The following is a 55,899-nucleotide window of genomic DNA, read 5'->3' on the forward strand; positions in this document are numbered from 1 at the left end:
GCTCATTGTTCGCGCTGGCAATGCGGTTCTCGAGATCTGCGAGCTGAGTGGCCGTTTCATTCAGGCGGCTGGCGGTTGTATAGCCCTTGGCCAGCAAGGCCTGCAGATTGCGGCGTCGCTCGAGCAGCACGACATGCTGGCTTTTGAGCTTTTCGAGCTGCTCGGACAAGGCCTGCCGCTTGGTCTCGAGCAATTCTTCCTGCATGCCCTGGTGACGACCTTGGCTGGCCTGCCTGGCCAGCAGAAAATCCCGCGCACCGTCGAGTTCGGCTTTTTTTGCCATCATGGTGTCCAGGGCGACGGGTTGCGTCAGCAGCGCGACCGTCTGCCCTTTATGAATCGCATCGCCCGGTTCGACGAGCAGGCGCTCGATGCGCCCTTCACTGGGTGAGCTGACGACGAATATCCCGTCTGCAGACAGCAGGATGCCCTGCCCCCTGACCGTCACCGGCGCCGTGGATAAGATGCTCCATGTCAGGCCCGCCAGCACGATCACCAGGACAGTGGCCACCCCCACACCATGAACGGGGCGCACCACCCGGACAATTTTGTCCAGCTGGTCAGGACTGGAGATCTTGTCGAGCGCCGCCTGCCGGAACAGGCCGCTCATGCCTTCGAATGCTTGAAGATGCTCAGAAAGCTCCTGACCTCTTCCATACTGGCCTGACGGTCTGTCCCACCGGCAACTGCCTGCAGTTCGTTGTCTTCGAGCTCACGATCCTGGCCGCTGGCGTCTGCAGGATGATCCAGGGCCATACTCAATGCACGGGCGGCGTTCGATGCGAACTCGACCCTGACCCCATGAGGAACAGAGATGCCGGCCTGGGCAAGCGCCGCCCGAATATCATTGCGTGCCAACGTACGAAAATCGGCATCATCGCGGAAGCATGTGATAAAACAGCGCAATGCCCCGGTGCCGGATCCTGGAATGTCCTGCAGCATGTTTTGCTTCCTATCGGCTTACGAATTCATTATATTCACTACTCTATATTTTGAAACAACTTTCATCGTTGTGACAGCCAAAAAAAAACTGCTGGTTCTCGTCGACGATCATCCGCGCGTGCGGGAGGCGCTGCAGCACGTGCTTGCCGAATTCCACGACAGCGTCACGCTGTATACCGCCGATGACCCCCGCGAGCTCTTGCCCCTGGCAGAAAAACGCCTGTCCGAAGCCACCGACCTGACCATCGTCGAAATTGGCCCGTTCGCCGATCCACCCTCGGGTTCAGCCATTCCACCCGATTTGGCCAGCCCTGTGCAGCCGGCCGAATCGTCCGCGCCTGACCCAGGCATCGCGCCCCTGATGGTGGTATCCCTGCAAGAGCGCGGCATCACCGCCCATTGGTTTGCCGCCATTGATCCCCCAGAAACCCAGGAAGATGACTCCCACCTGCAGGCGGTGCTGGATCAGCGCGAAGCCGTCAGGGAGCTGATCAGCAACCTGCGCCGTGCCACCACGGCGTCTGGTGCCGGGTATGACCTGTCCGACACCGAAAGCCTGATGCGGCTCGGCCTGACCCAGCGCCAGGCCGAGGTCCTGCACAGCCTGGCCCAGGGCATGAGCAACAAGGAAATCGCCCGCCAGTTGCAGGTATCGGAGTGGACGGTACGGCACCATGTCAGCGCCATCCTGGAAAGGCTCGACGTCACGACCCGGGGCCGCGCCGCCCTGCTTGCTCGCCGCCTGGACAACACCTGAGTCACCTACGCTTGCGTGCCTCAGCGATCGTTCAGGGCTTTATCGATGAGCAGGCCCCCGATTGTGGCCACCCCACCAATACTGACAATAGCGGAGCCAATGAACAAACCGGCCGCGGCGAGCACGAGGAGAGAACCGCCCGTGACATTTTCCAATGCCGCATCGTCCAGTTCGCCCGTTTGATTGAGCTGGCGGATGGTTGCCAGCGGTATGGCCAAATCGGCGGCATCCAGGGCGACCCCTTGGCGCTGTGCGACCGCCATGACCGCCGCCACGGCCTCTTGCTGGTCCGACGCGTGCCTCAGCGTCTCGGCCAGACCGGGATCTGCCTGCATCAATTCATGCACCGTGGCCATGATCCGAGCCTGCTGGCCACTGAACGCCAGAAAATCACGCACCTCATGATCTTCCAGCGTGATCCCATGGCGATGGCCAGCCGCCATAATCTTGTCGACAGCTTCCTGCTCGGTGGTGGCCGAGCGCAAATCCGGCAGCAGATCAGGCGCCAGCCTGGACAGTTCTTGCAGCCTGGCGATGAATTCGGGATTGTTTTTCATGAGCGTGCTCCGTGTGTGGGCGGATAGAACGTTTGCAACCAAAAGGGTCGTCGGATAACCGGATCAGGATTGATTCTCCATATATAGATAAACCCCCCCCAATACCGTGACACCGGCGACCCCGAGAGCGCTCATCACCAAGGCGCCTATGGTGAGCGTCAAGGCGATGCCGCCAGTCACATCCTCCAGTGCCGCATCGTCCAGTTCGCCCGTCGGATTGATGTTGCGAATGGCGTCCAGCGGTATGGCCAGCTGGTCTGCGTCGAGCGCGACCCCCCGACGTTGTGCTGCCGCCATGATGGCCGCCATGACCTCTTGCCGGTCTGACCCATGCCTCAGCGTTTCGGCCAGAGCGGGATCGGCCTGGACCAGTTCACGCACCGTGGCGATGATCCGGGCCTGCTGGGCGCTGAAGGCCAGGAAATTACGGATGTCACTGTTCTCCAGCGGGATGCCATGGCGGCCACCGGCCGCCATGATCTTATCGACCGCCTCCTGCTCGGTGGTGACCGTACGCAAATCCTGCAGCAGATCAGGCGCCAACCTGGACAGTTCTTGCAGCTTGGCGATGAATTCGGGATTGCTTTTCATGAGTATGCTCCGTGCGCTCTCAGTAATTTTTCAGGACTAGGGCGGTGATCAGGCCCGCCGCGCTCGCACTGACCGCCCCAATCGAGATTGCCCCAGTGCCAATCAGCAAGGCGGCCGCGCCAATCACAAGCAGGGAACCGCCCGTGACATCTTCCAATGCCGCATCGTCCAGTTCGCCCGTTCGGTTGAGCTGACGGATGGTTTCCAGCGGTATGGCCAAATCGGCGACATCCAGGCCGACCCCTTGGCGCTGGGCAGCCGCCATGACGGCTGCCATGGCCTGTTGCTGATCCGACGTTTGCTCCAGGGCTTCAGCCAGGATCGGATCTGTCTGCATCAGTTCGTGCACCGTGGCCATCATCTGGACCTGCTCGCCACTGAAGGCCAGAAAATCACGCACTTCATGATCTTCCAGCGTGATGCCATGGCGGCCACCAGCCGCCATGATCTTATCGACCGCCTCCTGCTCGGTGGTGGCCGTACGCAAATCCTGCAGCAGATCAGGCGCCAACCTGGACAGTTCTTGCAGCCTGGCAATGAATTCGGGATTGCTTCTCATGAGTATGCTCCGTGTGGGAGGAGAATGGAATGCCTGCAACCAAGAAGGTTGAAGAAGGCCGTTAAATGAGGGATTGACTTCTGCAAATTGCAGCGAGTGCGCCAAGCCCCACCGTGCCGGCGAGCCCGACCATGGAAACCAGCAACGCACCGGCGAGCAGCACGCCGACGCCACCCGTCACATCTTCCAGAGCCACATCGTCCAGCTCACCCATCAGATTGATATTCCGAACGGCGTCCAGCGGCATGAGGTGGCCGGCATCCAGCGACACCCCCTGGCGCTCGGCAGCCGCCATGATGGCCGCCATCGCCTCTTGCTGATCTGACGCCTGACCCAGCGTCTCGGCCAAGGCGGGATCGGCCTGTATCAGTTCATGCACCGTCGCGATGATCCGGGCCTGCTGGGCGCTGACGGCCAGGAAATCATGAACGTCGTTGTGCTCCAGCGTGATGCCGTGGCGGCCACCCGCCGCAATAATCTTGTCGGCCGCCTCCTGCTCGGTGGTGGCCGTACGCAAATCCTGCAGTAGATCTGGCGCCAGTCTGGACAGTTCTTGCAGCTTGACGATAAATTCGGGCTTGCTTTTCATGGGGGTGCTCCGTGTGGTGAGTGATACGGAGCTTGTAATGTAAGCGGCCCAGCGCAAGATGAATATAGCTCTGATGAGCTATGGTGGGTCTGGAATATGTGGATGCTCTCTGGCGGGTACGAACAGATGCCGTTTTGCCCGTGTTGCCTTATCCCCTTGCAGGCGGAACGCGGCATTGGCGCCGATCCTGATACATCTGCTGAACGGTGAAGGTGCGTGAATCCCTGGGCGTTTATCTCTTCTTTTTGGTCGAGGTCGACGGTGGCATGAGCAGTTTCCGCGCGTCCTTGAGCAGTAACAGCAACTGCTGATCGCGGACGGGAGAAGCTTCGAAGCCAAAGCGCAAGTAGAACCGCGACGCTTCCTCGTCAATCGGATGCGTCAACAGCGCTCGGACCCCAGCCTGTTCGGCGATGGCCAGCGTACGCCAGATCGCATCCTGAAGCATGCTCACGCCGATACCGCGCCCCCGGTCGTCCCGCGCCACGGCCATTCGGGCCAGGATGACCACGGGAATGGGGTAGGCGCCCATGCCCCCGCGGACCCGCTCCGGAGCCTCCAGGGTATCGATCTGCCCCACGGTCAGACTGTAGTAGCCTACGACGCGCGCGCCGTCCATGACCACGTAGGTCTTGGCCGAACCGCTGCCTTGAGCCTGCCGGGCATGGCGTACCAACCAGTCGTCCAGACTCGGCTCGCCGCACTCGAAACCGTCCAGCACGTGTTCGGCATCCAGCGCCTGCGGCGCGGTCAGTGACATCAGCGATCCCAGGGTGCCGGGCGCGAGAACAACGCCTTCAGGCCGGGGTTGTCCCGTGCCGGTCGGTCCAGCATGTCCAGCAGGGCCTGGGACTGGCTGCCGGAGACCAGGAACAGGCGCTGGTCCAGTAAGGTCTGTTCGGCAGCCTGGCAGGCGCTGTCGAGGATGAAGTCGGTCATCGACTTGTGAGCCACCTTGGCCGCGCGGCGCAGCACGGCCTCCTGTTCTGGCGTGGCGCGCAACCCGAGGCGGGCGGAACGGGCATTCGTCGTCATGGCTATAGACTCCTGTATTTTGTACGTCATGTTATCACAATAGACGTACAACCCTAAGCTCAGTTTGCTGCCATTCCCTGCTCCTGCCCTCGCGGCCAAGAATGCGGGATATGAGATTCTGACGGGGTGGCCAGCACCCGCAGCGGGCTGTGGCACTTTCAGTTTCGGCCCCGTCTGTGCCACAGACTGTGGCACAAATTGCAGATGCGGATATTCCCGGTAAAAGGCCAGCATCCGCTTGATATTGCGCTCGGAAAAGCCCTTTTCCTCCGGCAATTCATTGTGTAGATCGCGGGCCAGTGTAGGAATCACTCCCGAGCCCCAGCCTTCCTGGTGCTGGCGAGCGTCGATCAGCGCACCAATCTCCCAGTACAGCCGGATCAGTTCGGCATTGACGGCCATCACCGCCCGTGTCTGGGCGTGGCGAATCCGCTGTTTAATGTCGGTCAGCACCTGCCGGTAGACGGCATCATGAGTGAGAAGAGCTTGTTCCAGATCAGGGTGTCCTGGTAGCCAGTGCGGTCGTTGAGCAGGACGTCTTCGTCGATGTCGTCGAGGAACTCGTTGAAGATATTGTAGAGCATCAGAAAGTAGATGCTCTCTGGCGAGTTCTCCCGATAGACCGAGGCGATATGCTCGCAGATCTGAGCCGTCACGTCCTCCAGTTTTTCGGGGTCGTTCCAGATCTGGTCGAACAGGCCGAGGTACGTCGCGGCAAAGGGTGCCTCGTCCATTTTGTTGACGATGTTGGAGACGGCGTTCCCTTGCTGGTATCCCAGATCAACGGCGGTGAAGCCGTGCAGGGGCATATCGGCCGTATCGGTGCCGCTGGCCTGCGCAAAGTCGCAGCCTGGGTGCCATCGAAGCGAAGCGCGGCGAGGTACTCGGGTGTAAGCGAGTGCATGGGAATGTAAGCCCGGACTCTCTAAATGGGGTAATCATAGCCATTAAATGGGGTATTGTCTCTAAAAATGCCTCATTACCAGTGTTTGACTACCCCATTTCCTGAACATTGGACCGGTCGTGAGGGGCTGGCATGGTCGCGCCGCGCTTTCATCTTCGCCGCAGGCCGACGCCGCAGCGTATCCTCAAAGATCCAGCAAAAATCGTCAGACGTTGATCACACGTTAAACAAAAAATTCATCACATCCCCGTCCTTCACCACATACTCCTTCCCCTCGGCGCGCATCTTGCCGGCTTCCTTGGCGCCGTGCTCGCCCTGGTAGGCGATGAAGTCCTCGAAGGCGATGGTTTGTGCGCGAATGAAGCCGCGCTCGAAGTCGGTGTGGATCACACCGGCGGCCTGGGGTGCGGTGGCGCCCACGGGTACCGTCCAGGCGCGCACTTCCTTGACGCCGGCGGTGAAATAGGTCTGCAAGCCCAATAGTTCGTAGCCGGCGCGGATCACGCGGTCGAGCCCAGGCTCGCTCATGCCCATGTCTTCCAGGAATACGGCCTTGTCGGCGTCATCGAGATCGGCGATTTCGGCTTCGATGGCGGCACAGACCGCCACGACAGGGGCCCGCTCGCCGGCCGCATAGTCTTGCACGGCTTGCAGGTGCGGGTTATTTTCGAAGCCGTCCTCGCGCACGTTGGCCACGTACATGGCCCGCTTGGCGGTGATGAATCCATACCCTTTGATCAGCGCCTGCTCATCCGCATCCAGGCCCAGGCTGCGCACGCTTCGGCCCTGGTCCAGGGCGCCCAGGATGCGCTCGAACAGCGCCACCAGGCGGATGGCGGGCTTGTCGCCCGAATTGGCCAGCTTGCGGTTTTTCTGCAGGACGCGCTCGGCGATGGCCAGGTCGGCCAGGGCCAGCTCGGTATTGATGACCTCGATATCGGCAATGGGGTCGATGCGACCGGCCACGTGCACCACGTTCTCGTCTTCGAAACAACGGACCACGTGCACGATGGCGTCGGTTTCCCGGATATTGGCGAGGAACTGGTTGCCCAGGCCCTCGCCCTTGGAGGCGCCAGCCACCAGGCCGGCAATGTCGACGAACTCGACCACCGCCGGCACCACGCGCTCGGGCTTGACGATGGCGGCCAGTTGGGCGAGGCGCGCATCGGGCACTTCGACCACGCCCACGTTGGGCTCTATGGTGCAGAATGGATAGTTTTCTGCCGCAATGCCGGCTTTGGTAAGCGCGTTGAACAGGGTGGACTTGCCGACGTTGGGCAGGCCAACGATGCCGCATTGCAATGCCATGAGATTTCTGCCGAGTAGATGACGAAAACAGGAGGCCATTGTACCCGTGCCGGGCACCGTGCCGGGCTGGCACACGCAAAGAACCGCCCGCCATGGAAAAGCGTCCTCAACTCTGGGCAGCTGTGCATGCCCGTGGCCGCATGACCCTATTGAACAGCCAGTTCCGGAAAGTAATACAGCACCAGCGCGATGAGCAACAAAGGCCCGCCATTGAACACCGCGTGCAGCCCGATGGCGGCGCCAACCCCGCGGCGCACCCGCAGCCAGCCCAGCACCAGGCCAGTGACCCACTGCGGCAGCACCAGCAGCGGCAAGACCACCCAGCTGACCGTGGCCAGCCGGAAATTCAGCAGGTGCACGGCGGCAAAGGCGATGGCAGCCGCATGAAACAGCCACGGAAACCACTGCCGGTAGCGGCGCCGGGCCGCCCACGACAAGCGCCAACCCCGCTGCCATCGGTGGCCGGCTTGATACCAGCGCGGCGCCATGACCAGCAACAGCGCGGCGCAGGCGAGCATGGCCGAGGCCGGCGCCGGGCCCTGCACCAGAATCGCCACCATCAGCGGCACGAACCACCAGACCATGGCTGGGCGCCGCAACGCATAGCGGAACGTCATCTCCTCGATGATCGGGGCCCAGAGAAGCGCTGTGAGCCAGGGCAGCTGCTGGATGTTCAGCCGATGCTCGGCCCCCAGTGCCGTGGCCGCCGACAGGGCCAGTGGGGCGAACACGAAAATATTCAAGGTCCAGAGCAAGATGGCCCAGTGCAAGATGCGCCACCATGGCGCACCCAGCGAGAAGTCGACTGACAGGCTACTGCCCGTCGGGCGTGCGCCCGTGCGTCGCCCCAGTTGGGGCCGGCGTATGAACCGAAGGAAATCGACGATTTCCTGGCCCATGGTGGGCAAGCCGGCAGGACGAGCGAGCCCCAGCATCGCGATCAGGCCCGCGCGTGGTTGCCCTGGTGCAGCTGCTCGGTGGCCCGATCGAATTCACCATCGAGCAGCCGGGGCAGAATGCTGCGGCAACGTGCAATCGCCTCATTGATGCCTGGCATGTCTTCCTTGCGCGGCGGGTGCAGTACGAAACCGATGACCTGCTGGGCCAGCCCGAGGCTGCGCGGATGGCCGATGCCCAGGCGCAAACGCCAGAAATTCGGGGTACCCAGGCTGGATTGGATGTCACGCAAGCCGTTATGCCCGGCGTGGCCCCCCCCCAGCTTGAGTTTGGCGGCGCCCGGCAGCAGGTCGAGCTCGTCGTGCAGCACCAGGATTTCGGCAGGATCCAGCTTGTAGAAGCGCGCCAGCGCACCTACGGCCTGGCCCGAGCGGTTCATGAAGGTTACCGGCTTGGCCAACAGGACCGCCTGGCCGGCATGGCGGGCCTTGGCGACTTCGGCAAAAAATGGCTTCTCGAGCGTGAAGCGGGTGTGCAGATCATCGGCAAAATGATCGGCCAGCCAAAAACCCGCATTGTGGCGGGTCATTTCGTATTCGGGTCCGGGGTTGCCCAGCCCCACGATCAGGCGGATGGGCATCATGAACGGCCCCGTGCATGCAAAGCTGACATCATACGACAAAACCCCCGCCGGCCTGCGCCGGACGGGGGTCCGCAAAAAACCGGGACAAGCGCGCCTGGGGATGAACCAGCCGCGTCTTCTGCCCGGCCAGAGGGACCGGCGGATTACTCGGCCGCGTCTTCTTCCCCGGCCTCTTCCTCTTCGCTGGCTGCAGTCCCCTTGGGCGGGTTGGCCTGCGCCAGCAGAGGGTTGACTTCTTCGCCCTGCGGCACATAGGTGACGCCGCGCGGCAAGGTGATGTCCTCGAGGTAGACGCGCCCGTTGCCCAGCAGCCCGCCGAGGTCGACCACGATGTTCTGCGGCAGGTTGGCCGGCAGGCAGGTGATGTTCAGTTCGGCCGGGCCGAGCATGATCACCTGACCCGCCAACTTGACGGCCGGGCAGGTATCGGCATTGAGATAATGCACGGGCACCCGCGTGGTGATCGCCTGGCGCGCATCGACGCGCTGGAAGTCGACGTGCAGCACCAGGGGCTTGTACGGATGCCACTGCACGGCACGTACCAGCACCGGTTCGGCCTTGCCATCGAGCACCATGTCGAGGATGGACGCGTGGAACTCTTCTTTGTTGAGCGCGTGGTAGATTTGGTTGTGATCGAGTTCGATGTTGGCCGGGGCGGACTTGCCCCCATAAACGATGGCGGGAACCCGACCGGCGCGGCGCAGGCGGCGGCTCGCACTCGAACCCTGGACGCTACGCGAAGTGGCGGTAAATTTCATCAAAGACTCCAAAACGGGGGCTGGGCCCCCATGACGACAAGACAGCCTCAGGCTGCAAAACACCTCTTGCCGCGACCAGCAAGAGGCAGAAAATCAATCGGCGAACAACGAGCTGACGGACTCGGCCGTGGAAATGCGCAAGATGGTTTCGCCCAACAACGAAGCACACGACAGCTGGCGGATCTTGCCGCAGTTGCGCGCGGCTTCGGCCAGCGGGATGGTATCGGTGACCACGACCTCGTCGAGCTCGGAATCCTGGATGCGGGCCACGGCATCGCCCGACAGGACCGGATGCGTGCAATAGGCATAGACCGAACCTGCACCGCGCTCTTTCAGGGCCGAGGCCGCCTTGCACAAAGTGCCGGCCGTATCCACCATGTCATCCATGATCAGGCAGGTGCGGCCGTTGACGTCGCCGATGATGTTCATGACTTCGGATACGTTGGCGCGCGGACGGCGCTTGTCGATGATGGCCAGGTCGGACTCGAGCTGCTTGGCCAGGGCCCGCGCCCGCACCACGCCGCCGATATCGGGCGACACGACCACGAGATTCTCGAAGTGTCGGCTCCAGATGTCGCCCAGCAGGATGGGGCCGGCATAGATGTTGTCCACCGGGATGTCGAAGAAGCCCTGGATCTGGTCGGCGTGCAGGTCCATGGTCAGGACCCGGTCGACCCCGACCACCTGCAGCATGTTGGCCACCACCTTGGCCGAGATCGACACCCGGGCCGAACGGGGCCTGCGGTCTTGCCGGGCATAGCCAAAGTAGGGGATGGCCGCGGTGATGTTGCGGGCCGAGGCGCGCCGCAAAGCATCGACCATGACCATGATTTCCATCAGGTTGTCGTTGGTGGGCGCGCACGTGGGCTGCAGCACGAAAACGTCTTTGCCTCGCACGTTTTCGTTGATTTCGACCATAACTTCGCCGTCTGAGAAACGCCCGACCGTCATTTTGCCCAAGGACATGTCGAGGTGATTCACGACATCGACCGCCAAACGCGGGTTTGCGGTGCCGGTGAAAATCATGAATCGGTCTTGTGGCATGCTGTCGCACCAAAGTGTCAAATGACAAGGCTGTTGATTCCTGCCCCTTTCCGGAGCCGATTCAACAGCCTGAAATAATCTGCCCGCAATGAACGAATTAAGTGGCTGGGGAAGAAGGATTCGAACCTTCGCATGCCGGAATCAAAATCCGGTGCCTTAACCAACTTGGCTATTCCCCAATGTTCAGTCAACCCAGCCTCGCAAGGGGTGGTCTTGAAGACCCCGGCAGACCCGAGACTGGAAGACCGCCCGACCGGGCCTTATTTTACTGACAATTCGATCATGCTGCACCTGTGCCGTGGCCAGGTCGGGATATTCTGCAAACAAGCCCGAACCCGAACCCGTCATGCGAAAACGCCCGCCCGCCGCCTGCAAGGCCAGATACAGGCTGCGCCACTGCGGATGCCGCCCATAGACCACTGCCTGAAGATCATTTCGGCCAAAAAGGCCGTGATGTTCTGTAAGCCAGTCAGCAAAGACCGAGATTCTTACTGATTCTGTATTTCTTGTCAAATCAGGATCTGAAAACACATCGGCCGTGGCGATCGGCCAGGGCGGCAGCACCAGCCCATAAGCCCGCGGCGGCAATACGAGCGGAACCAGATCGGCGCCGATGCCACCGGCAAACGCACTCTGGCCGAACACGAACACCGGCACGTCGGCGCCAAGGGTCAGGGCCAGGCGCAAGAGGTCGGCGCGCTTCAGGCCCGTGCCCCACAGGCGGTTCAACGCCAGCAGGGTGCTGGCGGCATCGCTGGAGCCGCCGCCCAGCCCGGCCCCCGCCGGGATCTGCTTGTGGCAGGCGATGCGGGCTCCGTAGGACGTGCCGGTGGCCTGCTGCAGACAGCGGGCCGCCCGCACCACCAGATCCTGTTCGGGCGCCAGCCCGGGCAGGGTCGCGCCTGCGCGCAGGATGCGGCCATCGTCCAGGCGCTCGAAGTCGAGCGTATCCTGGAAGTCGATGAAACGAAATGCGGTCTGCAGCAAGTGGTAGCCATCCGGACGGCGGCCAATCACGTGCAGGAACAGGTTCAACTTGGCCGGCGCCGGGACGTCGTACAGGAATCTCATGGCCGTCACCGGGCCGCAGCAGCGTCATCGGGGGCCGGATCATCGACGATCAACTGCAGCTGCCAGCGCCCTTGCGCATCGTTGCGCAACAGGCGAATGCGGCGCGGACCCTGTGCGTCCCACGGCCCCAGGCGCACCTGCCAGCCTTGCTGCTCGAAAGCTTCGGGGCGGCCTTCTGCATTCTGCCTCAACCCCTGCACAGGCTGCCCGGCCACCAGGCGGCCGCGCACCCAGTCGCGCAAACCCGACACCGGCATGGGGTGGCCCCAGACGCTGGCCACCAGGCCATCGGCATCGAGCGCCTGTTCGCGCGACCCGTCCGCCCGCTGCAGGGTTGCCTGACCCGGCTCGACCTGGAGGCGCGCCAGCACGTTGCCCAGCGGGGTGGATAAATCCAGCAGCAGGCGGGTCCCGTCATCGCGCCAGGCGTAGCCGCCCTGGACGGCCTGTGCCGGCCCATCAGCCGGCTGCAGCGTGACGGCGAAGCGCCCCACCCGTTCGAATGCCGGCGCCTGGCCACCGATGCGCGACGGTGCGGCACAAGACACCAGGGCCAGCAGCCACACCAGCATGCCCAGCCAACGCAGCCTCATGGCGGGGGCACCTTCAGGCGTTCCAGGGTTTCGAGGATGGCGGGGGCCTCGGGTTCGCGCCGCAAGGCGCCCGACCAGACGTCGCGGGCTTCGGCCTGGCGCCCGAGCAGCCACAGGACTTCGCCCAGGTGGGCGGCCACGTCGGCCGCAGGCATCTGGGCATAGGAACGGTGCAGGTATTCGAGCGCCCCTTCGTAGTCCTGGATGCGATACAGGTACCAACCCACGCTGTCCAGGATATAGGGGCTGTCCGGATCCAGGTCGAGGGCACGCTCGAGCAGGTCGCGGGCCTCGTCGAGTGCCCGGTTCTGCTCGACCAGGGTGTAGCCCAGGGAGTTGTAGGCATTGGCATTGTCCGGATCCAGTTCGATGATGCGGCGCATCAGCGTCTCGAACTCTCTCACCTTGCCCTGATGCAGCAGCATCATGCCCAGGTCGTATTTGATCTCGGGCGTATCGGGCATTTCGAGGTCGGCCGCCTTGAGCAGTTCGACCGCCTGATCGGTGCGCCCCGCATCCTTGTAAATGGCCGCCAGCGTCAGACGGATGGTGACGCGCTCGCGGCGATCTTCCGGCTCGATGGTGTCCAGCGTGGCCCTGGCCTGTGCCAGGTCGCCCAGCTTGCCGTAGAGCACAGCCTCGTGGGTGCGTGCCTGGAACGTCAGGGCCGGGTCATCGATCAGGCGCAGCTGGCGGATGGCCTCGCGGTGATCCTGCTCACGTTCGGCGATGCGCACCAGCAGCAGGCGGGCATCGGCCACGTCGGCCTGGGCACTGGTGGCGCGGTCGTCGAGTGCCGTGCGCCGCTGTTGCTGGATGGCGATGTACTGATCCAGCAGGATGCGCGCCTGCGCATACCGCTCGGCCCGCGCATTGACCTCGGCCTCGGTGTACAGCAGGTCGAAGTCTTCGGGCGCCTGCCGGCGCATACGCGCCAACAAGGCCAGCGCCTCGTCGAACCGCCCCTGGCTGGTCAGCCGGCTGACCAGCAGCAATTCGAGGCCGCGCTGGCCGGGATGTTCGTCGATGAACGCCTGGGTTTCACGTATCACGTCATCAGGCTGCAAGCGCAAACCGTATTCGAGTACCCGCTGCGCGGCATCCTGGGAGTCTGGATCGAGCTGCTGGCCTCGGCGTGCCTCGGCCAGGGCCCGCGGGCCATCGCCTGCCGCCCAGGCGGCATCGGCCAGCGCCAGGTGCGCCAGACTGGAAACGTTGACGACACTGGCCAGCGCCTTGTCCAGGACATCCAGCGCCAGGCGCTTGTCGGTCATGCGGGCAACGATTCCGGCCGCCTGAACGATGGCCTGGTCGCGGTCGTCTGCCGACGCGATGCGCCGCGCCAGGGTACGCGCAAGCCCGTCGGTCTGGCCGCTGGAAGCCGACAGGGCCAGCGAGGCGGCCACGGCCTCTGGGTTATCGGGGTCGAGTTCGGCCCATTGGCGGGCCGCGCGCAGCGCCAGGGCGAGATTGTGCGCCGACATCGCCATCTGGAATGAACGCAGCGCCAAGCGTGAATCCTGTGTATCCCGGGACAAGGCCAGCAGCGCCTGGGACGCGTCATCGTACAATCCGTGCTGCGCCGAGAATTCGGCCACCAGAAGCCGGTACAGCAGCTCGGCCGTGAGCTCAACCCGGGGCGGTTCGCCGGGATGCACCTGGGCGGTGTCGTCTCGGGCCTGCGCACCCGTCTCGGGAGAGGCCGCCCAGGCCCCCCCGCGTGCGGCGCCCAGCGCAAGCAGCACGGCCAGAACGAAGGTGGGGAATCTCATGGGCTGAACCAGGGCCGTAACGCGGACACAGCGCGTCTGGTGGCAAAATTGCATCATCGAAAGAGGATGTTATCACCCCTGCCATGCCCGAACTGCCAGAAGTTGAAACAACCCGTCGTGGAATCGCCACGTTCATGCCCGGCCGGATCCTGCGCGAACTGGTGGTGTACGAGCCCCGCCTGCGCTGGCCCGTTCCGGCCGACCTGCCCGCCCGGTTGCGCAACCAGACCGTCCGGGCCTGCGAGCGGCGCGGCAAATATCTGCTGATCCGCTTCGATGGCGGCACGCAGCTCATACATCTGGGGATGTCGGGCTCCCTGCGCCGCGTCGGCCTGCATGAGCCCCTGCGCAAGCACGACCACGTAGAATGGCGCTTCGATGACGGCCGGTTCCTGTTGCATGATCCACGCCGGTTCGGCGCCGTTCTCTGGCATCCGGATACCGATGGGCCGGTGCTGGCCCATCCGCTGCTCGCGAGCCTGGGCATCGAGCCCTTCGACCCGACCTTCACGGCCGAATGGCTGCACGCGCACCTGCAGGGACGCAAGCAGGCCATCAAGCCCCTGCTGCTGTCGGGTCGCATCGTCGTGGGGGTGGGCAATATCTACGCGTCCGAATCGCTGTTTCTTGCAGGCATCGACCCCCGTCTGCCCGCCGGGCGGATTTCACGCCCCCGCTGTGCCCGCCTGCACGACGCCATCCTGTGCACGCTCGACCAGGCGCTCACGGCCGGCGGCAGTACCCTGCGCGACTACGTGGATCCACAAGGCACCCCGGGCGCGTATTTCAGCCTGCACGCGGCGGTCTACGAGCGCGCGGGGCAACCCTGCCCCCAATGCGCAAACCCGATACGCCGCCTGGTCCAGGGCCAGCGCGCCACCTATTTCTGCCCGGTGTGCCAAAAGCGTTGAGGCGGACAGGGCTGCCCAGATGGCCCCGCCTCGTCACGGATCGCCGCTTCGCGCTGTACGGCGGGCCTGGCCGGGCGTCAGGCCAGCACCTTGCCGGGGTTCATGATGCCCTGCGGGTCAAGCGCCGATTTGATGCGATGCATCAGGAGCATCTCGACAGGGTCTTTATAGCGGGGCAGGACGTCGCGCTTGAGCTGGCCCACGCCATGTTCTGCACTGATGGAGCCGCCCACGGCGTGCACGCGATCATGCACCAGCTGGTACACGGCCTCTTGTTGCGCCAACAGGCGCCCTGAATCCCAGCCGGCCCCCGGCGCCACGTTGTAATGCAGGTTGCCGTCGCCCAGGTGGCCGAAGATCACGTGCCGGATACCTGGAAATGCGGCCTGCAGGGCCGCATTGGTGTGTTCGACGAATTCGGCCATGCGCGAGACGGACACCGAAATATCGTGCTTGATACTTTTGCCTTTTTCTTTTTCGGCCAGCGGAATGCTCTCGCGCAGGTGCCAGAGCGCGTGGCTTTGTGCGACGGACTCGGCGATCGCTGCGTCCTCGACCAAGCCGGCCTCGATGGCCTCGCCGATGACGTGTTCGAAGCGCTCGCGGGCATGGGCCTCGGACTCGCTGTCGGAGAGCTCGAGCAGGGCATACCAGGGCGCGGACGGCTCCGCGAACGGCAGCCGTTGCTGCGGAAAGGCCTGCACCACGTCCAGCAGGCAGGGCGCGGCCATGAGCTCGAAACCAGTCAGGCTGGCGCCCAGCCCGGCGCGCGCCAGCCCGAGCACGCTGATCGCCGCGCCAATGGAACCCAGGGCCAGCAACGCGGTGCAGCGCGCCACGGGCTGTGGAAACAGCTTGAGCGTCGCCGCCGTGATCACGCCCAGCGTGCCTTCGCTGCCGACATAGAGGTCGCGCAGGCTGTAGCCCGTGTTGTCCTTGCGCAGGCCGCGCATGCCATGCCAGATCTCGCCTTGCGGGGTCACCACCTCGAGGCCCAGGGTGAGTTCGCGCATGTTGCCATAGCGCAGTACCTGCGTGCCGCCGGCGTTGGTAGCCAGATTGCCGCCGATGGTGCAACTGCCCTCGGCCGCCAGGCTGAGCGGAAACAGCCGCCCGACTTCATCGGCCGCCTGCTGCACCGTCTGCAGGATGCAGCCGGCCTCTGCCTCGAGCGTATCGTTGTCCGTATCCACGTGACGAATCCGGTTCAGCCGCTGCAGAGACAGGATGACGGCCCGCCCCGAGCCGTCTGGAGTCGCGGCGCCACACAGCCCGGTATTGCCCCCCTGCGGCACGATGGGCAGGCCTTCCTGGGCGCACAGACGCACGACGGTGGCGACTTCGGCCGTCGTGGCCGGGCGCACCACGGCGAGCGAGGCGCCACGGTAGCGCTCGCGCCAATCCGTTTCGAAAGGCTGTGCATCGGCTCCCGTAATGACATGGGCGGCGCCCACCGCCGCACGCAAGGCTTGCAAATGATCCATGACGGCCTACCTGTTCCCGCAATCCGTGACAATCCGATATTGTAATCAGCGATAATCGCTTCAGAACATCCACCCCCTGATCACGGAGTTTCTTTTGGATCCCTCTCTCTCGCTGCCATCCAGTGTGTTCAAGGCCTACGACATCCGCGGCACCGTCCCCGATCCCCTGAACGCGGGGTTTGCCCGGCGGCTGGGGTGGGCGTTGGCCGAGCGGGCCCGGGCGGCCGCAGTCCACAGCGTGGCGGTGGGCCACGATGGGCGCCTGTCCAGCCCGGGGCTGTCGCAGGCCCTGCAAGAAGGGCTGCGGGCTGGTGGGCTGGATACGGTCGACCTGGGGCTGGTTCACACCCCGCTGGTGTATTTTGCTGCGCACCAGGACGGCAGTGGTTCGGGGGTTGCGGTCACCGGCAGCCACAACCCGCCAGACTACAACGGCTTCAAGATGATGCTGGGCGGGCACACACTGCACGGGCCGGACATTCTGGCGCTGCGCGAATCCATGCTGCACAGCCAGGCGCCCGCGGGGATGCCGGCCGGCCGCACCCAGGCCCTGGACCTGGTCGACACGTATATCCAGACCATCTGCGGCCAGGTGCATCTGGCCCGTCCCATGAAAATCGCCATCGACTGCGGCAATGGCGTCGGCGGCGTGGCCGCCGCCCGCCTGTATCGGGCGCTGGGCTGTTCGGTGGACGAGCTCTACACCCAGGTGGACGGCTTGTTTCCCAACCACCACCCCGACCCGGCCGACCCGGCCAACCTGCAGGACCTGATCGCCCACGTCCAGGCCACCGATTGCGAGCTGGGCCTGGCCTTCGACGGCGATGCCGACCGCCTGGGCGTGGTCACCCGGTCGGGGCAGATCATCTGGCCCGACCGGCAAATGATCCTGTTCGCGCGCGACATCCTGCAACATCAGCCCGGCGCCGACATCCTGTTCGACGTGAAATGCAGCCGGCACCTGGGCGCGGCCATCCGCGAGGCGGGCGGGGTTCCGCTCATGTCGCGCACCGGGCATTCGCTGATCAAGGCGCGGCTCGCCGAAACCGGGGCGCCCCTGGCGGGCGAGATGAGCGGCCATATCTTCTTCAATGATCGCTGGTATGGCTTCGACGACGGCCTCTATGCCGGCGCGCGCCTGCTCGAGATCCTTGCGCGCAGCCCGGACCCTGGCTCGGTGCTCGACGCCCTGCCCTGCGGCCTGTCCACACCCGAGCTCAAGCTGCCCATGCCCGAGGGCGAACCCCACGCACTGGTGCAGCGCCTGCAAGCGCAAGGCGATTTCCCCACCGCCACCGGGCGCATCACCATCGACGGCATTCGCGCCGAATACGCCGACGGCTTCGGCCTGGCCCGCGCTTCGAACACCACCCCGGTCGTGGTGCTGCGCTTCGAAGGCGACACCCCCGAAGCGCTGGCCCGGATTCAGTCTGAATTCCGCTCGGCACTGTCCGCCCTGCTGCCGTCCGGCCACCCGCTGCCATTCTGAACCGGCCGCACGCCCAAGCCGGCATATACGGCCAAATGGGCCTGCACGATCTGCGCCAGGCCGAAATCACGCTCAGCCAGGGCCCGGCCGGCGGCGCCCATGCGCACGCGCATGGCCTCATCGGCCGCCAGCGTCTGCACGGCCTGGGCCAGCGCGCGCGCATCGCCGACGGGCACCAGCAGCCCGCTGACGCCGGGCACGATGGCATCCCGGCAGCCCGGCACGTCTGTGGTCACCACGGGACGCCCCGATGCGGCCGCTTCGATCAGAGACTTGGGCAAACCTTCCCGATAGGACGGCAGCACGACCCCATGCGACTGCGCGTATAGCGTCGCCACATCCGCGCATTCGCCAACGTAGTCGATCCAGCCGTCATCCTGCCACGCCTGCAGGGTCTGGGAATCGATGGACGCTGGGTTTTCAGGATCCAGGCTGCCGGCCAGGCGCCATCGCACCGGGCTGCCCTGCATGTGCAGAATGCGGGCCGCCTCGGCAAATTCGACCACGCCTTTGTCGCGCAGCAAACGCGCAGCCATCACCACCGTGACCGGCCCGGCCGGCCAGGGTCGGGGCCGGAACACCTGCAGGTCCACGCCCGAGCCCCGCATCATCACCACCTGGTCCTCACGCACGGCACCGGCCTGGCGCAGCACGTCGCAATCGGCCGGGTTCTGGAAAATGACCCGGCTGCACCGGTGCCCCAGCGCCAACCGATATAGCGCCAGCGCCAGGGGGCGCTGCCAGCGCCGCCGCCCGCCCGGCCCGGGTATGAACGCATAGCCCAGCCCGGAGATGGCCGCCACGAAGGCCGGCACGCGCATCAGGCGCGCCATGATGCCGCCATACAGAACCGACTTGAGCGTGACCGCATGCACCAGCGCAGGTCGCAAGGTGCGCAGCAGGCGGCCCAGCGCCCACAGGCTGCGCAGCTCTGCCCAGGGCCGCATGCCGGTACGCGACAGGGGCAGCACGTGATGCGCAAACCCCAGCGCCTCGAGTTGAGCAACGGCCGGGGCGGCCATGGAGGCCACGTGCACCTCGTAGCCCGCCCGGCGGGCCGCCTCGGCGACCGGCAAACGATGCGACATGAAAAATGCCGGATTGGTGACGAAAAACAGCAGACGCGGCGGCGCCGGACGACCCGGCCCCGGGCTTGTACTGCCCTGGGCGACCACCGGTTCACCCTCGCCCCGGGCCAGCCGCCGCCACAAGGTTTCGTAACGGGCCACCATCGTCTGCAGGCCGTAGCGCTGCGCCACCGACTCGCGCGCGGCTGCCTGGCGGCAGGGCCAATCGGGCTGGCGCACGGCGTGCACGGCCGCTTGCAGGGCCTTGGCCAAGGCACCCGGATCCTCCGGGGCGGCGACCCAGCCATGCCCGGCCACGATCTCGGCGGCGTCCCCCACGTCGGTCACGACCGCGGCCGCCCCGCTGGCCATGGCTTCGCAGACCACATTGGGAAAGCCCTCGGCCTTGCTCGACAGCACGTGCACATCCAGCGCGGCCATCCATTGCGGCACATCATCGCGCCGCCCCAGCAAGACCAGCTGCTCCAGCACGCCCTCATCACGGGCCAGCGCCATCAGCGCTGCATTGTTCGGCGACATGCCCAGCCCCACCAGCACGCAGCGCAGGCGAAGATCCTTGCGTCGGCACTGGGACAACGCCGCCAACAGATTGGCGTGGTCCTTGAGCGGGTTCCAGCGCGCCACGCATCCCACCAGCACCTCGTCGTCGGCGGCTCCCAGCATCGCCCGCAGACGGCGCCGGCTGGCCGGATCGGGGCGCCAGCGCTGCAGATCATAGCCATTTGGAATCACGACCAGGCGGTCCGCCCGATAGCCCAGCGAGCGATGCACCTGAGCCGCCCGGTGCGCGCAGGTCACGATGGCGGCCGGCACGACGCCCGAGATGCGCGCACACCACCATGCCGCCCGCCTGGAAGAGCGGCTGCTCTGGGCCAGATGCTCGCCCGAATTACGCACCCCCCAGGCCAGGGCCCGCACCCCGGCCAGGCGGGCCACCAGTCCACCCAACAAATCCGCGTGATACATCCAGGTCTGGACCACGTCGGGCCGCTGCTGCCGCATCAGCCGATACAGGCGCCACAATCCACGCAGCGAGCGCAACGGCCCGCGCATGTCCAGATCGATCACGTCGATGCCGGCTGCCTGCAGGTGCGGGCCCAGCACACCGAGGCCGCGCATGGATACGACGCAGTGCCGCACTGTGCCCTGGGGTGCGGTGACCAACCGCTGCAGCACGGTCTCGGCCCCGCCGTGCCAAAGCCCGGAGATGACGTGCCACACGCGCAGCGGGGGCACCGATCCGTGCGCTTCACCCATGCCCCGCCTCCGGCCCATGGTGCGCGTCGGACCACGCCAGACCCTGTGCATCCCAGCGCGCCAGAATGGCATCCAGCCCATACCGCGCCCGGACGGCGTCGGCGCCGGCCAGTCCACGCACCGTTCTGGCCTGGGGACTGGCCCGCATCAAGCGGTCCAGCGCACGCGCCCAGGCCGCCTCGTCATCCCAGGGCACCAGATCGGCATCGCGCCCCTCGCGCGTCAGATCGGCCGGCCCGGACGGGCAGTCTGTCGCTACGCACGGCAGCCCCAGGGCCATGGCCTCGAGCAAGGCATTCGGAAAGCCCTCGACGCGGGAACACAGGATGAAGGCATGAGCCTGCGACAATGCCGCCCAGATCTGCTGGCGGTAGCCCGGCAGCTGAACGCGCGCCTCCAGGCCCAGCGCCCGCACCCGCGCCTGGCAGGCGTCGCGCTGCGGGCCATCGCCCCAGATCACGAGGTCCCAACGCGGATGGGCAACGGCCAGGGTGGCGAACACCTCGATCAGCCGATCGAACTGCTTGACCGGATTGAAACGGCCCACCGCCGCCAGCAGCAGGCGCTCTGCAGGGGGTTCGGCGTGCCTCGGGGGCGGCAACCCGGGCGGCAGCGGATTGGCGATGACGACGCAGTGCCGCACGGCCGGTACCACCTGACGCAGGTGCTGGCGGCCCGTCTCGGTCTGCACGACGACCCGCGCCGCCCGAGGATACGTGAAGCGGCGCAGGGCACGCAACAAGGGCCCGGCGCTGCGCCCGTACAGGGGATCCGAGCGTTCGCTGACCACGACTGGCACGTCCAGGCCCCAGGTCGCCAACAAGGCGGTGACGTTGACGTTGGTGAGAAACGAGAGCACGCGATCGGGCTCATAGCCGCGCACCAGGCGGCGCAAAGCCCGCAGCTTCGCCAACGGCCGCATGAAGCCCGGGCCCGGCGGCATCTGGTCCACCAGCCACTGAATCTGCACACGGTCGTCCAGCGACTGCCGGTTGCTGCCCCGTCCCGAATAACAGCAGACCAGGCGCACCTCGATTCCACGGCGCACCCAGGCGTTGGCCAGGGTGGCGGCCACGCGCTCTGCACCGCCGCCGTGCAGGGAACTGAGCAGGAACAGCAACCTCATGGTATTGGGTCCTTTGCGCCGTAAGCCAGTTCGCTGCCAGAAGCCAGGTCAGTGACGGAAGCCGGCTCCGCGTCGTCGCCAGGCTCGGGGTCGCCACGAAACAGCGCCTCCCACAGGCTCATGACCCTCGCCAACTCAAAGCGTTGCAGCACCTCGGGCGCCCGGCGCGCAAGCTGCGCGCGCAGGGCGGGATCCGCCATCAGCCGGGCCATTGCCGCAGCCAGCGCGGTATCATTCTGGCGCTCGGGCACCAGCACGCCGTCCACGCCATCGCGGATGATGTCGGCGGGCCCGGTCTCGCAATCGAAGGCCAGGCAGGGCAAACCGGCCGCCATGGCCTCCAGCAGGCTGTTGGGCAGGCCCTCGGTCCGCGAGCTGAGCACGTACAGGCGGGCGGCGGCGTACCAGTCGCTTACGTTGCCGACGCGCCCCGGCAACTGGATCCGGTGCTGCAGGCCCAGCTGATCGCGCAGCGATTCGAGCGCCGGACGCTCGGCCCCCTCGCCGAGAATGACCAGATCCCATTGCGGCTGTGCATCGGCCACCCGCGCGAATGCCCGGATCAGACAGTCGAAGCCCTTGACAGGGTGCAGTCGCCCCACGGCCAGCACGAAAGGGCGGTCGCCCGAACCAGGCACCGGGCAGACGGGTTCACCGCCCGGGATCGGCCAGGCGACGGCGTTCGGGATCACCCGTGCGCGCACGCCGGGCACATGCGTATCCAGCCACTGCGCGCTGCGTCGGGTCAGGGCCACGACCGCGTACGCGCGCGGATACGTCTGGCGGCGTAGAAAGGCCCAGAAACGCGGCAGGCGCCGCGCCGGCGGATGGCTGTGCTCCGTGGCGACGACCCGCGCCCCCAGCCCGTGCGCCGCCAGAACGGCCATGATGGAAGGGCGCGTCATCATGCCGAGGACGATGTCCGGGCGCTCACTGCGCAAGACCCGACGCACGGCCCGATAGCGCTGCAGATTGCCGGCCAGCGCCCCGATGGGGCCGTGGCTCTCGCGCGCCAGCCCCAGGGCGATACGCCGCACGCCGGCCGGCAGGGGGTAGGCATCGTGCGCAGAGCCCGCCAGGGTCACCAGCGTCACGCGCCGCCCCTGGCCCAGCCACCAGGCCGCCAGCGAGGCCGCCACCCGTTCCGCCCCGCCCGCCCGCATCGAATGATGCAGTATCAATAAGTGGTGGTCAGCGCAGGAATCGGACATACCAGGGCATGGCCGACTCGAGGCCCTGCAGGATGTCGAACTGCGGATCGTACCCCAGCAAGGTGCGGGCCTTGGTGATGTCGGCCTGTGAATGCCGGATGTCGCCGGCGCGAAAATCGGCATGCTGCGCCGCATGAGGGTATTCGACGCCATGACGGCCCAGAATGGCGCGCAGGTGCCCGAAGAGTTCGTTGAGCGACGTGCGCGCATTGAGCGCCACGTTGTACACCTGGTTCTGGCCGCGCGGCCCCGCCAGCGCCGCCAGGAGATTGGCCTGCACCGCGTTGTCCACGAAGCAGAAATCGCGGCTGGTCTCGCCATCGCCGTTGATCACCACCGGCTCGCCGCGGATCATGGCCGAGATCCATTTGGGAATGACCGCCGCATACGCGCCATCCGGGTCCTGGCGGGGCCCGAACACGTTGAAATACCGCAGCCCCGTGGAATCCAGACCCCAGGTACGGGAAAAAACGTCGGCATAGAGCTCGTTGACGTACTTCGTGATGGCATACGGCGACAAGGGTCTGCCAATGTGGTCTTCGACCTTGGGCAAACCCGGCAGGTCGCCGTAGGTCGAACTCGAGGCGGCGTAGACGAATGACTGCACGCCGGCATCACGGGCCGCCACCAGCGTGTTCAGGTGGCCCCCGATATTGACCTCGTTTGTGGTGATTGGATCTTCGAGCGAACGCGGCACCGAGCCCAGCGCCGCCTGGTGCAGCACGTGCTGCACCCCCCGGGTGGCCTCGCGGCAGGTATCCGCATCGCGGATGTCGCCTTCGATGAACTGAAAACGGGCCCACTGCGCGGGCTCGACCCGCGCGCGCACCTCGTCCAGATTGTGCTGATAACCCGTGGAAAAATTATCCAGCCCCGTCACGGTCTGATCGAGCAGCAAAAGCGTTTCGAGCAGATTCGAACCAATGAAGCCTGCGCAGCCGGTCAGCAACCAGGTGCGCGGTGCCTGCTGCAGTTGCGTACGGATCAGATCGTAGGAAGAGGACATAAAATTCTCAGAGACGCAAATCGGACTCGTGCTTGCCCAGCACGTACTTCAGATCGTAGAGGATGTGCTCGGGCTTGCCCAGCGCGCGCAAGGCGGCCTCGCCCATGGCCCGGAACTGCTCGTGGGCAACGGCAACGATGATGCCATCATAGGCGCCCGGTGCCGGCGCGGCGATCGGCCGCATGCCGTACTCGCGCTCGGCTTCATCGGCATCGACCCACGGATCGTAGATATCCGCCTCGATGTGATATTCGCCCAGTTCGTGCACGATGTCGACGACGCGCGTATTGCGCAGGTCGGGACAGTTTTCCTTGAAGGCAAGCCCCAAGACCAGCACGTGCGAGCCCTGCACCTGGATGCGCCGCTTGGTCATGGCCTTCACCAGCTGGGCGGCCACGTAGCCGCCCATGGAATCGTTCAGCCGGCGCCCCGCCAGGATGATCTCGGGGTGATAGCCGATCGATTGCGCCTTGTGGGTCAGATAGTAAGGGTCGACGCCAATGCAGTGCCCGCCCACCAGACCAGGCCGAAAGGGCAGAAAATTCCATTTCGTGCCGGCGGCCTCGAGTACATCCTGCGTGTCGATGCCCAAACGGTTGAAGATCAGGGCCAGTTCGTTGATCAGGGCGATGTTGACGTCGCGCTGCGTGTTCTCGATGACCTTGGCCGCCTCGGCCACCCGGATGGACGCCGCCTGGTGCGTGCCCGCCGTGATGATTTCGCGATAGAGGGCATCGACCAGCTCGGCGATCGCGGGCGTGGAGCCGGACGTCACCTTGCGTATGTTGGCCACGCGATGCTGCTTGTCTCCGGGGTTGATGCGCTCGGGGCTGTAGCCGGCGAAAAAGTCCTGGTTGAACACCAGGCCGGAGACCCGTTCGAGCACGGGCACGCAGACCTCTTCTGTGGCGCCTGGATACACCGTCGACTCGTAGATCACCACGTCGCCCTGCTCGAGCACCCGTCCGATGGTCTCGCTGGCCCGTACCAAAGGGGTCAGGTCCGGCTGTTTGTACTGGTCGATGGGAGTGGGCACCGTGACGATATACACATTGGCCTGCGCCAGTGCGTCGGGATCGTTCGAGAACTGCAGCTGGGTTGCCTGGGCCAGCTCGGTCGCATCGACTTCCAGGGTGACGTCGCGGCCCGCCCGCAACTCGGCAATGCGTTGCTGGTTGACATCGAACCCGAGGACCGCACGACGCTTGCCGAACTCTACGGCCAAAGGCAGGCCGACGTAGCCCAGACCCACGACAGCCAGGCGGATGTCACTCAATTTCATCACTCGCTCTCCGGACATCGGTTGCACCAAAGGGGATTTTAATCATTGCGCACCCGCCGGCCCAGGGACGGCAGCAGCAGCCAGCGGGGACGGCGCCACGTGATCAGCCTGACGTACAGCCAGATATAGGCCGCCGCAAACGCCGTCATGCTCAGGCTCAGGATGGCCACGTCGTCCCACCACACGGTCGCCGGCACCAGGCTGATCAGGGCCAGCACCCAGAGATAGGGCGAGGCCATGGCATTGCACAAGGCGGGCACCGCATGGCGCCGGTCCCGGCTGAAGGTGATCCGGACCAGGCGCCGAAAGACCAGCTGGTGCAGATGCAGGGCATCGGGCTGATCCACCGGTACGCCGCGCTTGAACTTGCGCCGCCAGATGGAAAACAACGTCTCGAACACCGGATAGAACAGCACGGCCAGAGCATAGAAAGGCGACACGCCCGGGTTGCGAACCACCAGCTGGACAGCCAGCTCGGCCAGCATGAAACCCAGGAAGTACGCGCCGCCATCCCCCAGGAACACGCGCCCGAAGGGAAAATTCCAGACCAGGAAGCCCAGCGTCGCCGAGGCCAGTGCGGTCGCGATCAGGAAAATGGGCACATCCTGCACCTGCCACGCCACCAATGCGAGCGATACCGCGATCAGGCTGGCGATCATGCCCGCCAGCCCGTTCATGCCATCGACGATGTTCAGGGCGTGGGTGCAGCCCCCCACGGCAATCATGGTGAACAGCAACGACCCTATCGGCCACGCGGACAGCCAGTCGTCCACCCAGGACAGGCCCACGCGCGAAATGCCGCCCAGCAGCCACCAGGCGATGGCGGCCGACAGGAAGGCGGCCAGCAGGCGCTTGCCGGCCCCGATGTCTTTGGTGATGTCTTCCAGCAGCCCAGCCACGAACACCGGAAGCGCGGCCACGAACAGAGCGGGCCACAACCAGCTCAGCGTCATGTTGCGCGGCCCCAGAACCAGCAACCCGGCCAGCGTGCCCGCCACGACGGCCAGGCCGCCCACCCGCGGCGCGGCCCGCGTGTGCATGGCCTGCGGTTTGTGCAGGTCGCTGTCGCCGGTATAGCGGCCATGCCAGCGCTCGGACACCACGATCAGGCCCCCGGCGAGAAACGCAATGGCGCTGATGATGGGCCAGCTCAGGGCGTCGGACAGTGACGATGCAATCAATGAATGGTCGGCAAAATCAGTTCAAACCCTGATTATCGTTCATCTGTCGCGTGCCTGCCCGCCACAGGTCTGCAATAACTGCAACAGAATCTGGCGCGACCCGGCATCGATCTGCGGCACAGAAGACCCACCCGCAGGCGGGTGCCCAGTCTGGATGCGGAAAAAAAAGGCCCAAGATCGGAAGATCTTGGGCCAAATCCACCAAAGGAGGAGGGTGGAGGAGACAACCGGGGCATGTCGGGCTACCAGGGCCTTGGCCCGAGCCTGCATGTTTAGGGAAAACCCTTAAAAACATGCTGCGACATCCAATGAATTCATTATAGGTTAATTTTTTGCTGCATTGCAAGAATTATTTGTTGTCAATAGGAATCGGCCATGACTTTGTTGGATTTTTGCACACTCGTTGCCCATCAGCGAACGGTAATGCGGCCGCCCAGCGCCTACAGCCGGTAGGCCGTCGTCGTCATGACCCGGGACATCAGCCGCATGGCCCCCCGGACCGGCGCCGGGAGAGGCACCCCCCCGTGGCGCTCTGCCGTGCTGCGATGGCCGATTTCATCGTCGCGCATCTGGGTGACGATACGCCGCGACCGGGTATCGTGCTCGGGCAGCGAAGCCAAATGGCCGTTCAGGTGTTCCTCGACCTGCCGCTCGGTCTCGGCCATGAAGCCTAGGTTGTAGGGAATGCCGGCCCGGCTGGCCACCAGCCCCAGCCCGAACGAGCCCAAATACCACAAGGGGTTGAACACGCTCGGACGGCTGTTGAGCTCATCGAGCCTTTCACGGCACCAGGCCAGATGGTCGACTTCTTCTTCGGCGGCCTGGAGCAGTACGTCGCGTACGCCCCTATCCCGGCACAACATGGCCTGGGCGCGATACAGCGCCTGGGCGCAGATCTCGCCCACGTGATTGACCCGCATCAGGCCAGCCGCATGACGCGCCTCGGGTATCGACAGGACCGGATCATCGGCCGAAGGCGCCCCGGCCGGGTTCGGCCTGGCATGCGGGATGGTGCCATCCAGGACTTGCAACGCACGCCCGAGCTCGGCGAGCAGCCGGTCCACCGGACTGTGGCGTCGGGCCCAGGCCGGGGCGGCCGGGGCGGGGGGTGGAAGCAGGTCGGGTGCCTGGGCACCCGGGATCGAATCAGCAGCCATTGGACATTCTCGCGAAAAATCGGTCAGCGATGCAGGAAGCGCCAGATGGGCCGGATTTCGGCCAGCAGCCAGGCCAGCGGCCAGAGTATGGCCAAAGCGATCAGGCCCCGGCCCGACCATTCCTGATCATCCTGGAGGTAAGCATTGCACAAACGAACGGGCTGGTCCAGATAGACCATGCCCACGATCGCGCTCATCCAGCAGAAATTACCCAGAAAAAAGACCTTGATGATGATGTTGGCGCGCCGCACCGAAGCCCGCAGTATCCAGCCGCAGACCGGCAGCCCCAGGTACTTGAACCATGTGACGGCGCCGCCCAGCAAGGCGTCGTCCAGCGCCTTGGGAATCATCCAGCCCGCCGCCACCAGACTCACCAGCAACAGACCAGGCAGGCCGTATTCGTTGACCGACCAGCCTGTGCTGCCCGGATCGACCTCCGACCGCCCCGTGCGCGCAACGTGCCAGGCCTGTTGCGCGAACACGCCCGCCAGGATCAGCAGCGGCACCTGCACCAGCATATGCAGGCTCATGAGTGCGGTCAGCGGCCCATGCAGGCCTGTGGCCAACGCCAGGCTCAGGGCGGCCAGCGCGGCCCACGCCGCTGCCCGGCCCGCCATCATGGCTGCACTCCAGCGGCACCCGCCAGTTCCCGGGCGGCCTGCAAGGCCAGGCCGGGGGTATCCAGATCCAGGATGCGGGACAGGCGCGCATCCGGCGTCACGACGTGAAAGGCGGCATTGTGCTCGAACTCGCCCAGGGGCGCTGGAATCACGGTAATGCCGAACAGATCCAGCGCCTCGTGCATCTGCTGCGGATCCTCGAAGGCCATGAATCGCCAGACGTCATCGCGCGCATGCATGCGGCGGGCATATCGGGCCAGATCATCGGCCTTGTCGCGTGGATCGAAACTGATGCTGATCAGGCGTATGCGATCCTGCAACCCTTCGCCCTCGATCACTTGCTGCAGCTGCTCTGTAAGCGATCCCTGCGCCAGGCACAAGGCGACGCAGCGCGTATAGAAGAAATTGACGATGGCCACCCGGCCATCCTCGCGCAGATCGGCATCGAGCGACTGCAGATGGCCTGTATCGTCCAGCACCTGTGCATCGGGGATGGGCCTGGGCTGCTGCGCCACGGACTGCCTGCGGGCCGTTTCGGCCGTCAGGGCTGAAAAGCCGTCGGTCAGAAACCACAGGACCCCGATACCCGCCGCCATGGCAAGCACCAGGGCCAGAAACCAGCGCAGGATCACATCAGGACCTGCCTGCCGGCCCACCCGCCCGGCGTGCGCAAAGCCCGCTTATTGGCCGAGCAGCGGCCGCAGATCTTCATCACCCTTCCAGGGTTCTGTCTGGCCCTTGGTTTCTTCACGAACCTGGGCCACGTAAGCCGCATCGGTTTCGGACGCCGAATTGCCGAAGCTGGTGCGCACGTGGTTGACCACGGCAGCCACCTCGGCGTCGGAGAACTTGGAGAAATGGGGCATCTCGCCATTGTACTCGTTGCCCTCGACCGTAATCGGACCATGAATGCCGTGCAGCACGATGCGGATCATGACGCCGGCATCGTCGGCATCCACCCACTCGGACTTGGACAGCGGCGGGAAGACCCCCGGCACACCGCCCCCATTGGCCTGGTGGCAGGCTACGCAATTGGCCATGTACACCTGGGCGCCATCGACCGACGCGGGCACCGCGAAATCGGCCTCGACCCGATTGTCGCCCACCCAGGCCGGCATGGGGTTGAAGGTGGAATACATGTGATACACCGCCCACAGCAGCAACAGGCCGATGACGGTCAGCACAATGATGGGGATGGGCCGGCTGCCTTCGTAGGGCTCGGGGTTTTCACGCTTTTGCTGGACGAATTTCGAATCGCTCATTTCCGGGCTCCTTGGCTGTCGGCCGCCTCATCGGGTAATGTCGGCAGTTCGACGCCTGGGTTGATCGGATAGGTATGATCCAGGCCGACCAGGTAGTCGACCAGGTCCAGTGCCTTCTGGCTGGCCACGACCACCTTGCCCTGCGGGGCGAATTCGGGCGGCAGGTTGATGACCTTGTCATTGGCCCCTGCCGTGTCCTTGAGCTCGAAGAGGAACGGAAATGCCGGCATGTTGCTGCCCGACACATAGGCACGCGGTTGGTACAGGTGGCCAAGATTCCAGTCCACACTGGGCTGGCGCGCCCCGATGTTGAAGAGGTCGGGCCCCGTACGCATGGTGCCCAGCAAGTGGGGCCGGTCGTAGTAGTAGTCGGTTGCCACCGGCGCACGGCCCCAGCCGCGCTGGAAGTCCGGCGCCTGCGACTGGCTGCGCGGCTGCTGTGAATGGCAGTAGACGCAGCCCATTTCGATATAGACCTGCCGACCGCGCAGTTGCTGCTCGGTATACGGCTTGAGCCCGGGGGACGGCTGCATGTCGTCCAGCTGAAGATAAGGCAGCACCACCAGGGTGGCGGTGGCCAGCGCGAGAGTGACCATCGCGCCGCTGAGAAGTTTGTATTCGCTATCCATGATCAGGCACCTGCAACTGCCTGATTTTCAGGCTGATACTTGCGTTCACGCAACAAGGCGGGGCCGACACGCCGGGCGCCATAGCGCAGGGCCATGAGCACGAAGTGTGCGGCGAAGACGAGATGGCCCAGTGTCATCATGGTGCCCCCGATGGAGCGACCCTCGAGCCAAGGCATGGTGACGTGCACCGAATCCATGAAGGGCCGGGCGGCATCCAGCATGGCCAGGCCTTGCAGCCAGCCGCCGATGGACAGGGTGACGAAATACACCCCGATGCCCAGCGTCACCAGCCAGAAATGGAGGCTGATCAGCTTGGGGTAGGGCCACTCCCAGGCCATCACGCGCGGCATCACGAAATAGATGGCGCCGAACATGACGATGCTGAAGAAGGCGTACAAGCCCAGATGCGCGTGCGCCACCGTGAAGTGGGTGAAGTGCGCCACGGTGCTGATGCTGCGCAGGGCCTCGAACGAGCCCTGGAAGGAGCTGAGCGTGTACATCATGGCCCCGATCACGATGAAGCGCAGGGTGGGCGAGTACGCCATGGTCTTGAAATTGCCGCGCATGGTGAGGTGCTGGTTGACCGAGAAAGCCAGCACCGGGATGATCATCATCATCGACTGCACGATGGAAAGGGTGATGAGCCAGTGCGGCACCGGGCCGCCGACCAGGTGGTGGCCGCCGACCTGCCCGTAGAAGAAGGCCAGCGCCCAGAAACCGATCAGCGACAGGTTGTATGACTGGATCGGCCGGCCGATGATCTTCGGCAGGAAGTAATACACCGACGCCAGCGCAATGGGGGTGTAGTACAGGCCCAACACGTTGTGCCCGAACCACCAGTTCATGGCGGCCTGCTCGACCCCGAAGTGCACGCCCGGCACCTTGCCCACGAGATACAGCACCGGGAACCAGAACAAGGCCGCCCCCATGTACCAGATGGACACGTACAGGTGCTTGACCTTGCGGTTGCGCAGCGTGAAGACCAGCGGGAAGGCGATCAGCGCACCGCCGATGACGATCAGGATGCTGAGCTGCCAGGGCACCTCGAGCCATTCGAGGCCATCGTTGATGCCCATGGCGATGCTGACCAGACCGGCCGTCAGGCCCACGTTCCAGAACGCGCAACCCAGCAGCGCGAACCCCCCGCCGTACAGGCGGGTCTTGAGCAGGCGCGGCAACACCCAGATGGCCACGCCAAAAGCCGCCATGGGACACCAGCCATAGGCCACCATGTTCAGGTGCAGGGTCCGCGTACGGCCAAACGTCAGCCAGGCGTAGTCGGTCAGGAATTCGGGGTTGTGCAGCTTGATGGAGCTGATGAGCCCGAACGTGGACGCCAGCACCAGCCAGATGATGGCAAAGCACAGAAAGACGAAAGTCACCTTGGCCGTGGACTGGTCCGACACCATCCGGTCCGCCAGCTCTTCGTGCAGCTGCGCGGCCTTGCTTTCATCGATGGCGACCGTGCCGCCCTCGATCATGGTTCTTTGCAGGCCCTCGAGCTGCTCTGGAGTGGCCGACGGATCTTCGACGTGGCCGATTTCGCCCGTCGAGAAGATGACTTTGGCGGCCTCTGGGTTGTCGTCGAACAAATTGCGTCTGAGCGACCAGATGAACACACCCAGGCCGGTGACGGATAGAATGAATGTCAGGAGCAATACGGTGATGGTATCCACGGGCATTTCCGATGGTTTCTGAAAGCGCGCCAAAACCGCGTATCACGGGCTTCGACAACGCGATATTGTAGCGTCAGATTTGATCCATGATAAATCCGCAGCAGAAATTGCGTGATTTATTTCCACGAACGTGATAGGGGTATTTCATGCAATGCACACTGGACTGGCAGGGCCCCGAGGGCATGCTGTTCATCTCGCGTACCGGCAGCGGCCATGTCCTGGCCATGGACGGCGCCCCCGACGGCGGGGGCCAGAATCTGGCGCCCCGCCCCATGGAGACCCTGTTGTCGGGTGCCGGGGGCTGCGCAGCCTACGACGTCGTGCTGATCCTCAAGCGCGGCCGGCACAAGCTGACCGCCTGCCGCGTCACCCTGACGGCCGAGCGCGCCGCGCAGGATCCCAAGGTCTTCACCCGCATCCACTACGCATTCCAGCTGACCGGGCACGCCTTGCCCAGGCCAGCGGTCGAGCGCGCGGTTCAGCTATCGCATGAAAAATACTGCTCGGCCATCGCGATGCTCGAAAAAACAGCCGAGATCAGCCATTCGATCGAAATCATCGAAGCCTGATCGAACCTGCCGTCCATGCCGCCGGGGCGCCCGCCCGGCGCTCAGACCGCCATCGGGGCGGTCAGGGGCGGATGATGCCGGTAGCCTACCAGTGTGAAATCGCCCGGTTCGATCCGGTCGAGCCACTCGGGTTCGTAGCGGCCCGTATCGGCATACGCAGGCACCCTATCTGACAGGCACAGCTGCGGCAGGGCGTAAGGCTCGCGCTGCAGCTGCTCGCGCAGCATGTCGACGTGGGTTTCGTAAATATGCGCATCGCCGATGAAATACGTGAACCAGCGCGCCTCGTAGCCGCTCAGGCGGGCCATGAGGTGCGCCAGCGCGGCCCCTTCCGCCAGGTTGAACGGCGTGCCCAGCCCCACGTCGTTGCTGCGGATATACAGGCAAAGCGACAGCTCGCGCGTGTCTGGATTGGCCAGGAACTGATATAGAAGATGGCAGGGCGGCAGGGCCATTTCCTCGATCTGTGCACAGTTCCAGCCATGGAACAGCATGCGCCGGCTGCCGGGATCACGCATCAGCGTGTCCAGGCAGGCGCGCAGCTGGTCGATCGGCTTGTACAGCAGCACGTGCGGTTCGTGGCCTTCGTGTTCGTGGCCTTCGTGTTCGTGGCCTTCCTGTTCGCGGCCTTCCAGAATGCGGCCCAGCCGCCGGTAACCCAGGGCCTGGGCCGCCTGGATGCGGGCCTCTTCATGATCCGGCAACAACTTGTATGCCGGCCACTGGCGCCACTGGACGCCATAGACGGGGCCCAGGTCGTCGGGCCCGTCACGCCAGGGGCTGTCGCGCCAGGCTTGGTTTTCGTTGGCGTTCTGGTCCCATACGCCACACCCCAGCTCGCGGAAGCGGCGGGCGCTGTCTTCGGCCCGCAGAAAACCCACCAGTTCGCCCATGGCGGCCTTGAAGGCGAGGCGCTTGGTGGTGACGGCCGGAAACCCCTGGCGCAAGTCGAACCGCATGCTGGCGCCCGGCACGCTGAGTGTGCGCACCCCCGTGCGGTTGGCCCGCCAGGCGCCCTGTTCGAAAATGGTGCGCACCAGATCCAGGTAAGGGGTCACGTCATTTGCTCCAGTATGCGGCGGGCCCGCTCGATCAAAGGCAGATCGACCATGCTGCCATCCAGCCGAAAAGCGTAGTCGCCGGTGGTATCGGCGTGCGCAATGACCCGTCGGGCCCAGTCGATTTCTTCGGGCAATGGACGGTAGACCCCGTGCACCACCGGGATCTGGGCGGGGTGGATGCACAGCATGCCGGCAAACCCCAGGTCCCGGGCGAAGCTGGCCGACACGCGCAAGGCGTCGAGGTCGGTGAAATCCGCCTGGACCCCGTCGAGCGGCGCACCGATGCCCTGGGAGCGGCTGACTTCGAGCACGCGAAAGCGGACCTGGTCGAGCATCATGCGGGCCGCATCGGTACCGGGCCGTGTGCCAAAATCGACCATGATGTCCAGCATGCCGAACGACAGGCGCGCCACGCTGCTGACCCGCGCAATGGAATCCAGCGCCCGCAGCCCTGCAGCTGACTCGACGACCGGAATGAGCGGCTTGCCCGCCCCGGACACCAAATACACCTGCTCGGCAGCCTGCGCCTTGGGCAGCATGATGCCCGCCACGGACGCCAGCGAGCGGCACAGGGCCAGATCGTCTTCAAACCACGGGGTGGTGGCGTCGTTGATGCGCACCCACAGCGGCTGCCCCGGGTGCGCATCGGCATAGCGCGCCAGGCTCTGGCGCGCCTGCGCTTTGGATTCTGGCGCCACGGTATCTTCGAGATCTACGATCACCGCATCGGCGCCACTGGCAAAGGCCTTGGGGATCCGGTCGGGACGCAGGGCGGGTACGAACAAGGCTGAACGCATCGAGATGGCAGACATGGATCCCCCTATGAACATGAGCCGCGCAGCGGATTCATTTCCCCTGCCAGACGGGCGCGCGCTTCTCGGCGAAGGCCCGCGCGCCTTCACGCGCATCTTCGGATGCAAACACGTGCGCGATGCGCGGGCGCTGCAGATCGAACATGTCTTCGGGGCGCCAGTTGCGCGATTGCGTAATCATGGCCTTGGCCGCACGCACGGCCAGGGGCCCGTTGACCGCCACCTGGTGAGCCAGCTGCACGGCCGCCGCGAGCGCCTGGCCCGGCTCGACCAGCCGATTGACCAGGCCCAGCGCGTGCCAACGCTCGGCCTCGTAGAGGTCTCCGGTGAGCACGGCCTCCATGGCCATATGATACGGGATCCGCGCCGGCAGACGCAGCATGCCGCCCGATCCGGGTACCAGGCCGCGCTTGACCTCCGGCAGGCCGAAGCGGGCATCGCGCGCGGCGACGACCAGATCGCAGGCCAGGACCAGTTCACAGCCGCCGGCCAGCGCATAGCCCTCGACGGCCGCGATCAGCGGCTTGGCCGGTGGCCGCTCGCACAGCCCCGCCAGGCCCCGGTCGCCAACGTACGGGCGTTTGCCGGTCGCGGCGAATTCCTTCAGGTCCATGCCCGAGCAGAAATGGCCGCCCGCGCCAGTCAGCACCCCCAGGCGCAGGCTGGGATCGGCATCGAGCTCGTCCAGCGCGGCCGCCAGCTGCTGCGCGATTTCCTGGTTGATGGCGTTGCGCGCCTGTGGGCGATTCAACTGCATGATCAGTACGTATTCGTCGCGTCGAACTTCGACCATATGGCTCATGATGACTCCTTGAAAGGTTCCGCAGGCCCCTCCGAATGAACGAAATGGGCGCTACTGGATAAAATGTCCGTTTCGAGGCCGTTCGCCACCGACCGTGCCCCGATCGAATTCTGCCAACCTAGCGGGCCAACCGCCACACTATGCTCACATTCCAACAACTGATTTTATCGCTGCAACAATTCTGGGCCGACCAGGGCTGCATCCTGCTGCAACCCTACGACATGGAGGTCGGCGCGGGCACCTCCCACACCGCCACTTTCCTGCGCGCCATCGGCCCCGAGCCCTGGTATGCCGCATACGTGCAGCCGTCGCGCCGCCCCAAAGACGGGCGCTACGGCGAAAACCCGAACCGGCTGCAACATTACTATCAATACCAGGTGGTGCTCAAGCCCGCACCCACCGACATCCTGGACCGCTACCTGGAATCCCTGCGCGCGCTGGGCATCGATCCCCGGGAACACGACATCCGCTTCGTCGAGGATGACTGGGAAAACCCCACCCTGGGTGCCTGGGGGTTGGGCTGGGAGGTCTGGCTCAACGGCATGGAAATCACCCAGTTCACCTACTTCCAGCAGGTGGGCGGGCTCGACTGCAAACCCACGCTGGGCGAGATCACCTACGGCCTGGAGCGGCTGGCCATGTATCTCCAGGGGGTCGAGTCGGTCTACGACCTGGTCTGGACGCACCGTCCCGATGGCCAGGCCGTGCTGTATCGGGATGTCTTTCACCAGAACGAGGTGGAACAATCCGCCTATAACTTCGAACACGCCAGCATCCGCATGCTTTTTGCCCACTTCAACGATCACGAAGCCGAAGCCCGGCGCCTGATCGACATCCCGCTGGCACTGCCCGCCTACGAGTCCACGCTCAAGGCGGCGCATGTATTCAATCTGCTCGACGCCCGCGGCGCCATCAGCACCACCGAACGGGCTGCCTATATCGCCCGCATCCGCAATCTGTCGCGAGCCGTCGCACATGCCTACTATCGGTCGCGCGAGCAGCTGGGCTTTCCGATGCTGGAGGCGGCATGACCCAGGACACGCGCACGCTGCTGGTCGAGCTGCTGACCGAAGAACTCCCCCCCAGGGCGCTCGAAGCCCTGGGCAAGGCCTTTGCCGACGGGATACGCCAGATCCTCGGCGAGCACGATCTGCTCGAGACCCCAAGCACCGCTGAAGCCTTCGCCACGCCGCGCCGCCTGGCGGTGCGTATCACCCACGTGCGCGGCCAGGCCCCCGATCACGAACGGTCCGAAAAGCTCATGCCGGCTCACATCGGCCTGGATGCTCAGGGCCAGGCGACCCCGGCCCTGCGCAAGAAACTCGAAGCCAAGGGCCTGGCGCACGTCGATCCGGCAAGCCTGGTCAGACGCCATGACGGCAAGCACGACATGCTGTATGCCGAGGGCCAGGTGGCGGGCAGCACGCTGGCCCAGGGGCTGCAGCACGCCCTGGATCACACGCTCACGCATCTGCCCATTCCCAAGGTCATGCAATACCAGTTGGCCGACGGCCACACCAGCGTGAAGTTCGTACGGCCCGCCCACCAGCTGCTGGCGTTGTGGGGGCCAGACACCGTACCCGTCCAGGCATTGGGTCTGCAGGCCGGGCGCACCACGCTGGGGCATCGCTTCCTGTGCGCCGGGCCGCTGACCATCGCCTCGGCCGACGACTGGGCCGCCACCCTGGCCGATCCAGGCCACGTCATCGCCTCGCCCGCCCAGCGCCGCCGCCTGATCGCACAGCAGCTCGCGGAGGCATCGGCGGCCTTCGGGGCGACCATAGGCAGCGGCCCGGACGTCGACGACCTGCTGGACGAAGTCTGCGCGCTGGTCGAATACCCCACCACGTACGCGGGCCAATTCGACCCGGCCTTTCTCGAAGTCCCATCCGAATGCCTCATCCTGACCATGCGGCTGAACCAGAAATACTTCCCGCTGTTCGAGCCGGATACGGGCGCCCTCACCAACCGCTTCCTGATCGTCAGCAACATGCGGCTGGCCGACCCGACCAATATCATTCACGGCAATGAGCGCGTCGTCCGGCCGCGGCTGGCCGACGCCCAGTTCTTCTACCACGCCGATCTGAAAATCCCGCTGGCCGAGCGCGTGGCCGACCTGGCCCACAGCGTCTACCACAACCAGTTGGGTTCGCAGCTCGAGCGCACTCACCGGGTGCAGGCGGTGGCCGGCTGGCTGGCGCCCCGGCTCGGGGGCTCGGTGTCGCTGGCCGAGCGCGCCGCCCTGCTGGCGCACGCTGATCTGGGCACGCAGATGGTGGGCGAATTCCCCGAACTGCAAGGCATCATGGGCGCACGCTATGCGGCCCACGATGGCGAGCCCGACGAAGTCGTACACGCTCTGCAAGACCAGTACAAGATCCGCCTGGACACCCCCGTCACGGCGCAGACCCTGACGACGGCCGTCTTGTTCATGGCCGAGCGCGCCGAAACCCTGGTGGGGATCTGGGGAATCGGCCTGGTCCCGACCGGCGAACGCGACCCCTATGGCCTGCGGCGGGCGGCCCTGGGCCTGATCAGCGCCTACGAACAGCTGGTGGCCGGTGGCCTGCTGCCGGTCAGCCAGGAAAGCCCGGTCGGGCTGTCGGCCCTGCTGCAGCAAGCCGCCGCACAGTTCGCCGCCGGCACGCTGGCCGAAGATACCGTACCGGCCGTCCTCGATTTCGTGCTCGAGCGCTATCGCCACCAGCTGATGCCCACGCTGGACCGGGCGGCGATCGACGCCGTCCTGGCGCTGCGCCCTCCCGTGCATCAGATCCCGGCGCGCATCGAGGCCTGCATGCGCTTCCAGAACAGCCCTGAAGCCACGGCCCTGGCGGCCGCCGACAAGCGCATCCGCAACCTGCTCAAGAAAGCCGACGCCGTGCCCGAGCACGTGCACCCCGAGCATCTCAAAGACCCGGCCGAACAGCAGCTCGCGGCCACCCTCGAACGTTTGCGGCCCCAGGCTCAGGCCGAACTCCAGGCCGGGCACTTCGTGGCCAACCTGGGCCTGCTGGCGCAGGCCCATGACGCCGTGACCCGCTTCTTCGACGAAGTCATGGTCATGGACGAAGACATGCAGCTGCGCCGCAACCGCCTGGCCCTGCTGCAGGCCCTGCACCAGTTGATGAACCAGGTGGCCGACCTCTCCAGGCTGGCTCCATGAAGCTGATCATCCTGGATCGCGACGGCGTCATCAACCACGACAGCGATCGGTTCATCAAGTCACCCGAAGAATGGCAGCCGATCGCGGGCAGCCTGCAAGCCATCGGCCGCCTGTCCCAGGCCGGCTGGCGCGTGGTGGTGGCCAGCAACCAATCGGGAATCGCCCGCGGCCTGTTCACGATGGAGACCCTGGGCTCGATTCACGCCCGCATGCGCGACGCCTGCGCCGAGGCCGGCGGGCGCATCGACGCGATCTTCTTCTGCCCGCACGGACCGCACGATGACTGCGCCTGCCGCAAGCCCCGGCCAGGCATGCTGCACGACATTGCCCAGCGGTTCGACGTGCCGCTCGCGGGCGTGCCCCTGGTCGGTGACAGCCTGCGCGACCTGCAGGCCGGCGCGGCCTGCGGCTGCGCCCCGTGGCTGGTGCTCACCGGCAAGGGGCGCGCGACACTCGAGGCGGCGGGCGGTCCCGGGGGGCTGCCTTCGGGCGCCCAGGTCTGCGATGATCTTTCGGCCGTGGTCGACCGGCTGCTGGGAGACGCCTGATGGTCTGGCTGCGCTCTACAGCCTACATGGCGTTCCTGGTGGTCACCGTCGTCCCCTACGCGATCTGCTGCGTCCTGTGGGCGCCACTGCCGTTGGGGTGGCGCTACCGTCTCACCCTGGGCTGGCCCGCCATGGCCTTGTGGGGTGCCAAGGTCATTCTGGGCATGCGCTATCAGGCGCTGGGGCGCGAGCATCTCCCCGACGGGCCGGCCATCATCCTGTCCAAACACCAGTCCGCCTGGGAAACGCTGTACTTTGCCGTCAAGCTGCCGCGAGACGTGGTCTTCGTCTACAAGAAAGAGCTGCATTACGTGCCGTTCTTCGGCTGGAGCCTGGCCCTGCTGAGCATGATCCCCATCGACCGCACCAAAGGGCGCGAGTCATTCGACCAGGTGGTGCGCACGGGCAGCCGCCGGCTGGCCGAAGGCCGCTGGCCGGTGTTGTTCCCCGAAGGCACGCGGGTCGCCCCGGGGGAAACGGGCCGCTACAAGCAGGGCGGCACCCTGCTGGCCTGCAAGACCGGGGTCCCGGTGGTACCGGTGGCCCACAACGCGGGCGAATGCTGGCCCCGCAACGCGTTTCTCAAGACCCCCGGCCTGGTCACGGTATCCTTCGGCCCGCCCATTTCTCCCGAAGGCCATAGCCCGGCCAGCCTGAACCGGGCCGTACGCGACTGGATCGAGGCCGAGATGCGCCGCCTGAATCCCGAACGCTATGCCGGCGAACGGGTGGACATCGCGCCCGCAGCCCGCTGAATTTTGCGTATGATGGATAGGTGACTACAAAGGAGCATCGCCATGCGTTTGTTGCACACCATGCTGCGAGTCGGCAATCTCGAGCGTTCACTCATGTTTTACACCGAGATCCTGGGCATGCAGCTGTTGCGCCGCAAGGATTACCCCGACGGCCGGTTCACCCTGGCCTTCGTGGGCTACCAGCCCGAATCCGATGGGGCGGTCATCGAGCTCACCCATAACTGGGAAACCTCCGAATATGATCTGGGCAACGGCTACGGCCACATCGCCATCGAAGTCGAAGACGCCTACGATACCTGCGCCACCATCAAGGCGCGGGGGGGCCTGGTCGTGCGCGACGCGGGCCCCATGAAACACGGCACCACCGTCATCGCCTTCGTCGAAGATCCAGACGGCTACAAGATCGAGCTCATCCAGCGCGACAGCCGGGCCAACTGACTACAAACCGCTTCCCACGAGACATGCTAAGAAAAACCTTTCCCAGCTATGCCACCTGGCTGGATCGCACGTGGTTCTATGCCTACACCACCCTGTGCGTGCTGGTCCTGTTGTTCCTGCTGCTGCCCGAACTCACCATCATTCCGCTGTCGTTCAACCAGGACACCTTCCTGATCTACCCGATCAAAGAGTTCTCGCTGCGCTGGTACGCCGAGTTCTTCCAGTCCGACGTCTGGATGCGCGCCACCAAAAACACCTTCATCATTGCGCCGGCCGCTACCCTCATCGCCACCGTGCTGGGCACGCTGGCCGCCGCCGGCATGACGCTCTACGAATTCAAGGGCAAGGGCATCATCACGGCGATCCTGATCTCGCCCATGATCGTGCCGCTGGTGGTCACCGGCCTTGGCATCTACCTGTTCTTCGCCCCGTACGGCCTGGTCAACAGCTACGTCAGCATCATCATCGCCCACGCGGCGTTGGGCACGCCATTCGTGTTCATTACCGTTCTGGCCACCATGCAGGGGTTCGACAAAAACCTCACCAAAGCCGGCTACAGCCTGGGGGCGGGCCGGCTGCGCACGTTCTTCGACATCACGCTGCCCATCATCGCGCCGGGCGTCATATCCGGGGCGGTGTTTGCCTTTGCCACGTCATTCGACGAAATCGTGGTCGTATTGTTCCTGGCGGGCCCCGAGCAGGTCACGCTGCCGCGCCAGATGTTCAATGGCGTACGCGAAAACATCAACCCGACCATCGCCGTGGTGGCCACCATCCTGATGGTGTTTTCCACCACGTTGCTGCTCACCCTGCTGTGGCTGCGGGCCCGGGCCAAACGGCGCACCGGTACCTGAACGGGCTGGGTCGCGGCGTTGGGCCGCTACCGTGCCTGCGCCCGCACCCCAACGGGGCCGGCGCCAGCATTCAGCTGGATGCGCCCGCCTGTATGGCCTCATAGGCCGCGCGCAGCTCGCGCTTCAGCACCTTGCCAATCTCGCTGCGCGGCAAGAGGCCGGCCAGGCATACGTCGGCCACGCGCTGCACCTTGCCCACCCGCGCGTTCAGCCACGTCTTGAGCTGCCCGGCGTCTGGCGCCGTACCCGCGCGGGCCACCACGAAAGCCACGGGCGTCTCGCCCCAGCGCTCGGACGGCACGCCCACCACGGCACAGTCCGCCACAAGCGGGTGCTGCCGCAGCACCGTCTCGATGTCAACCGGATAGACATTGAAGCCGCCGCTGATGATCATGTCCTTGAGCCGGTCGCCCAGGATGATGAAGCCGTCATCATCCAGCCGGCCCACGTCGCCACTGCGCAAGTAACGCTGCCCGGCTTCATCGAACCATTCGATCGCGCGGGTCTGGTCGGGCATGTGGTGGTATTCGTTCATCATCAGATTCGAACGCCCGACCATCTCGCCCTGGGCGCCGGGCGGCAGTTCCCGCCCCTGGCCATCGATGAAACGGATATCGGCCCCCTGGGCGGGCCGCCCGACCGTGTGCAACTTGTCGGGGTGCTCGTGACAGCGCAATTCGCTGCTCACCCCCCCTTCGGTCAGGCCGTAGTATTCGACCAGGGGGCCCGGCCAGCGCCGCAGGATCTCGGCCTTGAGCGCGGCCGAGAACGGCGCGCTGGTACAGAATTTGTATCGCAGGCTGCGCAGGTCGGCTCGATCGAATGCCGCATGATCGAGCAGGCGCCGATATTGCACCGGCACCAGCATCGCATGCGTGGCCCGGTGCTGCTCGGCCAGTTGCAGGTAGTGGCCGGCGTCGAATTTGCGCATCAACACCACGGTGCCGCCCAGGGCCAGCGTGGGCATGACGGCAATCAGCGTCGTGTTGGAATACAGCGGCGTGGCGCACAGCGACACGGCCTGCTGGTCATACCCATTGCGGATGGCCCGGCGCACCTGCATCCAGCGCATCAGCCACGACTGCACGATGCCCTTGGGCAGCCCCGTGGTGCCCGAGGAATAGATCAGGTTGAAGGGCGACTGCGGCCCTGGCTCGAACGGGGTTGGCAGTGCGCCGGGCGCAGCCAGCCAGCGGGACCACGGCACGCCCGCCACCGGGGCATCATCCAGCGCCACGCATGGCGTGCCCACACGGGGCTGCCAGGCCGCTGCCACGGATGTATCGCGCAGCAGGAGCTTGGCACCCGCGTTTTCGAGCATGCCGTCCAGTTGCGCCGCGCTGGCCGACGGCGCCAATGGCGCGACCACCATCCCCGCCAGCAGCGCCCCGGCAAACCCCTGCAGGTATTCGATCGACGTACCTGCGCAGATGGCCACGCCGTCGCCCGGCTGCAGGCCATCGTCTTGCAGGCGGCACGCCACGCGCTGCATGGTTGCATACAGCTCGCCATAACAGACCCGACGGTCCTCGAGTATCAATGCCGGGTGGTCGGGACGCACCTGCGCATGGCGCCCGACCAGATCGGTGATCGCCGCGAAGCCGAGCGCCTGCAGCCGTTTCTTTTCGGCCCGCGCTTCGGCCTGCGCGAGATCATGGGCAGGATTCCCGGACCGGTTCGACACGACAGACTCAGCCATTTTGCATTCAGCGACAAGGACGGACAAGATAGGTCGAACATGATACACGCCCTGCGCTACACACCCCGCGCCCGACGGCCGGCACGCGCCGGGTGCGTGTCGGGTGCGTGCCTTGACACTGCCTGCGGCCTGAGTGATGATGTTAGGGTCGGAGCCGTGGTTTCTGGGTCCTGATGGCATGCCGCCCGTTGTCGGGCGGCCACGTAGGTTCAGGTCCAGGATGCAATTTTTCCAGCAGTCCTTCATGTTGTACGCAGAACACATCCTCATTCCAGACACCAGGTTTCTTTCAGGCCAGCGGTACGAAAACGCCCACACCATGGTCGCCATGGCCGAAACCCCCCAGATCCTTGCCAGCCGTCGCCGGCGCCGGGCGCCCTACAGGCCCGAAGCGGGCGGCCGCACGCTCCATGGCGGCCGGCTGCAACCCCAAGATTGAACCCTCACAGGAAAGTCATATGTCAACATTGTCACCACTGGCCAGTTCGGATGCCCAGCATCAACTGCACTCCTATACCAACATGGTGCAGCTTCGCAAAGAAGGCTCGATGATCATCGAGCGCGGCGACGGCATCTACGTGTTCGACCAGGCCGGCAAACGCTACATCGAAGGCCTGTCCGGCCTCTGGAGCGTGGCGCTGGGCTTCAGCGAACCGCGCCTTGCCGAAGTCGCATACAAGCAGATGAAGGAACTGCCCTTCTATCACACGTTCTCACACAAGACCAACATTCCGTCGATCGAACTGGCCAACAAGCTGGTGCAGCTCACGCGGGGCAAGATGGCGCAGGCTTTCTTCACCAACTCGGGATCCGAAGCCAATGACACCATCGTCAAGCTCGTGTGGTATTACAACAATGCCCTGGGGCGCAAAGACAAAAAGAAAATCATCGCACGCAAGCTGGGCTACCATGGCGTCACGATCGCGGCGGGCAGCCTCACCGGCATGGAACGCAACCACAAAGACTTCGACCTGCCGCTGCCCCGGATCCTGCACACCAGCACCCCCTATTGGTATCGCAATGCCCAGCCGGGCGAATCCGAGGCCGACTACGCCACGCGCTGCGCCCAGGAACTCGAAGACATGATCCTGCGCGAAGGCCCGGATACCGTCGCGGCGTTCATCGGCGAGCCCATCATCGGCGCCGGGGGCGTGATCGTTCCGCCCGACACCTACTGGCAGAAAGTCCAGGAAGTCTGCCGCAAATACGACGTGCTGGTCATCGCCGACGAGGTCATCACCGCCTTCGGGCGCACGGGTCACATGTTCGCCTCCGACCTCTACGACATCAAGCCCGATTTCATGACGCTGTCCAAACAGATCACGTCGTCCTACCTGCCTCTTTCCGCCGTGCTGATGAACCAGAAGGTGGCTGACGTCATCAGCAACCATTCGGGCACCGTGGGTGTCTTCGGGCACGGCTATACCGCCAGCGGCCACCCGGTGTGCACGGCCGTCGGCCTGGAAAACATCCACATCATCGAAGAACGCAACCTGGTCGAGAACGCCCGCACCACGGGCAAGGTGCTGCAGGACGGCCTGCGCACACTGGCCGACCACCCCCTGGTGGGCGAAGTGCGCGGCGAAGGGCTGATCGCCGCGGTCGAACTGGTGGCCGACAAAAAAACCCGTGCGCCCTTCGACCCGGCGCTCAAGGTGGGGCCGCGCCTTCAGCAGCGCTGCCAGGACAACGGCTTGATTCTGCGCGGCATCGGCGAAAGCATTGCCTTCTGCCCGCCGCTCATCACCACGGCGCAGCAGGCCGAAGACATCGTCGCCATTTTCAAGCAGTCCATCAACGAGCTCCAAGAGGAACTCTGATCCGTGTCCGGCGCCCACCAGGCCTGGCGCAGCCGATGCCGGCGGCGCCTGGTCCAAGTCTCGAACCCGATCCAGCGCTTGGCGGTGGTATAGTTCGAGACTTTGGCGGCGTTTTGCGCGCAATTCTCATGCAAACGGGAACCATTCGACATGCCGAACAGCAGTAACGAGGTACTCGTCAGTTTTCGCCAGGTACAGAAGTCATACGATGGCACCAGCCTGGTCGTGGTCGATCTGAATCTCGACATCTACAAGGGTGAATTCCTGTCCCTGCTGGGCCCGTCCGGTTCCGGCAAGACGACCTCGCTGATGATGCTGGCGGGGTTCGAAGAGCCCAGCGGCGGCACCATCACCCTGCAGGGCCGTGACTTGCACGATGTGCCTCCGCACAGCCGCAACCTGGGCATGGTGTTCCAGAACTACGCCCTGTTCCCGCACATGACGCTGTACAAGAACATCGAATACCCGCTGAAGGTTCGCAAAATGCCGACCGACGAGCGGCGCGCCCGGGTACAGAAGGCGCTCGACATGGTCGAGATGGGCGAATACGCCAACCGGTATCCCGGCCAGATCTCGGGGGGCCAGAAGCAGCGGATCGCCCTGGCGCGCGCGCTGGTGTTCGAACCCTCTGTGGTGCTGATGGACGAGCCCCTCGGGGCGCTCGACAAAAAACTGCGCGAACGCATGCAGCTCGAGCTCAAAGACCTGCACAAGATGCTGGGCATCACGTTCTTGTATGTCACGCACGACCAAAGCGAAGCGCTCACCATGAGCGACCGCATCGCGATATTCAACCATGGCGTGATCCAGCAGGTCGACGTCCCCGAAGTCCTGTACGAAGAGCCGCGCAACCGCTTCGTGGCCGGCTTCATGGGCGACAGCATCCAGATCGAAGGCGTGCTGACGGCCATCGACGGCGATTACTGTACGGTGCGCCTGTCCGAGGACCAGGTGTTGCGCGGCTTGAACGTGCACTCGCTGGCCAGCGGCACGTCCTGCGTGATCGCGATCCGCCCGGAGCGGGTGACCCTGACGCCCAACGCCGACAACAACCACTTCATCGCCAACTTCGAGGAAGACGTCTACCAGGGCGACCACATCCGGGCACAATTCCGCCTGTCGCAAGGCGGCGACAAGATTTTTGTAAAAATTCCGTTGCAGGAATCGACTCGTCCTCGAACCGAAAAAGCACCACACAGGCTCTATGTGGAACCTTGCTTCGTACGAGTCCTTGAGCCATGACACCAATGAGCCATAAAACACACAGGAGATACCCGATGCATTTGAAACTCACCAGCACACTGCTTTTAGGCGCCGCACTGGCATGGGGCGGCGCGGCCCACGCCCGAGACCTCACGGTCGTAAACTTTGGCGGCGCGGGGGGCGCTGCCCAGAAATCGGCGTGGTTCGACCACTACACCAAGGACACCGGCAAACCCATCATCGAAGTCGCCTACAATGGCGAGCAAGCCAAAATCAAGGCCATGGTGGATGCCAACAACGTCGTCTGGGACGTCATCGAGGGTGAAACCGGTTCCATGCCACAAGGCTGCGAATCCGGCGTCTACGAAGACATCGACTGGGCCAGCATACTCGATGCCGACGACTTCCTGCCGGGCGCGCTCGAGTATTGCGGCGTGGGCACCTGGGTGTGGGGCTACGTCATGACCTACAACACCGAACTCACCAAGGAAGCCCCCACCAGCTGGGCCGATTTCTGGAACGTCGAGAAATTCCCCGGCAAGCGCGGCATGCGCAAGACCGCGCTCTACAACATCGAACCCGCGCTGGTCGCCGATGGTGTGCCGGTCGAAGACGTCTACAAGGTGCTGTCCACCCCAGAAGGCATCGATCGCGCCTTCAAGAAGCTCGACGAACTCAAGCCGCACATCCAGTGGTGGGAAGCCGGGTCGCAACCCGTCCAGCTGCTCGCCGCGGGCGACGTCGTCATGTCCCCGGTCTACAACGGCCGCGTCTTCGATGCCCAAAAGGAAGGCTACCCGCTGAAGGCCGTCTGGAATGCCAGCCTGTATGACTACGACTACTGGGTCGTCCCCACCGGCTCGCCCAACAAGGAACAGGCGATCGAGTTCATCAAGTACATCACGGCGCCCGATCAGCAGGCACGGGCGGCAGCTGCCATCCCGTATGGTCCGGTAACCAAATCGGGTCTGGCCAAGGTCAGCCCCGAGGTCCTGGCCCAGCTGCCCAATGCGCCTGAAAACGCCAAGAATGCGATTCGCAACAACATCGAGTTCTGGGCGGATCATGGCGAAGAGCTCGAGCAGCGTTTTGCCGCATGGGCTGCGCAGTAAATTCGCACGCACCATGACCCCCGGCCAGCTGGAGACCGAATCCAGCAGGCTGGGGGGCCGGCGGCGTTCTGCCGCCGGTCGCCTGGGCGGCGATACGCTGACCGTCGGAACAGAGGTAACCAAGGATGGAACTGACTGCGCCTGACAGTGCAGCACTGCTGGCAAGCACACTGCGTGAAAAGCGTCGTGTGCGCCGGCGCGCAATTTTTCTGATTGCGCCCCTGATGCTGTTTCTGCTGATTCTGTTCATTGTGCCCATCGGTACGCTCCTGGTGCGCGCAATGGCCAACCCCGAGGTCGTGGCGGGCCTGCCCCAGACCGTCAGGGCGCTGGCTCAGTGGGATCGCCAGTCACCGGTGCCGGAAGCCGGCTTCAACGCGCTGGCCCACGACCTGGCTGCGATCCGTGGCGACCGCAAGGCCGGCGATCTGTCGCGCCGGCTGAACTACGAAATTCCCGGCTATCGCTCTCTGATCTTCAAAACCATCAACCGGTTGCCCAAGGAGATGTCCGAGAGCCAGCAGTTTGGTTCGAGCGATATCCTCAAGATCGACAAACGCTGGGCCGACCTGAAATACTGGCACGCCATCGCACGCAACAGCTCTGCATGGACGCCCTATTACCTGCTGACGTCCCTGGACCTGCACGTCAATGACGACGGAAAGATCGCCCGCGTGCCGCCGGACCAGTCGGCATTCGTCAGCATCTTCGCGCGCACGTTCGAGATCAGCCTGATCACCACGCTCATTTGCCTGGTGCTGGGCTACGCACTGGCCTACTGGATGGTGCGCATGCCCGACAACATGGCAAACGTGGTGTTCGTCATCATCCTGATCCCGTTCTGGACGTCGGTGCTCGTGCGCATATCGGCCTGGATCGTGATCCTGCAGCGGCAGGGCCTGATCAACACCCTGCTGATGAAGCTGTCCCTGACCGACGAACCCATTCCGTTGCTGTTCAACCGCACGGGCGTCTACATCGCCATGATCCAGGTCCTGCTGCCCTACATGATCTTGCCGATCTACAGCGTCATGAAATCCGTTTCGCCCAACCTGGAGCGCGCCGCCGTGTCGCTCGGCAGCCATCCGCTGCAGGCCTTCATCCGCATCTACCTGCCGCAGACCTACCGCGGCATCGCATCCGGTTCGCTGCTGGTCTTCATCATCGCCGTCGGCTACTACATCACCCCGGCGCTGGTGGGCGGCGCAAGCGACCAGTTCATCAGCTACTACGTGGCCTACTTCACCGACACCACGATCAACTGGGGCATGGCAAGCGCCCTGGGCCTGCTGCTGCTGGCCAGCACCTTCATCATCTATACCTGTTACCGGTATTTTTCCGAGGAAGACGCCCTGTGACGACCGATGCCCCCGCGCCCGCCGTCTTGTCGACACTCGATGAGGGCATTTGCACACTGACCCTCAACCAGCCAGGCAAACGCAACGCCCTGACGACGGAAATCCGCCTGCGCCTGACCGAGCTCGTGCAACAGGCGCGCGATGATGCAAACATCCGGGTCGTGGTGCTACGCGGCGCGGGCGGTGCCTTCTGTTCCGGGGGCGACGTCGATGCAATGCTGGATGGTGCGCTGAACGGGCCCGGCTGGCGCAGCCGCATCCGCAAGCAGCGCGAATGGCTGGATATGCTGATCGAACTGGAAAAGCCGGTCATTGCCGCCGTCGACGGCCCAGCCTATGGGGCGGGTTTCGGGCTGGCGCTGGCTGCCGACTTCATACTGGCCACGCGGCGCGCACGGTTCTGTGCCGTATTCGGCCGTGTCGGGCTGGCGCCCGATCTGGGCACCATGTATCTGCTGCCGCGCATCGTAGGGCGCCAGCGCGCCAAAGAGATCGTCTTTACCACGCGGGTCATCCACGCCACCGAAGCCCGCGAACTCGGCCTGGCGTTCCAGGTGCTCGAAGACGGCAACGCCCTGGACCAGGCCGCCCGAGACCTGGCGCTGCGCCTGTGCGCAACGTCGCCCGTGGCGTTCGGGGTGACCAAGAACATCATGAACCAGTCTTTCGAACTGGATGCCGGGGCCATGGCGGACCTCGAGGCCTACGCGCAGGCCGTGTGCCACGACACCGATTACCACCTCGACGCCCTGCAACGCCTTCGCGACAAACAGACACTGCGCCTGTCATGGGATTGAAAGCGCTGTTCCACAGCCTGCCCGGTATTTTTTGCGGAATTCAACATGACCTCCACTGATTCACAATCCACACCGGCCACGGATGCGCTGGCCGGCCTCCGCGTGCTGGACCTGTCACGCGTACTGGCGGGGCCCTGGTGTACGCAGAACCTGGCCGACCTCGGGGCCGACGTGATCAAGATCGAAAAGCCGGGCGAGGGCGATGACACCCGGCACTGGGGGCCCCCTTATTTTCCGGATGCCGACGGCCAGCCGACGGATCAGGGCTGTTATTTTGCCTCTTGCAACCGCAACAAGCGTTCGGTCACCGTCAACATCGCAAGCGAGGACGGCCAGCGCATCATCCGCGATCTGGCCCGGCAATCGGACATCCTCGTGGAAAATTTCAAAGTGGGCAACCTGGCCCGCTATGGTCTGGACTACGCCAGCCTGGCCGGTTTGAATCCCCGCCTCATTTATTGTTCGATCACGGGTTTTGGCCAGACAGGCCCGTTTGCCCACCGGGCCGGCTACGATCTCCTGATCCAGGCCATGAGCGGCATGATGAGCATTACGGGCCGGGGCGATGACGAACCCGGGGGCGGGCCGGTGCGTGTCGGCGTGGCGATTACCGACCTGATGTCGGGCATGTACGCGACCATCGCGATTCTGGCCGCCCTGGAGATGCGCCAACGCACCGGGCACGGCCAATACATCGATACGTCGCTACTGGACGTCGGCATGGCCATGTTGGCGAACCAGGCGTCGGGCTTCCTGAACACGGGCGACGTACCTCCGCGCCTGGGCAACGTGCACATGAGCCTGTCGCCTTACCAGGACTTTCCCACGGCCGACGGCCGTGTCCTGATGGGGATCGCCAACGACGGCCAGTTCACCCGGTTCTGCAAGGCGGTGGGGGTCGACTGGATGAATGATGAACGCTTCCGTACCAACGCAGTCCGCGTAGAGAACCGGCCCATCCTCGTCGGGCTGATGAGCGAACTCCTGCGCACGCGCACGACCATGGAATGGGTCGAGCTGTTCCAGGACAAGGCGGTGCCCTGCGGCCCCATCAACGATATCGGAGCCGCCTTCGAGAACCCGCAAGTGCAGGCGCGTGGCCTGCGCATCCACCAGAAGCGCTATCCGGACGGCGCGGTACCCGCCGGCGAGATCATCAATGACGTCGTGGGCGTCGCCAGCCCGTTGCGGCTATCCGATGCCCCGGCCCGGCTGCGGCATGCCCCGCCGGCGCTGGGCCAGCACACGGACGAGGTCCTGTGCGAACGCCTCGGCCTGGCGCCTGCCGATCTGCAGGCACTGCGGGCCAGGGGCGTGATCTAGCCCCGGCCGAGCGGCCGAGCCCCTTCTAGCCCTTTTTCTGCCCCTTTTTCTGCTTGCGGTCGATGAACGCCTGCATCAGCTGCTGCGGCTCCGTGCCCCTGTAGCTGCCAGCAAAAACCGCCACACTGTCCTTGATGCCGCGTTCGATGTGCGGATCTTCCCAGGACCGCAGCAAGGCCTTCTGGCTGCGCAAGGCGCCCGGCGCACAGGCCAGGATCTCGGTGGTGGCGTCGGCCACGGCGGCATCCAGCGCGCCGACAGGCGCGACCTGGTTCAGGAGCCCCCAGCGCAGCGCCGTGTCGGCATCGATGGTTGCCCCGGTCAGGACCAGCCAGCGCATATTGCCCTCGCCGATCAGGCGGGCGAGCAGCCTGGCATGGATGACCGACGGGATGCCGATCCGGACCTCGGGCATGGAGAACCGGGCGGCCCCGGATCCGATGCGCAGGTCGCAGGCGGCGGCAAACTCGAGCCCGCCGCCGATGCACCAGCCCTGGATACAGGCGATGGTGGGAACCGGGAAATCACGCACCGCCTCGCAGAGATTGGACAGATCTGTGATGAATGCCGCTGCGCTGGACGGATCCAGCCCGGCCATGACCCCGATGTCGACACCGCCCAGGAAGGCCTTGTCGCCCGCGCCACGCAGCACCAGCGCACGAATGGATTCATCCTGCGCCAACCGGCGCAGGACGGCTGCCAGTTCGGCGATGGTGGCCCGATCGAGCAGATTCAGGGAAGTACCGTTATCGACCGTGAGGGTCAGCACCCCATTGTCGGCGTGCGAGATGTCCAGGTTTTTCGAGCTCATGGGGCCTCGGAAGAAAGGGTTGATGGCGATGCTCGGGCTATCATATCAGTTGCCAGGCATGGACCTGGCAACGCCTCTCACCAAGACTTCGTTGCGATCCCACCCGAGCACACCCCATGGCCATCGACTACCACCATCTGAAAAACCGTGACTTTCCCCCTGTGCACCAGCACTACACCGAGCGCGACACCATGCTGTACGCCCTGAGCCTCGGGCTCGGCAGCAATCCACTGGATGACCGCGCACTGCCGTTCTGCTATGAGGGCGTCGCCGGCGGCTTGCGCGCCCTGCCCACACAAGCCGTGGTACTGGGGTATCCCGGCTTCTGGGCGCGCGAACCGGACACCGGCCTCGACTGGACCCGGCTGCTGCACGGCGAGCAGCGCCTGCGCATCCACCAGCCCATCGCCCCTGCCGGCCAGGTGGTCGGCTACACGCGCGTCACGCGCATCATCGACAAGGGCGCCAGCAAAGGGGCCATCATGGTCAGCGAACGCCGCCTGGACGACGCCGCAGGCAACCGGCTGGCCACCATCGAACAGGTGACCTTCCTGCGGGGCGATGGCGGCTACAGTACTCAAGGCGCCGGCCAGCCCAGCGACGAGCCGCTGCCCACGCTGCCCGCCACCCCCAGCGATCGCGCCCCCGACTTCAGCGATACTTTCGACATCCCGCCAGACACCGCCCTGCTCTACAGGCTATCGGGCGATTTCAACCCGTTGCATGCGGACCCGGCCATTGCCCGATCGTCCGGCTTCGAGCGCCCCATCCTGCACGGCCTGGCCACTTATGCGCTGGCCGCTTATGCCATCCTGCGTCAATGCTGCGATCACGACCCCGCACGCCTGCGTGCCTTCGACGTGCGCTTCTCGGCGCCCGTCTACCCGGGCGAGACGCTGGTCACCGAAATCTGGCGCGATCCGCACGACGCCACCCGGCTGCACCTGAGCGCCCGCGTCCCGCAACGCGACGTCGAGGTCCTGAGCCGCGGCTATGCCGAATGCCTGCCCACCTGAGCAACCCGGCCGCCTGATCAGTGCGACACGGCAGGCGGCCGCCCCCCGACCCCCGCTGCGGTCAGGGCGTCGGCAAGATCCAAAAACTGCGCAATCGACAGCTCTTGTGGTCGGGCCGTGGGCAACACGCCGGCCGCCTGCCAGTCGAGCGACCGGGCCCACGCACCCAGGCTGCCGCGCAGCATTTTCCGGCGCTGCTCGAACACCCTGCCCAGCAAAGCCTCGAAGAGCGGTTCATCGAGGGCCTGGCGCTGTGAAAGCGGCGGCCAGGGCCGCATGCGCACCACCGACGACATCACCCGCGGAGGCGGGTCGAACGCAGCGGGCGGCACATCGAACAGCCGGGTCAGCCGATAGCTGCGCTGCAGCTGGATCGACAAGCGCCCATAGGCACTGCTGCCGGGCTGGGCGACCATGCGCTCGACCACTTCACGCTGCAGCATGAAATGCTGATCGTGTATGCAACCCGTGAAGGCGCGCAAATGAAACAGCAGCGGCGTAGAAACGTTGTAGGGCAGATTGCCTACGATGCGCAGGGCGGGCGCCCCCGCTTGCGCCGCCAGTTGGCCGAAGTCTACCGTGAGCGCATCGGCGCACAGAATCTGCAAGCGCGATGCGGGCCACTGCTGACGCAGGAAGGCCGCGAGATCGCGATCGAGCTCGATGGCCGTCAATCGCCCAATCCGTTCGAGCAGTGGCGCCGTCAGGGCGGCCCTGCCGGGCCCGATTTCCACCATCGTGTCGGCCGGTTGTGGGTCGATCGCCCGTACGAGCGCGTCGACGACCGACAGGTCTGTCAGGAAATGCTGGCCAAAGCGTTTGCGGGCCGGTCGCGCCATCTTCAGTCTTGAGCGCGGCGGGGCTTGTCGAGACGGTTGTCTATGTACGCCTGGCTGCGCAACTGATCGATCCAGTCTTCGTAGGCGGGCCCGATGCGGCGCTGCAGCAGTTCATCGCGCGCCTGCATGCGCCGGTATTCGCCTTCCATGTCTTTGCTTTGACGCTCGACCACCTGGATCAGATGCCAGCCAAACGGTGAACGGACCGGCTCGCTGACTTCGCCGTCTTTCAGGGCGTCCATCGCTTGTTCGAACCCCGGGGCGGTTTCGCCTGGGCTGAGCCAGCCGAGATCCCCCCCCTGGGGGGCCGAAGCGTCCTCGGAATAGCGCCTGGCGAGCTCTTCGAACGATTCGCCATGCTGGATCCGGGTCCGCAGGCCTTCGAGTGTCTGGCGCGCCATGTCGTCGGTTACCACCTGCGACGTCTTGAGCAGAATATGGCGGGCGTGCGTCTGGGTGACCATGATGGGCCCGGGCTCGGCGGTCTTGGGCGGCGTGGGTTTCGGGGCCGGCGCCTTGCGGACCTGTTTGGGCGGTGCCGGTGGCTCGGCCCACCCCCGCTGAAGCACCTTCAGGATGTGGAAGCCGCGGCCACTCTGGATCACCCCACTGACCCCCCCCGGTGGGAGATTGGCAATGGTCTTGGCGAACAGGTCGGGCCAGTCTTTCAGCGGCCTGACCCCCATGTTGCCGCCTTCGAGCGCCTGGGGCCCGTCCGACGAGGCTGCGGCGACGCCGGCAAAATCGGCTCCGCTGCGGACTTTCTTGAGCAGGGCATCGATCTGGCGACGTTTTTCGTCGACCGTATCCTGGGAAGCGTAATCCGGCACTTCGACCAGGATCTGCGCCACCTCGAAGAGTTCGGGGCCGCTGGGCTTGGGCGGTGGCGGTGCCGGCATGGGCTCGGGTTCGGGCTCGGGTTCGGTCTGTGGCAGGATCAGCGGCATGTCGGCATGCGCCTGCAGAAAGGCATTTACATCGCGATCACTGATGAAAATATGCTCCTGGACGAATCGCTGGCGCAGCATCTCGTCTTGAAGCTGGTTGCGCAGCTCGGCGCGGTAGTCATCCCAGCGCATGCCAGTGGCCTGCACTTCCTGGCGCAGACGTTCGGGGTTGATGCGATTGCGCTGCGCCACCGACTGCACGGCCTGATCCACCTGGGCTTCCGTCACCCGTATGCCAGCCCGTTTTGCTTCCTGGTCGAGCAGTACGGCATTGATCATCTGCTGCAGCACCTGGCGGCGCAGCGCTTCGGGTGGCGGCACCGGAATGCCCTGCATCCGCATCTGCTGCTGTACCTGCCTGGCCTTGACATCCAGCTGGGCCAGCGTGATGACCTGCCGGTCGACCACCGCCACGATGCCATCGACAAACTGCTCGGCCACGGGCTGTACTGGTTTCTTGCCGGCCGCCTTGCCATTGGCCGCCCAGGATGCCGCGGGCAACCCGCCCAGCAGGGCAAACGCCAGGGGCAGGATGCAAGCCATCCGATACAGTGGGGACATCAGTCGTACCTCTCGAACAGGGATTTTTCTGGAATGACCGGGGTCGTGGGTTGGTATCCGGTAATGCGATCAGACAGCAGTGACATGGGGTCGGTACCCAACGACCCCAGACCCGTGAGTTCGAGTTGCAGGAACAACGACGTATTGGCGTCTTCGGCCGATACGGCGTAGCGCTGCACCACCGCGCGAGCCGCCCAGCCGCCGTCACCCCGGTATTCGATTCCTGCGATCGACTGCACGTTGCGCTTTTCGACCAGCGAGTAATCATACCGGCCCACGGCGTGCCAGCGAGGGGAAAACGGCCATTGTGCCGTCAGGCTGACCTGCTCGCGCGACCGTTCGTCCGCTGAAGAAGGCATGAGGCTGTAGGGCTCGGAGTAGATGCTGGGGTCGCGCTCGTAGCGGTATGACAATGAGACCGACGCCAGGCGCTTCGGCGTCCAGCGCACGCCGGCGCTGAGCCGATTGCCCTTGAAGGTCTTTTGTTCGAACTGACCATCGAAGCTGATCGAGAAACGGTCGGTCAGGGCAGCCGACGCCCCCACCAGGAAATCGGACTCATCGGCCGTACGCGGGGTTTGCCCGGGCAACACGACTTCCTGGTCTGCGAAATAAAAGCGCTGGGCCGCCGACAGGGATAGGCGCTCGACCCCCGTGTCGGCATCCATCCAGCGGGTGGTCAGCCCCGCGGTGAGCTGATTGGCATTGTTGATGCGGTCCCAGCCGCCGCTGTAGATGTTTTCGTCGAAGGCCTGCATGAAATTGAAAGTGGCCACGCTGGTGTCGTAGACCGGCAGGTCGTCCTGGTTGCGGTACGGGACGTACAGATAGTACAGGCGCGGTTCGAGCGTCTGGACGGACGGATTGCCGAACAGGGACGCATCGCGCTCGAAGGTCAGGCCCGCATCCACCGAGGTGATCGGCAGGATGCGGGTCTGGCCCTGAGGCCGACCCGCGTACCGGGCCATGTCGGGCGAGCCCTCGAACCAGTCGGTCTCGTATCGGCTGATATGCAGCCCGAGCTTCGGGGTGAAATACGCCCCGGGTTCGACGAACGGGCGCGACACGGACGTATACGAGACCATGCGCGTCCCGTTGGGCATGATGCGCCGGCCGCTTTGGGCCGGAAAGGCGCTGCCCCGGTAAACCGGTGCCACAAAACGGGTGATCTCGTTTTGGGACACCACATCGAAGCCGTTCCAGTTGTATCGCTGTGCGGTGAAATTCAGCCGCGGCAGAATGTCGTAGGGGGGCGGCAGGAACGTGCCCGTCGAGTCCTGCAGGGTCTGGTACCCGTAGTACTCGAGATAGCCCGAAAAATACCGATCATCCGACCAGGTCAGCAGCGCCCGGCTCGGCAGGTGGGTGATGGCCGCGTCGGACAGCGTGAACGAGGAGTAGTCGCGGAAATAATCGTCGTCGGACACCTTGCGGGCGTCGAAGTAGGCGTTGAACCCTGCACCCAGGCCCTGTTCATGCTGTACGGAATACATCCAGCGATGCTCTTTCAGGATGCGGTCTCTGGAAATGTAGGTACCGAACGCGTCGGTGTAGGAGCTCGGGCTCAGATGGCGCAGTTCCAACCCCATGAGCAGGCCCCTTTTGCTCATGTAGCGCGGGTACAGCGTGGCATCGTAGTTGGGCGCGAGGTTCAGGTAGTACGGGGTGGTGATCTCCAGGCCCGCGTTGCTGGACGTGCCATAGTAGGGCAACAGGAAGCCGCTCTTGCGCTCTTGGCGCAGGGGGAACGACAGGTACGGCGAATACAGCAGCGGCATGCCCTTGAAATACAGCACCCCATTGCGCGCAACGCCCTGGTTGTCTTCCATGTACAGATCCACCTTGCTGGATTCTATCCACCAGGCGGGGTCTGGCCCATCGTAGTTGCTGTAGCGCATGTCGGTCAGCCGCATGTGGTCGCGGCTGAAGATTTCTGCCTGCTCGGCCTGGCCACGGCCCGCGGTGGCGCCCAGCCAAAAATGGGGTTGTTCGATCTCGCCCTGGTCGGT

The 55,899-nt window shown here is 64.9% G+C and carries 56 protein-coding genes, 1 tRNA gene and 1 pseudogene (2 of these 58 running past the window's edge); 18 read left to right on the top strand and 40 right to left on the bottom strand.

Translation table 11 applies throughout. The features are described from left to right. On the bottom strand, positions 1-610 hold the start of the coding sequence (locus WCZ84_RS00255) for an NHLP bacteriocin system secretion protein (protein WP_372684240.1). It extends 662 nt beyond the left edge of the window; only the first 610 of its 1,272 coding nucleotides appear in the window; it begins with the start codon at positions 608-610; its stop codon lies off the left edge, out of view. Then, positions 607-942, bottom strand: a complete 336-nt coding sequence (locus tag WCZ84_RS00260) for a hypothetical protein (protein WP_372684241.1) — start codon at positions 940-942, stop codon at positions 607-609. Before WCZ84_RS00260 ends, WCZ84_RS00255 begins: the two co-directional genes overlap by 4 nt. Positions 943-1,012: 70 nt before the next feature. Between WCZ84_RS00260 and WCZ84_RS00265 the strand changes: the two genes are divergently transcribed. Continuing rightward, positions 1,013-1,699 (top strand): LuxR C-terminal-related transcriptional regulator, encoded by a 687-nt coding sequence (locus WCZ84_RS00265; RefSeq protein ID WP_372684242.1) that lies wholly within the window; start codon positions 1,013-1,015, stop codon positions 1,697-1,699. 20 nt (positions 1,700-1,719) lie between these two features. On the opposite strand, the gene WCZ84_RS00270 is transcribed toward WCZ84_RS00265, so the two are convergent. The 16 genes from WCZ84_RS00270 to WCZ84_RS00345 all read right to left on the bottom strand — a co-directional run bounded on the left by WCZ84_RS00270 (position 1,720) and on the right by WCZ84_RS00345 (position 14,020). Further along, positions 1,720-2,256 carry a hypothetical protein gene (locus tag WCZ84_RS00270; RefSeq protein ID WP_372684243.1) on the bottom strand — a complete coding sequence of 179 codons (537 nt, stop codon included), beginning with the start codon at positions 2,254-2,256 and terminating at the stop codon, positions 1,720-1,722. A gap of 63 nt (positions 2,257-2,319) precedes the next feature. Beyond that, complete coding sequence (locus tag WCZ84_RS00275; RefSeq protein ID WP_372684244.1) at positions 2,320-2,847, bottom strand: hypothetical protein; 528 nt, start codon at positions 2,845-2,847, stop codon at positions 2,320-2,322. Positions 2,848-2,866: 19 nt separating this feature from the next. After that, complete coding sequence (locus tag WCZ84_RS00280) at positions 2,867-3,406, bottom strand: hypothetical protein (protein WP_372684245.1); 540 nt, start codon at positions 3,404-3,406, stop codon at positions 2,867-2,869. 61 nt (positions 3,407-3,467) lie between these two features. Then, positions 3,468-3,995: a hypothetical protein gene (locus WCZ84_RS00285; RefSeq protein WP_372684246.1), complete on the bottom strand. Its 528-nt coding sequence runs from the start codon at positions 3,993-3,995 to the stop codon at positions 3,468-3,470. Positions 3,996-4,227: 232 nt separating this feature from the next. Then, positions 4,228-4,755 carry a GNAT family N-acetyltransferase gene (locus WCZ84_RS00290; protein ID WP_372684247.1) on the bottom strand — a complete coding sequence of 176 codons (528 nt, stop codon included), beginning with the start codon at positions 4,753-4,755 and terminating at the stop codon, positions 4,228-4,230. Then, entirely contained in the window at positions 4,755-5,483 is a 729-nt protein-coding gene (locus tag WCZ84_RS00295) for a DUF1016 N-terminal domain-containing protein (protein WP_372684248.1), read from the bottom strand. The genes WCZ84_RS00290 and WCZ84_RS00295 overlap by 1 nt, the downstream gene beginning before the upstream one ends. Continuing rightward, a complete protein-coding gene (locus WCZ84_RS00300; RefSeq protein WP_372684303.1) occupies positions 5,477-5,839 on the bottom strand; it encodes a hypothetical protein in 363 nt (120 codons plus the stop codon). The genes WCZ84_RS00295 and WCZ84_RS00300 overlap by 7 nt, the downstream gene beginning before the upstream one ends. A gap of 311 nt (positions 5,840-6,150) precedes the next feature. Further along, positions 6,151-7,242, bottom strand: a complete 1,092-nt coding sequence (ychF, locus tag WCZ84_RS00305) for a redox-regulated ATPase YchF (RefSeq protein WP_372684249.1) — start codon at positions 7,240-7,242, stop codon at positions 6,151-6,153. 146 nt (positions 7,243-7,388) lie between these two features. Next, positions 7,389-8,177 (bottom strand): type II CAAX prenyl endopeptidase Rce1 family protein, encoded by a 789-nt coding sequence (locus WCZ84_RS00310; RefSeq protein WP_372684250.1) that lies wholly within the window; start codon positions 8,175-8,177, stop codon positions 7,389-7,391. Positions 8,178-8,182: 5 nt separating this feature from the next. After that, positions 8,183-8,782, bottom strand: coding sequence for an aminoacyl-tRNA hydrolase (gene pth / locus WCZ84_RS00315; RefSeq protein ID WP_372684251.1), 600 nt, complete (start codon positions 8,780-8,782; stop codon positions 8,183-8,185). A gap of 143 nt (positions 8,783-8,925) precedes the next feature. Continuing rightward, positions 8,926-9,540, bottom strand: a complete 615-nt coding sequence (locus WCZ84_RS00320; protein ID WP_372684252.1) for a 50S ribosomal protein L25/general stress protein Ctc — start codon at positions 9,538-9,540, stop codon at positions 8,926-8,928. 93 nt (positions 9,541-9,633) lie between these two features. Next, positions 9,634-10,584 (bottom strand): ribose-phosphate pyrophosphokinase, encoded by a 951-nt coding sequence (locus WCZ84_RS00325; protein ID WP_372684253.1) that lies wholly within the window; start codon positions 10,582-10,584, stop codon positions 9,634-9,636. Positions 10,585-10,686: 102 nt separating this feature from the next. Beyond that, positions 10,687-10,763, bottom strand: a tRNA-Gln gene (locus WCZ84_RS00330). A 4-nt stretch (positions 10,764-10,767) separates the two neighbouring features. After that, positions 10,768-11,655 (bottom strand): 4-(cytidine 5'-diphospho)-2-C-methyl-D-erythritol kinase, encoded by an 888-nt coding sequence (gene ispE, locus WCZ84_RS00335; protein WP_372684254.1) that lies wholly within the window; start codon positions 11,653-11,655, stop codon positions 10,768-10,770. Between the two features lie 5 nt (positions 11,656-11,660). Further along, a complete protein-coding gene (locus WCZ84_RS00340) occupies positions 11,661-12,248 on the bottom strand; it encodes an outer membrane lipoprotein LolB (RefSeq protein WP_372684255.1) in 588 nt (195 codons plus the stop codon). Next, a complete protein-coding gene (locus tag WCZ84_RS00345) occupies positions 12,245-14,020 on the bottom strand; it encodes a tetratricopeptide repeat protein (protein ID WP_372684256.1) in 1,776 nt (591 codons plus the stop codon). The genes WCZ84_RS00340 and WCZ84_RS00345 overlap by 4 nt, the downstream gene beginning before the upstream one ends. Before the next feature lie 83 nt (positions 14,021-14,103). On the opposite strand from WCZ84_RS00345, the gene mutM reads away from it, so the two are divergent. After that, positions 14,104-14,931 carry a bifunctional DNA-formamidopyrimidine glycosylase/DNA-(apurinic or apyrimidinic site) lyase gene (gene mutM / locus WCZ84_RS00350; RefSeq protein ID WP_372684257.1) on the top strand — a complete coding sequence of 276 codons (828 nt, stop codon included), beginning with the start codon at positions 14,104-14,106 and terminating at the stop codon, positions 14,929-14,931. 77 nt (positions 14,932-15,008) lie between these two features. Here the strand turns inward: mutM and WCZ84_RS00355 are convergent, their stop codons facing one another. Further along, entirely contained in the window at positions 15,009-16,415 is a 1,407-nt protein-coding gene (locus WCZ84_RS00355; protein WP_372684258.1) for an FAD-binding oxidoreductase, read from the bottom strand. Between the two features lie 94 nt (positions 16,416-16,509). On the opposite strand from WCZ84_RS00355, the gene WCZ84_RS00360 reads away from it, so the two are divergent. Beyond that, positions 16,510-17,904 (top strand): phosphomannomutase/phosphoglucomutase, encoded by a 1,395-nt coding sequence (locus tag WCZ84_RS00360; protein WP_372684259.1) that lies wholly within the window; start codon positions 16,510-16,512, stop codon positions 17,902-17,904. Here WCZ84_RS00360 and WCZ84_RS00365 read toward each other — a convergent pair. From WCZ84_RS00365 to WCZ84_RS00425, 13 genes and pseudogenes are all read right to left on the bottom strand, one after another. Then, positions 17,841-19,079: a glycosyltransferase family 4 protein gene (locus WCZ84_RS00365; RefSeq protein WP_372684301.1), complete on the bottom strand. Its 1,239-nt coding sequence runs from the start codon at positions 19,077-19,079 to the stop codon at positions 17,841-17,843. The two genes, WCZ84_RS00360 and WCZ84_RS00365, sit on opposite strands and share 64 nt — an antisense overlap. 150 nt (positions 19,080-19,229) lie before the next feature. Then, positions 19,230-20,330: pseudogene (locus WCZ84_RS00370) on the bottom strand (glycosyltransferase); the annotation flags it as partial. After that, positions 20,242-21,375, bottom strand: a complete 1,134-nt coding sequence (locus tag WCZ84_RS00375) for a glycosyltransferase family 4 protein (protein ID WP_372684260.1) — start codon at positions 21,373-21,375, stop codon at positions 20,242-20,244. The gene WCZ84_RS00375 and the pseudogene WCZ84_RS00370, both read right to left, overlap by 89 nt. Then, positions 21,372-22,586: a glycosyltransferase family 4 protein gene (locus WCZ84_RS00380; RefSeq protein WP_372684261.1), complete on the bottom strand. Its 1,215-nt coding sequence runs from the start codon at positions 22,584-22,586 to the stop codon at positions 21,372-21,374. The genes WCZ84_RS00375 and WCZ84_RS00380 overlap by 4 nt, the downstream gene beginning before the upstream one ends. After that, positions 22,567-23,592 carry an SDR family oxidoreductase gene (locus WCZ84_RS00385; RefSeq protein ID WP_372684262.1) on the bottom strand — a complete coding sequence of 342 codons (1,026 nt, stop codon included), beginning with the start codon at positions 23,590-23,592 and terminating at the stop codon, positions 22,567-22,569. The genes WCZ84_RS00380 and WCZ84_RS00385 overlap by 20 nt, the downstream gene beginning before the upstream one ends. A 7-nt stretch (positions 23,593-23,599) precedes the next feature. Continuing rightward, on the bottom strand, positions 23,600-24,874 hold the full coding sequence (tviB, locus tag WCZ84_RS00390) for a Vi polysaccharide biosynthesis UDP-N-acetylglucosamine C-6 dehydrogenase TviB (RefSeq protein WP_372684263.1): 1,275 nt from the start codon (positions 24,872-24,874) through the stop codon (positions 23,600-23,602). A 38-nt stretch (positions 24,875-24,912) separates the two neighbouring features. After that, positions 24,913-26,028, bottom strand: coding sequence for a glycosyltransferase (locus WCZ84_RS00395; RefSeq protein WP_372684302.1), 1,116 nt, complete (start codon positions 26,026-26,028; stop codon positions 24,913-24,915). Between the two features lie 467 nt (positions 26,029-26,495). Further along, positions 26,496-27,212: a 2-polyprenyl-3-methyl-6-methoxy-1,4-benzoquinone monooxygenase gene (coq7, locus tag WCZ84_RS00400; RefSeq protein WP_372684264.1), complete on the bottom strand. Its 717-nt coding sequence runs from the start codon at positions 27,210-27,212 to the stop codon at positions 26,496-26,498. 23 nt (positions 27,213-27,235) lie between these two features. Then, entirely contained in the window at positions 27,236-27,832 is a 597-nt protein-coding gene (locus WCZ84_RS00405) for a hypothetical protein (RefSeq protein ID WP_372684265.1), read from the bottom strand. Further along, positions 27,829-28,464 carry an SCO family protein gene (locus WCZ84_RS00410; protein WP_372684266.1) on the bottom strand — a complete coding sequence of 212 codons (636 nt, stop codon included), beginning with the start codon at positions 28,462-28,464 and terminating at the stop codon, positions 27,829-27,831. The genes WCZ84_RS00405 and WCZ84_RS00410 overlap by 4 nt, the downstream gene beginning before the upstream one ends. Before the next feature lie 48 nt (positions 28,465-28,512). Next, positions 28,513-29,094 carry a cytochrome c gene (locus tag WCZ84_RS00415; protein WP_372684267.1) on the bottom strand — a complete coding sequence of 194 codons (582 nt, stop codon included), beginning with the start codon at positions 29,092-29,094 and terminating at the stop codon, positions 28,513-28,515. Continuing rightward, positions 29,091-29,723 carry a cbb3-type cytochrome c oxidase subunit II gene (locus WCZ84_RS00420; RefSeq protein ID WP_372684268.1) on the bottom strand — a complete coding sequence of 211 codons (633 nt, stop codon included), beginning with the start codon at positions 29,721-29,723 and terminating at the stop codon, positions 29,091-29,093. The genes WCZ84_RS00415 and WCZ84_RS00420 overlap by 4 nt, the downstream gene beginning before the upstream one ends. Before the next feature lie 2 nt (positions 29,724-29,725). Next, complete coding sequence (locus tag WCZ84_RS00425) at positions 29,726-31,399, bottom strand: cbb3-type cytochrome c oxidase subunit I (RefSeq protein WP_372684269.1); 1,674 nt, start codon at positions 31,397-31,399, stop codon at positions 29,726-29,728. A 146-nt stretch (positions 31,400-31,545) separates the two neighbouring features. Between WCZ84_RS00425 and WCZ84_RS00430 the strand changes: the two genes are divergently transcribed. Then, the gene (locus WCZ84_RS00430) at positions 31,546-31,968 is read left to right on the top strand and encodes an OsmC family protein (protein ID WP_372684270.1); all 423 of its coding nucleotides are present in this window, start codon (positions 31,546-31,548) and stop codon (positions 31,966-31,968) included. Positions 31,969-32,009: 41 nt separating this feature from the next. Here WCZ84_RS00430 and thyA read toward each other — a convergent pair whose 3' ends face one another. From thyA to WCZ84_RS00445, 3 genes are read right to left on the bottom strand one after another with little or no spacing between them, the layout of a single operon-like run. Beyond that, entirely contained in the window at positions 32,010-33,026 is a 1,017-nt protein-coding gene (gene thyA / locus WCZ84_RS00435; RefSeq protein WP_372684271.1) for a thymidylate synthase, read from the bottom strand. Further along, positions 33,023-33,841, bottom strand: a complete 819-nt coding sequence (locus WCZ84_RS00440; protein WP_372684272.1) for a CoA ester lyase — start codon at positions 33,839-33,841, stop codon at positions 33,023-33,025. Before WCZ84_RS00440 ends, thyA begins: the two co-directional genes overlap by 4 nt. Before the next feature lie 34 nt (positions 33,842-33,875). Next, positions 33,876-34,643, bottom strand: a complete 768-nt coding sequence (locus WCZ84_RS00445; protein ID WP_372684273.1) for a crotonase/enoyl-CoA hydratase family protein — start codon at positions 34,641-34,643, stop codon at positions 33,876-33,878. A 140-nt stretch (positions 34,644-34,783) separates the two neighbouring features. On the opposite strand from WCZ84_RS00445, the gene glyQ reads away from it, so the two are divergent. Genes glyQ through WCZ84_RS00475 form a run of 6 tightly spaced genes read left to right on the top strand, consistent with a single transcriptional unit; the run spans position 34,784 to position 40,404 of the window. Continuing rightward, entirely contained in the window at positions 34,784-35,674 is an 891-nt protein-coding gene (gene glyQ / locus WCZ84_RS00450) for a glycine--tRNA ligase subunit alpha (RefSeq protein WP_372684274.1), read from the top strand. Then, positions 35,671-37,809 carry a glycine--tRNA ligase subunit beta gene (gene glyS / locus WCZ84_RS00455; protein ID WP_372684275.1) on the top strand — a complete coding sequence of 713 codons (2,139 nt, stop codon included), beginning with the start codon at positions 35,671-35,673 and terminating at the stop codon, positions 37,807-37,809. The genes glyQ and glyS overlap by 4 nt, the downstream gene beginning before the upstream one ends. Further along, complete coding sequence (gene gmhB / locus WCZ84_RS00460) at positions 37,806-38,357, top strand: D-glycero-beta-D-manno-heptose 1,7-bisphosphate 7-phosphatase (RefSeq protein WP_372684276.1); 552 nt, start codon at positions 37,806-37,808, stop codon at positions 38,355-38,357. The genes glyS and gmhB overlap by 4 nt, the downstream gene beginning before the upstream one ends. Beyond that, entirely contained in the window at positions 38,357-39,112 is a 756-nt protein-coding gene (locus WCZ84_RS00465; RefSeq protein ID WP_372684277.1) for a lysophospholipid acyltransferase family protein, read from the top strand. The genes gmhB and WCZ84_RS00465 overlap by 1 nt, the downstream gene beginning before the upstream one ends. 42 nt (positions 39,113-39,154) lie before the next feature. Next, positions 39,155-39,550 (top strand): lactoylglutathione lyase, encoded by a 396-nt coding sequence (gene gloA / locus WCZ84_RS00470; RefSeq protein ID WP_372684278.1) that lies wholly within the window; start codon positions 39,155-39,157, stop codon positions 39,548-39,550. Between the two features lie 23 nt (positions 39,551-39,573). Next, entirely contained in the window at positions 39,574-40,404 is an 831-nt protein-coding gene (locus WCZ84_RS00475; protein ID WP_372684279.1) for an ABC transporter permease, read from the top strand. Positions 40,405-40,474: 70 nt separating this feature from the next. Here WCZ84_RS00475 and WCZ84_RS00480 read toward each other — a convergent pair whose 3' ends face one another. Beyond that, entirely contained in the window at positions 40,475-42,103 is a 1,629-nt protein-coding gene (locus WCZ84_RS00480; protein ID WP_372684280.1) for a class I adenylate-forming enzyme family protein, read from the bottom strand. A 244-nt stretch (positions 42,104-42,347) separates the two neighbouring features. Between WCZ84_RS00480 and WCZ84_RS00485 the strand changes: the two genes are divergently transcribed. From WCZ84_RS00485 to WCZ84_RS00515, 7 genes are all read left to right on the top strand, one after another. Next, a complete protein-coding gene (locus tag WCZ84_RS00485; protein WP_372684281.1) occupies positions 42,348-42,542 on the top strand; it encodes a hypothetical protein in 195 nt (64 codons plus the stop codon). A gap of 19 nt (positions 42,543-42,561) precedes the next feature. Further along, positions 42,562-43,923 (top strand): aspartate aminotransferase family protein, encoded by a 1,362-nt coding sequence (locus WCZ84_RS00490; protein WP_372684282.1) that lies wholly within the window; start codon positions 42,562-42,564, stop codon positions 43,921-43,923. A 150-nt stretch (positions 43,924-44,073) separates the two neighbouring features. Continuing rightward, entirely contained in the window at positions 44,074-45,165 is a 1,092-nt protein-coding gene (locus tag WCZ84_RS00495; RefSeq protein ID WP_372684283.1) for an ABC transporter ATP-binding protein, read from the top strand. 35 nt (positions 45,166-45,200) lie between these two features. After that, positions 45,201-46,238 carry an ABC transporter substrate-binding protein gene (locus WCZ84_RS00500; RefSeq protein WP_372684284.1) on the top strand — a complete coding sequence of 346 codons (1,038 nt, stop codon included), beginning with the start codon at positions 45,201-45,203 and terminating at the stop codon, positions 46,236-46,238. A 125-nt stretch (positions 46,239-46,363) separates the two neighbouring features. After that, positions 46,364-47,596, top strand: a complete 1,233-nt coding sequence (locus WCZ84_RS00505; RefSeq protein WP_372684285.1) for an ABC transporter permease — start codon at positions 46,364-46,366, stop codon at positions 47,594-47,596. Further along, the gene (locus WCZ84_RS00510) at positions 47,593-48,393 is read left to right on the top strand and encodes an enoyl-CoA hydratase/isomerase family protein (RefSeq protein WP_372684286.1); all 801 of its coding nucleotides are present in this window, start codon (positions 47,593-47,595) and stop codon (positions 48,391-48,393) included. Before WCZ84_RS00505 ends, WCZ84_RS00510 begins: the two co-directional genes overlap by 4 nt. A 45-nt stretch (positions 48,394-48,438) precedes the next feature. Further along, positions 48,439-49,716 carry a CaiB/BaiF CoA transferase family protein gene (locus WCZ84_RS00515; RefSeq protein ID WP_372684287.1) on the top strand — a complete coding sequence of 426 codons (1,278 nt, stop codon included), beginning with the start codon at positions 48,439-48,441 and terminating at the stop codon, positions 49,714-49,716. A gap of 25 nt (positions 49,717-49,741) precedes the next feature. Here the strand turns inward: WCZ84_RS00515 and WCZ84_RS00520 are convergent, their stop codons facing one another. Then, positions 49,742-50,527, bottom strand: a complete 786-nt coding sequence (locus WCZ84_RS00520) for an enoyl-CoA hydratase (protein WP_372684288.1) — start codon at positions 50,525-50,527, stop codon at positions 49,742-49,744. 116 nt (positions 50,528-50,643) lie between these two features. Here WCZ84_RS00520 and WCZ84_RS00525 point away from each other — a divergent pair, with 116 nt between their 5' ends. Further along, entirely contained in the window at positions 50,644-51,543 is a 900-nt protein-coding gene (locus tag WCZ84_RS00525; protein ID WP_372684289.1) for a MaoC/PaaZ C-terminal domain-containing protein, read from the top strand. Positions 51,544-51,560: 17 nt separating this feature from the next. On the opposite strand, the gene rsmA is transcribed toward WCZ84_RS00525, so the two are convergent. The 3 genes in view from rsmA to WCZ84_RS00540 are tightly spaced (at most 2 nt apart) and all read right to left on the bottom strand, a layout consistent with a single transcriptional unit that may run on beyond the window. Continuing rightward, positions 51,561-52,382: a 16S rRNA (adenine(1518)-N(6)/adenine(1519)-N(6))-dimethyltransferase RsmA gene (rsmA, locus tag WCZ84_RS00530; RefSeq protein ID WP_372684290.1), complete on the bottom strand. Its 822-nt coding sequence runs from the start codon at positions 52,380-52,382 to the stop codon at positions 51,561-51,563. Positions 52,383-52,384: 2 nt separating this feature from the next. Then, positions 52,385-53,890 carry a peptidylprolyl isomerase gene (locus WCZ84_RS00535; protein ID WP_372684291.1) on the bottom strand — a complete coding sequence of 502 codons (1,506 nt, stop codon included), beginning with the start codon at positions 53,888-53,890 and terminating at the stop codon, positions 52,385-52,387. Next, positions 53,890-55,899, bottom strand: partial view of an LPS-assembly protein LptD gene (locus WCZ84_RS00540; protein ID WP_372684292.1) — the 3' portion only. The gene runs 372 nt beyond the window's last position; 2,010 of the gene's 2,382 nt are visible here — the last part of the coding sequence; its start codon lies beyond the right edge, outside the window; it ends in the stop codon at positions 53,890-53,892. Before WCZ84_RS00540 ends, WCZ84_RS00535 begins: the two co-directional genes overlap by 1 nt.

The organism is Castellaniella sp., from assembly GCF_041675725.1.
GTDB lineage: Bacteria > Pseudomonadota > Gammaproteobacteria > Burkholderiales > Burkholderiaceae_B > Castellaniella.

What these genes read in the sequence shown, in the direction of transcription:
- pth (WP_372684251.1), bottom strand. Translation starts at nt 8,782, where the DNA reads ATGATGCCCATCCGCCTGATCGTGGGGCTGGGCAACCCCGGACCCGAA.
- glyS (WP_372684275.1), top strand. Translation starts at nt 35,671, where the DNA reads ATGACCCAGGACACGCGCACGCTGCTGGTCGAGCTGCTGACCGAAGAA.
- WCZ84_RS00525 (WP_372684289.1), top strand. Translation starts at nt 50,644, where the DNA reads ATGGCCATCGACTACCACCATCTGAAAAACCGTGACTTTCCCCCTGTG.
- WCZ84_RS00440 (WP_372684272.1), bottom strand. Translation starts at nt 33,841, where the DNA reads ATGTCTGCCATCTCGATGCGTTCAGCCTTGTTCGTACCCGCCCTGCGT.
- WCZ84_RS00300 (WP_372684303.1), bottom strand. Translation starts at nt 5,839, where the DNA reads ATGCCCCTGCACGGCTTCACCGCCGTTGATCTGGGATACCAGCAAGGG.
- WCZ84_RS00310 (WP_372684250.1), bottom strand. Translation starts at nt 8,177, where the DNA reads ATGCTGGGGCTCGCTCGTCCTGCCGGCTTGCCCACCATGGGCCAGGAA.
- WCZ84_RS00260 (WP_372684241.1), bottom strand. Translation starts at nt 942, where the DNA reads ATGCTGCAGGACATTCCAGGATCCGGCACCGGGGCATTGCGCTGTTTT.
- WCZ84_RS00285 (WP_372684246.1), bottom strand. Translation starts at nt 3,995, where the DNA reads ATGAAAAGCAAGCCCGAATTTATCGTCAAGCTGCAAGAACTGTCCAGA.
- ychF (WP_372684249.1), bottom strand. Translation starts at nt 7,242, where the DNA reads ATGGCATTGCAATGCGGCATCGTTGGCCTGCCCAACGTCGGCAAGTCC.
- WCZ84_RS00340 (WP_372684255.1), bottom strand. Translation starts at nt 12,248, where the DNA reads ATGAGGCTGCGTTGGCTGGGCATGCTGGTGTGGCTGCTGGCCCTGGTG.
- WCZ84_RS00430 (WP_372684270.1), top strand. Translation starts at nt 31,546, where the DNA reads ATGCAATGCACACTGGACTGGCAGGGCCCCGAGGGCATGCTGTTCATC.
- WCZ84_RS00505 (WP_372684285.1), top strand. Translation starts at nt 46,364, where the DNA reads ATGGAACTGACTGCGCCTGACAGTGCAGCACTGCTGGCAAGCACACTG.
- WCZ84_RS00320 (WP_372684252.1), bottom strand. Translation starts at nt 9,540, where the DNA reads ATGAAATTTACCGCCACTTCGCGTAGCGTCCAGGGTTCGAGTGCGAGC.
- WCZ84_RS00520 (WP_372684288.1), bottom strand. Translation starts at nt 50,527, where the DNA reads ATGAGCTCGAAAAACCTGGACATCTCGCACGCCGACAATGGGGTGCTG.
- WCZ84_RS00290 (WP_372684247.1), bottom strand. Translation starts at nt 4,755, where the DNA reads ATGTCACTGACCGCGCCGCAGGCGCTGGATGCCGAACACGTGCTGGAC.
- WCZ84_RS00445 (WP_372684273.1), bottom strand. Translation starts at nt 34,643, where the DNA reads ATGAGCCATATGGTCGAAGTTCGACGCGACGAATACGTACTGATCATG.
- coq7 (WP_372684264.1), bottom strand. Translation starts at nt 27,212, where the DNA reads ATGGCTGCTGATTCGATCCCGGGTGCCCAGGCACCCGACCTGCTTCCA.
- WCZ84_RS00325 (WP_372684253.1), bottom strand. Translation starts at nt 10,584, where the DNA reads ATGCCACAAGACCGATTCATGATTTTCACCGGCACCGCAAACCCGCGT.
- WCZ84_RS00375 (WP_372684260.1), bottom strand. Translation starts at nt 21,375, where the DNA reads ATGAGGTTGCTGTTCCTGCTCAGTTCCCTGCACGGCGGCGGTGCAGAG.
- WCZ84_RS00475 (WP_372684279.1), top strand. Translation starts at nt 39,574, where the DNA reads ATGCTAAGAAAAACCTTTCCCAGCTATGCCACCTGGCTGGATCGCACG.
- WCZ84_RS00490 (WP_372684282.1), top strand. Translation starts at nt 42,562, where the DNA reads ATGTCAACATTGTCACCACTGGCCAGTTCGGATGCCCAGCATCAACTG.
- WCZ84_RS00405 (WP_372684265.1), bottom strand. Translation starts at nt 27,832, where the DNA reads ATGATGGCGGGCCGGGCAGCGGCGTGGGCCGCGCTGGCCGCCCTGAGC.
- WCZ84_RS00380 (WP_372684261.1), bottom strand. Translation starts at nt 22,586, where the DNA reads ATGTCCGATTCCTGCGCTGACCACCACTTATTGATACTGCATCATTCG.
- WCZ84_RS00500 (WP_372684284.1), top strand. Translation starts at nt 45,201, where the DNA reads ATGCATTTGAAACTCACCAGCACACTGCTTTTAGGCGCCGCACTGGCA.
- ispE (WP_372684254.1), bottom strand. Translation starts at nt 11,655, where the DNA reads ATGAGATTCCTGTACGACGTCCCGGCGCCGGCCAAGTTGAACCTGTTC.
- WCZ84_RS00420 (WP_372684268.1), bottom strand. Translation starts at nt 29,723, where the DNA reads ATGGATAGCGAATACAAACTTCTCAGCGGCGCGATGGTCACTCTCGCG.
- gloA (WP_372684278.1), top strand. Translation starts at nt 39,155, where the DNA reads ATGCGTTTGTTGCACACCATGCTGCGAGTCGGCAATCTCGAGCGTTCA.
- WCZ84_RS00480 (WP_372684280.1), bottom strand. Translation starts at nt 42,103, where the DNA reads ATGGCTGAGTCTGTCGTGTCGAACCGGTCCGGGAATCCTGCCCATGAT.
- WCZ84_RS00385 (WP_372684262.1), bottom strand. Translation starts at nt 23,592, where the DNA reads ATGTCCTCTTCCTACGATCTGATCCGTACGCAACTGCAGCAGGCACCG.
- WCZ84_RS00465 (WP_372684277.1), top strand. Translation starts at nt 38,357, where the DNA reads ATGGTCTGGCTGCGCTCTACAGCCTACATGGCGTTCCTGGTGGTCACC.
- WCZ84_RS00270 (WP_372684243.1), bottom strand. Translation starts at nt 2,256, where the DNA reads ATGAAAAACAATCCCGAATTCATCGCCAGGCTGCAAGAACTGTCCAGG.
- mutM (WP_372684257.1), top strand. Translation starts at nt 14,104, where the DNA reads ATGCCCGAACTGCCAGAAGTTGAAACAACCCGTCGTGGAATCGCCACG.
- WCZ84_RS00495 (WP_372684283.1), top strand. Translation starts at nt 44,074, where the DNA reads ATGCCGAACAGCAGTAACGAGGTACTCGTCAGTTTTCGCCAGGTACAG.
- gmhB (WP_372684276.1), top strand. Translation starts at nt 37,806, where the DNA reads ATGAAGCTGATCATCCTGGATCGCGACGGCGTCATCAACCACGACAGC.
- WCZ84_RS00515 (WP_372684287.1), top strand. Translation starts at nt 48,439, where the DNA reads ATGACCTCCACTGATTCACAATCCACACCGGCCACGGATGCGCTGGCC.
- WCZ84_RS00275 (WP_372684244.1), bottom strand. Translation starts at nt 2,847, where the DNA reads ATGAAAAGCAATCCCGAATTCATCGCCAAGCTGCAAGAACTGTCCAGG.
- WCZ84_RS00415 (WP_372684267.1), bottom strand. Translation starts at nt 29,094, where the DNA reads ATGAGCGATTCGAAATTCGTCCAGCAAAAGCGTGAAAACCCCGAGCCC.
- WCZ84_RS00345 (WP_372684256.1), bottom strand. Translation starts at nt 14,020, where the DNA reads ATGAGATTCCCCACCTTCGTTCTGGCCGTGCTGCTTGCGCTGGGCGCC.
- WCZ84_RS00355 (WP_372684258.1), bottom strand. Translation starts at nt 16,415, where the DNA reads ATGGATCATTTGCAAGCCTTGCGTGCGGCGGTGGGCGCCGCCCATGTC.
- WCZ84_RS00280 (WP_372684245.1), bottom strand. Translation starts at nt 3,406, where the DNA reads ATGAGAAGCAATCCCGAATTCATTGCCAGGCTGCAAGAACTGTCCAGG.
- WCZ84_RS00535 (WP_372684291.1), bottom strand. Translation starts at nt 53,890, where the DNA reads ATGTCCCCACTGTATCGGATGGCTTGCATCCTGCCCCTGGCGTTTGCC.
- glyQ (WP_372684274.1), top strand. Translation starts at nt 34,784, where the DNA reads ATGCTCACATTCCAACAACTGATTTTATCGCTGCAACAATTCTGGGCC.
- rsmA (WP_372684290.1), bottom strand. Translation starts at nt 52,382, where the DNA reads ATGGCGCGACCGGCCCGCAAACGCTTTGGCCAGCATTTCCTGACAGAC.
- WCZ84_RS00485 (WP_372684281.1), top strand. Translation starts at nt 42,348, where the DNA reads ATGTTGTACGCAGAACACATCCTCATTCCAGACACCAGGTTTCTTTCA.
- tviB (WP_372684263.1), bottom strand. Translation starts at nt 24,874, where the DNA reads ATGAAATTGAGTGACATCCGCCTGGCTGTCGTGGGTCTGGGCTACGTC.